The sequence below is a fragment of the Methylobacterium nonmethylotrophicum genome, from assembly GCF_004745635.1.
In the GTDB taxonomy this organism is placed as follows: domain Bacteria; phylum Pseudomonadota; class Alphaproteobacteria; order Rhizobiales; family Beijerinckiaceae; genus Methylobacterium; species Methylobacterium nonmethylotrophicum.
The window spans coordinates 1-56,362 of record NZ_SRLB01000002.1 but is presented as its reverse complement, the minus strand read 5'-3'; the positions used below and the strand labels follow the sequence as shown (position 1 = coordinate 56,362).

Here is a 56,362-nt window from a genome sequence, read left to right as displayed (position 1 = left end):
TCCCTGGCAGATCGTAGCGACTTCTGTCGCCGCCACCGCGGCTCTCATCGGCGGCACCGCAGCCGTCGTGAAGCTCTTCTTCCCGTGAGCCTGGACCGCCTCCGCGAGGTGCTGGCGCTGCTACGGTGGTCGCAGCGGGGTCTCGCCGATGCGCTCGAATGCGATGACCGGCTCGTCCGGCGGTGGGCCTCGGGGGACGGTTCCGTGCCGCCCGAGGTCGCAGCTTGGCTCGAAGCCCTCGCCGACGCTCACGAACGGAACCCTCCTCCTGCAGGGTGGCGGCGGCGTGCGGCGTAGCGGCCCGATCCGCCTCAGATCCCATCCATGCCGCGACCGCTAACCGACCCTACAAGCCCCGCATCATCGCTTTGGGCCGGCCAGTGGCGCTCGCCGAGACCGGCCCGCTCCGTGATGCCTCGTTGAGCCGGCCGGATTCGGGCCCTGAGCCTCCTCCGCCGCCCGGCTGCCATGCATCCACCGGGCGACGGCCCCGCGCCCATCGGCCAAGCCGCTTGCCAACCGGGCCGCGCGGACACATTCAGGACCCCGTGTCTCGCCCCGCTTCCTCCCCCCGCACGCCGCCGACGCCGGACACACCCGTCCGCGACGGCCTGCCGCCGGCCCGGCGCCGGCAGGCGATGGTCGCGGTGCTCGCCGGCGTGGCCCTCGCCACCCTCGACACCGCCATCGCCAACACCGCGCTGCCGACCATCGCGGCCGATCTCGGCGTCGACCCGGCGGACTCGGTCTGGATCGTCAACGCCTACCAGCTCGCCGTGGTGGCGACGCTGCTGCCGGTCGCGGCGCTCGGGGAGATCGTCGGGCAGCAGCGGGTCTACCTCGCGGGCTTCGCACTGTTCACGGCGGCCTCCCTCGTCTGCGCGCTCGCCTGGTCGCTGCCGGCCCTCGTCGCCGCCCGCGTGCTCCAGGGCGTCGGGGCGAGCGCCCTGATGGCGGTCAACGTCGCGCTGATCCGCTTCATCTATCCGACGCACCAGCTCGGGCGGGGCCTCGGGCTGAACGCCTTCGTGGTCGGCGTCGGCTTCGCGATCGGGCCGACCGTGGCCTCGCTGATCCTGGCGGCGGCGTCCTGGCCGTGGCTCTTCGCCATCAACGTGCCGATCGGGCTGATCGCCCTCGCGGTCGCCCGCCGCGCCCTGCCGGATACGGGACGGTCCGGCCACGCCTTCGACGGCATCGGCGCGCTCCTCAACGCCGCCACCTTCGGGCTCCTCGTGCTCGCCCTCGGCGAGGCCGCCCATGCCGGGCCGCTCTGGCGCGTGCTCCTGGAATTCGCCGGGGCGCTCGCCTGCGGGGCGGCGCTCCTGCGCCGCCAGGCGGACCACCCGGCGCCGATGCTCGCCGTCGACCTGCTCAGGCGCCCGCTCTTCGCGCTGTCGGCCGCGACCTCGGTCTGCTCCTTCGCCGCGCAGGGTCTCGCCTTCGTGTCGCTGCCCTTCCTGTTCCAGCACGCGCTGGGCCGGTCGCAGGTCGAGACCGGGTTCCTGATGACCCCCTGGCCGGTGGTGGTCGCCCTGATGGCGCCCGTGGCGGGGCGCCTCTCTGACCGCTACCCGCCGGGCCTGCTCGGCGGGATCGGGCTCGCGGGGCTCGCCGGCGGCATGGCCTCCCTGGCGCTCCTGCCGGACGACCCGAGCGTCGCGAGCATTGCCTGGCGCATGGCTTTGTGCGGCTTCGGGTTCGGCTTCTTTCAAGCGCCGAACCTGCGCGCCATCATGACGAGCGCCCCGCAGGCCCGCTCGGGCGGCGCGAGCGGCATCGTCGCCACCTCCCGGCTCCTCGGCCAGACCACCGGGGCGGCTCTGGTGGCGGCCTGCTTCGCCCTCGCCGAGGCGCACGGGCCGGCCCTGGCGCTGGGGCTCGGCGCGGCCTTCGCCGGGATCGCCAGCATCGTGAGCGTGTCGCGGCTGGCGGTGCGTCCGGGCCAGGGGACGGCCTGATGCGACAATCGTCCAGCCCGCACCCTCATCCTGAGGTGTCGGCGATCGAAGATCGCGCACGATCCGCGATCGACGGACCTCGAAGGAGGGCTCCAAGGATCGCCGAGACTTCTGGAGCCCTCCTTCGAGGCTGCCGCAAGCGGCAGCACCTCAGGATGAGGTCGAGAGCAGGATCAAGGATTCACGTCCCGGCACCGGGTTCGTGCGGGAAGAGCAACGTCCCACAGGAGGAAACCACCATGATCCACGTCCTCGCCATCATCACCGCCAAGCCCGGCATGCGGGACACGGTCCTCCAGGCCTTCCGGGCCAACGTTCCCGCGGTCCACGCCGAGGAGGGCTGCATCGAGTACGGCGCGGCGATCGACACCGAGGGCGCGGGCCCGATCCAGACCCCACTCGGGCCGGACAGCTTCGTGGTGGTCGAGAAGTGGGCGAGCCTCGACGCCCTCAAGGCGCACGCCGCCGCGCCCCACATGGCGGCCTACGGGGCCAAGACGAGGGAGCACATCGCCTCCCGCGTCATCCACGTGCTGTCGCCGGCGTGACGGGCGGCGGGCGCCCTCAGCCCGAGGGCGCCCGGACCTTGACCCCCAGCATCGCCTCGAAGGGCAGCACCATCGCGCCCTTGTCGCGGTCGCCGTGGCCGGCGCGCAAGGCCATCTGGTAAGTGGCGGTGGCGGCGGCCGTCACCGGCAGGGGGAAGCCGCGCCCGACCGAAACGGCGGCGGCGCTGACGAGGTCCTTGTAGGCCTTTCCCAGCGGGTAGCCCTCGTCGAACTCGCCCCGCAGGATCCGCGGCACGAAGTATTGCGAGGCGTAGCTGCGGCTCGTGCCCGTCGTCACCACGGTGGCGAGCCGGCCCGGGTCGAGGCCCATCGCGACGGCCATCGGCAGCACCTCGGCGAGCGCCGCGATGTTGATGTCGTAGATCACGTTGTTGATGGTCTTGGTGAGCTGGCCGCTGCCGAGCGGCCCCATATGCAGCACCTGGGCGCCGATACGGTCGAGCAGCGGCTTCATCGCCGCGAAGGTCTCGGGCGCGCCGCCGCACATCACCGTGAGGGTCCCGGCCTCGGCCCCGGCGGGAGCGCCGGAGACCGGCGCGTCGAGGACGCGGAAGCCTCGCGCCTCGAGCGCCCGGCCGAGGCTCAGCGCCTGGCCGTGCGCGATGGTGCTGAGATCGACCACCGTCGCGCCCGGCGCGAGGCGGCGCTCGAGCCCCTCCGGGCCGAACAGCACGCTCTCCACCACGTCGCCGTCCGGCAGGCACAGGAACAGCACCTCGGCGCCCGCGACCTCGCCTTTGTCGGTCGTCGCGGTCAGGCCCGGCGCCTCGACCCCGGCAGCCTGGAGCCCGGCGACCCGCGCGGCATCGGCATCGACCGCCACGATCGTCTCGCGGCCGCCGCCCTTGCGGGCGAGGTTGAGGGCGATCGGCCAGCCCATCTGGCCGAGCCCCATCACGGCGATGCGGCGGCTCATCGGGCGGTCCCCGCCTCGGTGGCGGATGTGTCGTCGGCGGAATCGATCCCGATCGCCTCGAGGAAGCGCGACACCATGTTGTAGGCGCCGACCGTCGCCGTGAGCTCGACGATCGCCCGCGGGTCGAGATGCTCGCGCAAGTCCGCGAAGATCGCAGGCGGCACGTGGATCTCCCGGGTCATCGCGTCGCAATAGGCCAGGATCGCGCGCTCGCGCGCATCGAACACGTCCGCCGACCGCCAGTCCGGCAGCGCGTCGAGCTGGGCCTGGGTCACCCCCTCGCGAAGCGCGATCGGTACGTGCTGCTCGGCCTCGTAGCGGGCGCCGTTGAGATGCGCGACCTGGACGATCACCAGTTCACGCACGGCGCCCGGCAGGTTGCAGCGCTGGCGGATCGCCGTCAGGAAGGTCAGCCAGCCTTCCGCGACCGGCGGGCTGTGCAGCAGCATCGCGTAGAGGTGCAGGATCTCGCCGCGCTCGGCGACGATGCGCTCGGCGAGCGCCGCCGTCTCCGGGCGGGTGGTGTCGGCGTAGGGGATGCGTGCCATCGTGGGTGTCTCCTCTCCACCGCCCGATCGGTATACCAGGATTCCCGCGCGCGCAGTTCATCCTGTACGCCGTGCCGTGCCTACGAACGTGCCGTCCTTGCCAGCGCCCGGGCCAGCGCCTCGCGGTGCTCGGCCGTCGTGTGGGCGATCGCCTGCGCGGTCGCCGAGAGCTGCAGGAGGGTCGGCAGGCTGGAAAAGCGCCCCTCGCGCAGGAGGCGCTTCGTCGCCCGGACGGCCTGGGGCGGGTTGACGGCGATCCGCTCGGCGAGCCGGCGGCTCGCCGCCATCAGCTCGGGCCCGGGCACCACCTGGGAGACGAGCCCGCAGGCCAGAGCCTCCTCGGCCGAGATCACGTCGCCGGTGAGCGCCATCTCGCAGGCCTTCGACCAGCCGACGACCCGCGGCAGCAGCCAGGCGCCGCCGTCGCCCGGGATGATGCCGATCTTGACGAAGCTCTCGGCGAAGCGCGCGGTGTCGGCGGCGATGCGCAGGTCGCACATGCAGGCGAGGTCGGTGCCCGCGCCGATCGCCGGGCCGTTAACGGCGGCGATCACCGGCACGTCGAGGGCCTCGAAGGCGAGGGGGATCCGCTGGATGCCTTGCGTGTAATAGGCGATCGTGGCCGACGGGTCGCGGGCGCGCGCGTCGAGCGCGTCCTCCATCGCCCGCAGGTCGCCCCCGGACGAGAAGGCGCTGCCGGCGCCCGTCAGGATCGCGACCCGCACCGTCGGATCGGCGCCGATCCGCCCGAGGGCCGCGACGAGCCCGTCGACGACGTCGCGCTCGGAGATCGGGTTGCGCTTCTCGGGCCGGTTGAGCGTCAGGGTGACGATCCCGCCATCCTGCTCGTAGAGCACCGCGTCGGTCATGGCGTCGGTCATGGCGTGTCTCCCGTTACCTGAGCCCGAGGCCGCGGGCGATGATGCCGCGCAGGATCTCGCGCGTGCCACCGCGCAGCGAGAAGGACGGCGCGTGGAGCGTGGTGTAGGCCAGAACCTCCGCGAAAGCGCGGCTCTGCGGGGTCGGCGGGCCTTCCGCCATCAGGTCGCGGGCGACCTCCGGGATCTCCTGCTCGACGAGCGCGCCGAGGTCCTTGACCATCGCGGCTTCGAGCGCCGGGTCGGCCCCTGCCTGGAGCAGGCCGGCGACCGAGCGCGACATCCGCCGCAGCGTGACGAGCTGCGCGCCCAACCGCCCCAGTGCGATCTCGGCCCGCGCGTCGGCCGCCGGCTGGAGCGCCCGCACCAGCTCGACGAGGAGCCAGAACGACGACAGGAACCGCTCCGGCCCGCTGCGCTCGTAGGCGAGCTCGCCGGTGACCTGGGCCCAGCCCTCGCCCTCGCGGCCCAAGAGCGCGTCCTCGGGGAGGAGCACGTCCTCGAACACGACCTCGTTGAAGTGGTGCTCGCCGACGAGGTTGCGGACCGGCCGGATGGTAATGCCGGGCAGGGTCAGGTCGACGATGAACTGGCTCGTGCCGGCGTGCCGGTGCTCGCGGTCGACCGGGGCGGTGCGGCAGAACAGGATCATGGAGTGGCAGTGGGTGGCGTTGGTGGTCCACAGCTTGGTGCCGTTGACGCGCCAGCCATCCCCCTCCCGCACCGCCTTGGTGCGGACCGAGGCGAGGTCGGAGCCCGAATCCGGCTCGCTCATGCCGATGCAGAAGAAGCATTCGCCGGCCGCGATCCGCGGCAGGATCGCGGCCTTCTGCGCCTCGGTGCCGTAGCGCAGGAGGCTCGGGCCGCTCTGGCGCTCGGCGATCCAGTGTGCGCCGACCGGGGCGCCGGCAGCGAGCAGCTCCTCAAGGAGGACGTAGCGCTCGAGCGCCGAGCGCTCGTGCCCGCCATAGATCTTGGGCCAGGTGAGCCCGAGCCAGCCCCGCTCCCCGAGCCTGCGCGAGAAAGCGGGGTCGAGGCCGTTCCAGCTCTGCGCCCGGTCGATCGGTGCCCTGTCAGCGAGTTCGGTCGCCAGGAATGCCCGTATCTCGGCCCGGAACGCCTCGGCTTCGGGGGAGGGCGGCGGCGACGGGAAGGTGAATTGCGACATCGCGAACAATCCTTCAGGCCGCCGTGATCGCCGGCCACAGCCCGTCGGGCCCGGCGGCGATCAGGTGGCGGCCGAGCCGTTGCGCCCATTGGGCCTCGCGCCCGAACTCGTCGCGCCAGGCCCAGAGCCGGCGGGTGAAGTCGTGCAGGCGGTGCTCCTGCGTGAAGCCGATCGCCCCGTGGACCTGGTGGGCGATGGAAGCACCCTGGCCGGCCGCCTCGCCGGCGCGGACCTTGGCGGCGGCGATCGCCGGCAGCATCCCGGGTCCCCACGCCGCCACCGCCTCGGCGGCGAGGCCGGCGGCGGCCGTGGCCGAGGCCGCCTGGCCGGCCAGCACCGCGAGGTTCTGCTGCACGGCCTGGAACTGCCCGATGGCGCGGCCGAATTGCCGTCGCTCCTGGGCGTAGCGCACCGTCATGGCGCTGACCTCAGCCAGCGCCCCCGCGATCATCAGGGCGCGGGTCGCGGCCCCGGCTGCCCGCAGCTCATCCGCGCCGAACGGCGCCGGCGCGCCCGGCGCCGCGACCGCCGCGAACCGCACCGCGTCGCTCGGATCGCCGGCGATCGTCGTGCCCGGCTCGACCGTGAGCGCGTCCCCGGGCAGCGCGACGAGGACAGGCCCGTCCCGGCCCTCGGCCAGGACCACCACCGCCCGGGCGTGCCGGCCCCACGGCACGCCCCAGGCATGGCCGGTCGTGCGGCCCGCCGCATCGAGCGTCATCGCGGAGCCCTGCGCGACGGCCAGCGGTCCGTCCGGCACCTCCATCCCGGCGCGGGCGAGCGCCAGCCCGGCCAGCATCGTGTCGGCGAGGGGAAGCGGCAGGGCATGCCGGCCCGCAATGGTGAGGAGCGACAGGGCCGCATCCACCGGCACGCCGAACCCGCCGGCCGCCTCCGGCAGGATCGCGGCCGGCAGGCCGACCTCCGCGAGGGCCGACCACAGGTCTTCCGGCCATTCGCCGATCGCGCGGGCGCGGGCCTGCGGGGTCATCAGGTCTGCGAGCAGGCGGTCCGCCGTCTCGCGCAGCATCGCGCCGGCATCGTCCTCGGGCGGGGTCATGGATCAGCGTCCCTGGAAGGTGGGCCGGCGCTTCTCCAGGAAGGCGGCCTTGCCCTCGTGGTGGTCAGCGGTCTGGAAGAGGGCGGCCTGCGCGCTGCGCTCCCAGTCGAGCACCTCGTCGATGCCGCGGGCCAGCCACTCCTTGGCCATCGCGGTCGAGAGCGGCGCCAGCCCCTCGAAGCTGCGGGCGAGCGCGATCGCGCGCGCGAGGGCGGTGCCGTCCTGTACGACCTCGTCGATCATCCCCATCGCGAGTGCCGCCGGGGCGCCGACGGGGCTCGCCTGGAGCAGGATCTGGCGGGCGCGGCCCTGGCCCACCCGGGCCGGCAGGGTGTGGAGCAGGCCCGCATCGGCCACGAGCCCGACCTTCGGGAACGAGGCGACGAAGCGCGCGCCCTCGCCGGCGACGATCGTGTCGCAGAGAAGCGCGACGCTGAAGCCGGCCCCGGCGGCCCAGCCCTCGACCGCCGCGACATAGGGCTTTGCCGACTTCACGATCGCCCGGACGATGCCGTGGAGCAGCCGGAACCGCTCGCGCCCGCCCGCGAGCCCGTCGGCCTGCATCGCCGTGAGGTCGCCGCCGGCGCTGAACATCTCCGGCCCGCCGGTGATGACGACGGCGCGGATGCCGGGATCGCGCTCGATCCGGTCGATCGCCTCGGCGAGCGCCAGCCGGATCGCCGGCGTCAGGGCGTTGCGCTTGGCCGGTTCGTTGAGCGTCAGGATCGCCACGGCGCCGTCGCGGGCCTCGATCAGGACGGGGGAGTCTGTCGCGCTCACGGGGTCACTCCTGCGCGGGGGCCGCGAAGACCGCGCGCCCGTTGTTGATCACCACCGCCTCGCGGGCGGGCACCAGCGCCCGGAACGAGCCGTCGCGCCAGATCTCGACCCGGATGGTCTCGCCCGGATAGACCGGCGCCGAGAACCGCAGGGCGAGGTCCCGGAAGCGGTCGGCCTCGTAGCCGCCCAGCACCTCGAGCAGGGCGCGGCCGACGACGCCGAGCGTGCACAGCCCGTGCAGGATCGGCCGCGGGAACCCGGCCTTCGCCGCCACCGCCGGGTCGGCGTGGAGCGGGTTGTCGTCACCGTTGAGGCGGTAATAGAGCGCCTGCTCGGGCCGGGTCGGCATCTCGACCGCGACGTCGGGCGGGGTGTCGGGCAGGCGGTGCGGCTCCGCCACCGGGCCGGAGGGCCCGCCGAACCCGCCGTCGCCACGCAGGAAGGTGGTGCTCCGCGTCGTCGCCAGGAGCGTGCCGCTCCCGGCCTCGCGCACCTCCTTCTCGGAATAGACCAGGGCGCCGCGGCCCGCGCCCTTGTCGACGATCCCGGTGATGCGGGTGGTGCCGATCACCTCGCCCTCGACCGGCAGTGTCCGGTGCAGGACGATGCGCTGCTCGCCGTGGACCACGCGCACCGCGTCGATCCCGGTCGCCGGGTCCGCCATCCAGAAGCCTGGATGAGCCAGCACCACCGGCATCGTCGGCACCGCCTTGAGCGGCCGGTCGGCATCGACGAAGTCGAGCTGGCGGGCATCGAGCGGGTCCTGCCCGAACCCGACCGAGAGCGCGTAGAACACGCTGTCGCGCTTGGTGAGGCGCTGGCGCACCGGGGGGATGCGGTAGGCCATCAGGGAGTCGGTGGTGAAGGGCATCGTCGAGGAGATTTCCGCTGATCTGTCGTGATTGCGAAGAATCGCGGGATCCCCTCTCCGGGCGATACCAGGCCTGCCTGGTACCGCTACAAGGTGTGGGAGAGGGGTAGGGGTGAGGGTGACACGTTTCCGATTCTAGCGCCGACAGTCGAGCTGCCAGCACGACGGTCCGAGTTTTACTCGGAAGCGTGTCACCCTCACCCCTGACCCCTCTCCCACACGGGAGAGGGGAACCGCGCTTTATTTGTATTCGCCGGATTTGTATTGGCCGGCGCATCCGTGACGGCCGCAGCCCGCCGCCGCGGCCACAGGCTCGCCAGCCCCTTCGGGCACAGGCACAGCACGCCGACCAGCACCACGCCCAGCACCAGCTTGTCGCCGTAGGCACCCAGCGAGGCGAAGCTCTTCTGGGAGAGCAGCAACGCCGTGCCGAGGAGCGGCCCGAGCAGGATGCGCCGCCCGGCGAGGATCACGCCGGTGAGCATCAGGACGAGGAAGTAGGTGTCGAACAGGTCGGTGCCGACATAGGCGCGCTGGAACGCGTAGAGCCAGCCCGCCGCCGCGCTGATGACAGCCGAGAGCAGGAAGACCTGGAGCCGGATGCGGTTGCCGTCGAGGCCGCACATCGTGGCGAGGCGCGGGTTCATGTGGACCATGAGCGCCGCCTGCCCGAGGCGCGAGCGGCGGAAGCGGTGGACGACGTAGAGGGTGAGGAGGAGCAGGAGATAGGCGAAGGGCCAGAACTCGGCGCTGCGCCCGGCGGTGAGCTCGATTCCGCCGATCGACAGGTCGAGCGGCGGGATGCCGACGATGCCATCCGAGCCGCCCAGAAAGTCCCAGTTCGAGGCGACGTTCATGCACACCACCGCCGCCGCGTAGGTGACGAGCGAGAAGGCGAATTCCCGCGTCCGCAGGGTGATCACCCCGAGCACCAGGGCGAGCGCGAGCGCCGCCAGCACCGCGCCGGCGAGCGCCGTCCAGGCGCTGAACCCGTAGGTGACGGTGAGGATCGCCGCCGCGTAGGCGCCGGTGGCGAAGAAGGCGGTGTGGACGAGGCTGATCTCGCCGAGATCCGACAGGATCACGTCGAGGCCGTAGGACATCGCGGAGAAGATCGCGATCGCCACGAGCGTGTCGTAGACGAGGGAGGAGCCGCCGAGGAGCCGCGGCAGCAGGAAGCCGAGGACCGCGAGGACACCGGCGAAAGCGAGGCGGGCGAGGGGATGGGTCATCGCGCGAAGCTCCCCGAGGCCGCGAGCTGGCCGGGCCGCAGCACCATCGCGGCGATGAGCAGGGCGAAGACGGCGGCCGTCGTGTAGGCCGGCGAGACGAGGGCGCCGAAGAGCGCCGTGAACAGCCCGATCCCGAGCCCGGCGACGTAGCTGCCGAGCACGCTGCCGATGCCGCCGAGCACCACCACCACGAAGGTCATCACCACCTGATCGAAGCCCATCGAGGTGAGGATCGGCGTGCGCGGTGCGACGAGGGCAGCCGCGAAGGCGACCGCCGCGCCCTCGAAGGCGAAGATGCCCATGTAGATCCGCGAGACCTTGAATCCGCCGAGCGCGGTCAGCCGCGGATCCTCCGCCACCATCCGGACCGCCGCCCCGAGCCAGCTGCGGTGCAGGGCGAGGTAGAGGAGTGCGAAGACCAGGATCGTCGCGCCGACGAGGATCGCGTCCTGCACCGTGAACCAGACGGGGCCGAGATGGACGCTCATCTCCTGGAACGGGCTTGCCAGGGTCTGGGGCTTCGGCCCGAAGGCGAGGCCGGCCGCCCCTTCGAGCGCCTGGCCGAAGCCGAGGGTGACGATCATCAGGTTGACGAGGTCCTGGGAGAGCGTCAGGCGCAGGAAGAGCCGCTGCATCACCGCGCCCAAGGCGGCGCCGAGGAGCACCGCCGCGACCACCGCGAGCCAATAGGGCAGACCGGTCGCCGCCATGACCCACCAGGCCACGAAGGCGCCGATCATGTACATCTGGCCGTGGCCGAAATTCACGAGCCGGGCGGCGCCGAGGAGCAGCGTCCAGCCGACCGCCACCAGGGCGTAGGCATGGCCGATGACGATGCCGTTGACGAGCTGCTGGGCGACGTTCATCCGTGGTTCGCTCCGAGATAGGCCTCGACGATGCGGGGATCGTCCCGCATGACCGCGACCGGGCCGCCGGCGACCAGCCGGCCGCGCTCGATGAGGTGCAGCACGTCCGTGACCTCGGCCGCCGCGTGGACGTTCTGCTCTACGAGGAGCACCGTCAGCCCGTCATCGACGAGATCGCGGATGGTGGAGAGCAGGGTCGAGACCAGGAGCGGCGCGAGCCCGATCGAGGGCTCGTCGAGGAGCAGCAGTTTCGGGGCCATGCGCAGGGCCCGCCCGACCGCCAGCATCTGGCGCTCGCCGCCGCTGAGCGACCCGGCGAGGTTCGCCCGCCGCTCGCGCAGGCGCGGGAAGAGGGCGTAGACGTCGGCGACCGACCAGGCGCGCCGGCCGCTCCCTGCGCTCGCCACCGCGGTCAGGTTCTCCTCGACCGAGAGGCCGAGGAAGACGCCGCGCCCCTCGGGCACCAGCTGGACCCCGCGGGCGACCCGCGCCTCGGCCGACAGCCCGGTCAGCTCCTCGCCGTCGAGGCGCACCGAGCCGGCGACCCGCGGCTCGGCCCGCGACCAGTTGGCGACCGCGTTGATCAGCGTCGACTTGCCGGCGCCGTTGGCGCCGATGATGCCGGAGAGCGTCCCGGGCTCGACAACGAGGCGGTCGACCGCGACGGCTTCGGCCCGGCCATAGGCGACCCGCAGGTCGGCAATCTCGAGCCGGGCGCTCACGCCGCCCTCCCGAGATAGGCTTCGCGCACGCGGGCGTCGGCCTGGATCTCGGCCGGCCTGCCCCGTGCGATCATCCGGCCGAGGTCGAGCACCACGACCTCGTCGGCGATCGCCATGACGAGGTCCATGTGATGCTCGATCAGCACCACCGCGAGACCGGAATCGCGCATCCGCTCCAGGAGGCTCCTCAGCGCGATCATGTCCGGGCCCCCGAGACCCGCCGCCGGCTCGTCGAGGAGCACGGCGCGGGCGCCGGGTGCCGCGGCGAGCGCGATCGAGAGCATGCGCTGCGTGCCGTAGGAGAGTTCGCCCGGCAGGAGCCCGTGGGTGCTCTCGGGCACGTGGTAGGCCAGCAGATGGGTTCTCGCCCGCTCCGCGATCGTGCGCCGGCGCCGCGCCTCGCGCCAGGGCAGGAACACCGCTTCGGCGAGCGGGCTCGGGCGCGCGTCGAGCAAGGCGGCCTCCATGTTCTCCAGCACCGTCATGCCGCCGAAGAACGCGTTCTGCTGGAAGGTGCGGCGCAGGCCCGCCCGCGGCAGGTCGTGGGCGGGCCGCGCGCTCGCATCCTCTCCGTCGAGCCACAGGGTGCCGGTATGGGCCACCATGTTGGTCGCGGCCATGAAGCAGGTGCTCTTGCCCGCCCCGTTCGGCCCGATGATCCCGAGGATTTTTCCCGCCGATACCTGCCACGACACGTCGGCGAGCGCCTGGAACGCCCCGAAGCGGACCGTCAGCCCACGGACTTCCAGCACCGGGGCGTCAGCTCTCGACGACAATCTTGCCATCCTTGACCGTGAACACGAAGTGCCGGTGCTGCATCTGGCCGCTTGCGTCGAAGCGCACGGTGCCGAAGATCGTGCCGGGGATCTCCTGGCCGCGGATCGCGCCGGCGACCGCCTTGCGGTCCAGGCTGCCGGCCGTGGCGACCGCCTTGGCCCAGATCTGGAGCGATGCGGCGCCCAGCGCCATGAACTTGTCCGGTTCGGCCTTGAACTGCTTCTGCATCTGCGCGACGAAGCGCTTGTTCTCCGGGTCGCTGGCGAAGGGCTCGGTCTGCGGAAAGTAGATGTCGGCGCTGTGCAGGCCGTTGGCCGCCTTGCCGGCGGTCTCGATCACGCTCGGGCTCACCGTGCCGACGGTGCAGATCACCGGCGCGCCGACATTGGCTTGCGCGTATTGCTGCAGGAAGGCCGGCAGCCCGGCGCCCTCGTTGGCGTTGATGCTGATGACGTAATCCGGCCTGGCGTCCCGGATGCTGGTGATCTCGACCCGGAAGTCGGTTTGCGCGAAGGGGAACTTCAGCGTCTGGGCGATGGTGTAGTCGAGGCCTGCCTTCTTGAACTCGGCCTCGATGCCCTGCTGGGCGCCGTTGCCGTAGGCGTCGTTCTCGGTGACGAAGACGATCCGGGCCTTCTTTGACAGGCTGCCGAGGTACTTCGCGATGATCGCGGCGTCCTGCGCGTTGGCGCTGTTGAGGCGGATGGCGAGCGGGTTCGAGGCGCTGGCCAGGATCGCGTCGGCCTTCGAGATCATCGTGATGTCGAGGATGCCGGCCCGCGCCAGCACCGACTGCATCGCCAACGTCACCGGGCTGTTCCAGCCCTCGAGCACCACCGCGACACCGGCCGCCGCCAGCTCGTTGGCCTTGGCGACGCCGATCGCCGGCGTGCTCTCGTCGTCCTTCACCAGGATCTCGACCGGCCGCCCGAGCACGCCGCCGGCCTCGTTGATGAGCGTCGCCATGCTCTGGACGGCGTGGCTGACGTCCTGCCCCTGCCGCCCGGCGCCGCCGCTCAGCGGGATGATGACCCCGACCTTGATCGGGTCGGCCGCGATCGGGTCCCGTGCCCAGGTCGGCCGCGGAACCAGCGGCGTGGCGATCAGTCCGGCCAGAACACTCCGTCGCGCGAGCATCAGTCTTCCTCCCAGGATCGAGCAACTATTTGTTGGCATATCTTGCTCTTTTTCTTATATTATCACTGTATCTTGACGTTGTCTACGTGTAGATATCGATCGTCGTACTGCGGAGATCGTCATGGCGGACAGGGGAACCGTGCTGGTTGCAGGGGCCGGCGGCCTGGTCGGGCGCGCGGTGATCGAGCATGACTTGGGACTGGGGTGGCACGTGATCGCCCTGTCGCGCCGCCCGCCCGAGCCGGCGACGGGCGCGGCCCATCTGTCGGTCGATCTCACCGACGCGGCGCAGTGCCGGGCGCGGCTGGCGGAGATCCGCAACCTCACGCACCTTGTCTACGCCGCCCTCTACGAGAAGCCCGACCTGACCGGCGGCTGGCTCGACGACGACCAGATCGCCGTCAACCGCGCGATGCTCGCCAACCTCCTCGACGCGGTCGAGCCGCAGAATCCCGGCTTGCGCCACCTCACCCTTCTCCAGGGCGCCAAGGCCTACGGCGTCCATCTCGGCCAGATCCCGGTGCCCGCGCGCGAGCGCGCGCCGCGCCACATCCACCCGAACTTCTACTGGGCGCAGGAGGATTTTCTGAGGGCCCGCCAGGCCGGCAAGGACTGGCGCTTCACGATCCTGCGCCCGCAGGTGGTGCTCGGCTTCGCGCATGGCAGCGCGATGAACATGGTGGCGGCGCTCGGCGCCTACGCGGCGATCAGCCGGGAACTCGGCCTGCCGCTCGCCTATCCCGGCACCGGCACCCGCGTCACCGAGGCGACGGATGCGCGGCTCCTCGCCCGCGCCGTCGCGTGGGCGGGCCAGAGCGAGGCGGCCGCGAACCAGACCTACAACGTCACCAACGGCGACGTCCTCACCTGGGAGAACCTGTGGCCGGTGGTGGCGCGGGCCTTCCGGATGGAGGTCGGCCTGCCGCATCCGATGCCGTTGTCCCGCATCATGCCGGGCCGGGCCGCCACCTGGCAGGCGATCGTCGCCCGGCACAACCTCACGCCCCTGACCCTCGACCGGCTCGTCGGCGCCTCGTGGCAATTCGCCGATTTCGCGGTCTCGCGCACCCACTCGACCGCATCGCTGCTCAGCACGATCAAGATCCGGCAGGCGGGGTTCCACGACTGCATCGACACCGAGGACTCGCTGGCCTGGTGGCTGGCGCACCTGCAGGAGCGGCGCCTCCTGCCGGAGTAGGAGGGCGATGTTGTCCTCCTCGCCCCGCGTGCGGGCGGAGGCTCCGTAAGCAAGAAGAGGCGCGGGATCCCCCCTCTCCCGTGTGGGAGAGGGGCCGGGGGATCGGAGATCCCGCGTGAGGGTGGCGCGCTTCAGTGTGAAGCTCAGACCGTAGTGCTGGTAGCTCGACGCTCTGCGCTTCACACTGAACCGTGTCACCCTCACCCCTACCCCTCTCCCACACGGGAGAGGGGATCCCGCGCCATTCTCGTCCGAACGGTCGTCTCGGACGGCCCCACGGGCCCGGGCGGGGAGAGGATCAGTCACGGATGATCCCCCGCTCGCGCAACCCCGCCCGTTCCCCCTCGTCGAGCCCGAGCGAGGCCAGCACCTCCGCGGTGTCCTCGCCGAGGGTCTGCGGGGCGATGCGGTAGGTCGCGGGCGTGCGCGACAGCCGGCTCGGATAGCCGATCACCGTGACGGGGGTGCCGTCGCTGCGCTCCATCCGCTTGAGGAGCCCGCGGGCCACGACCTGCGGGTCGGCCAGGATCTGGTCGATGCGGTTGATCGGCCCGCCCGGGACGCCCGCCGCCTCCATGGCGGCGAAGAAGTCGGCGGAGGTCCATTGCCGGATCGCGGCACTCAAGCTCGCCTCCAGCTCCTTGCGGTCGCGCAGCCGCCCGACATTGTCGCGAAAGCGCGGGTCGGCGGCGAGCTCGGGCAGGTCGAGGAGCCCGCACAGGCTGCGGAACTGCCCGTCATTGCCGCAGGCGACCAGCACGTAGCCGTCCGAGGTCTGGAACTCGCGGTAGGGCACCACGTTCGGGTGCGAGTTGCCGAGCCGGCCGGGCGTCAGGCCGCCGACGATGTGGTTCATGCCCTGGTTGACCAGCACCGCGACCTGGCTGTCGAGGAGCGCGCAGTCGATGTGCTGGCCCTCGCCGGTGGCGGTGCGGTGGTGGAGGGCGGCGAGGATCGAGGTCGCGGCGTAGAGGCCGGTGAAGAGGTCGCTCACCGGCAGGCCGACCTTCATCGGCCCCGCGCCCGGCTCGTCGTCCGGCCGGCCGGTGACGCTCATCAGGCCGCTCATGCCCTGGATCAGGAAGTCGTAGCCGCCGCGGGCCGCGTAGGGCCCAGTCTGGCCGAAGCCGGTCACCGAGCAGTAGATCAGTCCGGGATTGACCGCCGACAGCGCCGCGTAGTCGAGGCCGTAGCGGGCGAGCGCCCCGGTCTTGAAGTTCTCGACCAGGATGTCGGCCCGCTCGGCGAGCCGCCGCACCAGGGCGGCGCCCTCTGGTTCGCCGAAATCGATCGCGACGCTGCGTTTGTTGCGGTTGGCGCAGAGGTAATAGGCGGCGTCCGACGGCCCGTCCGGCCCCTGCACGAAAGGGGGCCCCCACAGGCGGGTATCGTCGCCGGTGCCCGGCCGCTCGATCTTCCACACCTCGGCGCCGAGATCGCCGAGGATCTGCGACGCCCACGGCCCGGCGAGCACCCGCGACAGGTCGAGGACGGTCAGCCCGTGCAGCGGCCCGCGCTGCACCGCCTCGGATGGTGCCTGCTCCGCGCCCGCCAAAGCCGCGCTCCTGGTCGTTTCCTCAACGGCATTTCATTGCTTGAAATGCTTGTTCAAAACAGTGTAGACCGATCCGCGGCGATTGCAACGCCGACCGCGAGGCCGAGGACCGGGAGCGCACATCGATGCCGTCCTTCCAGCCCGTCACCGCCGCCCTGCGGGTGCTGGAGGTCCTGGCTGCGCTGAACCGCCTCAAGGAGGCGAGCGTCGGCGACCTGTTTCGCGAGACCGGCCTCAACCGGCCGACGATCGTCAGGATGCTCGAGACGCTGATCCATGCCGGGCTGGTGGCGCGCCATCCCGAGCGGCCCGTCTACGTCACCACCGGGCGCACGCTCGAACTCAGCAGCGGCTACCAGAAGCACGAGGAGATGGCGCTCGCCGCAGCCCCGATCCTGGCGCGGCTCCACGCAGGCCTGCAATGGCCCTCGGACGTCTCGGTCTTCGACGGCGACGCGATGGTGGTGGCGCGCACCAGCCGCCGCGAGGGCGTGCTGCACTTCAACCGCCGGCCGGGCTACCGGGCACCGCTGCTGGGCACCTCCCTCGGCATGGCCTTCCTGGCCTTCTGCGATGCCACGACCCGGGCCGGGGCGCTCGCGGCCCTGTCGGGCTCGTCCGACCCCTGGAACGCGGTCGCGCGCGATCCGGCCGCGGTCGAGGCGCTGCTGGAGACCGTGCGGCGCAACGGCTATGCCAGCATGAACAAGGACTACTCGGACACGTCCTACAACGGCGTCGCCTCGGCGATCGGGGTGCCGGTGCTGCTCGGCGGGGTCGCGGTCGGGAGCCTCAACCTGATGTACCTGCGCAACTCGCTCGACGAGGCCGACGTGGTGGCGCGCTTCGTGGCGCCGCTGCGGACGGCGGCGGAGGAGATCGCCGGGGCGCTGGCGGGGATGCGCGGGGGGTAACCGGTTTCTTCGACGGGGAATGTCATGACGTTCGGGAGCTTTCGGCAACCGCTTTACACGACACTCATCCCAACCCCGACCTCATCCTGAGGTGTCAGTCCATCACAGATGGACTGACACCTCAGGATGAGGGCTCCAGAAGTCTGTGCGATCCCTGGAGCCCTCCTTCGAGGCTGCGCGATCTCCGATCGCCCAGCACCTCAGGATGTGGCTGTGGGTGGGGTGACAATAGAGGCTCGACCGCCCGCTACGCCGCGAAATTCAACCGCAATCCCGGCCGCCGCCACGGCACCCGCACCAGTTGCCCGGTCCCCGACAGGGTCACGTAGGCTTCCCGCAGGTCCAGCCCGCCGAAGCAGATATTGGTGGTGTAGACGTCCGGCATCGGCACGCTCTCGACCAGCCGGCCCTCCGGCGAGATCACGGTGATCGCTCCCGTCATCAGGGTCGCGACGCAGATATTGCCGGAGGCCTCGACCGCGAGGCTGTCGTAGCGCTCGTAGCCGGCCTGGTTGAACAGGAAGCGGCCGCCATGGGGCGAGGGGAACGGATGGCGCCGGATCCGTCCGGGCGCGTCGAGGTCGAAGGCCCAGAGCCGGCCGCCCTCGGTCTCGGCGACGTAGAGCACTGTCTCGTCTGGCGAGAGCCCGATGCCGTTCGGGGTCAGGATCGGGTGCACCACCTCGGTGATGAACGAGCCGTCGGCCCTGGCGTAGTAGACGCTCCCCTGGTCGCGGTCGCGATGGCGCGCCTTGCCGAGATCGGTGAAGTAGAAGCCGCCGGCGCGGTCGAACACGATGTCGTTGGGCCCTTTGAGCCGGACGTCGCCGCAGCGATCGTAGAGCACCGTGCAGGTGCCGGTGCGCGGGTCGACCCGCTCGATCCGCCCGCCGGAATAGTCTTTCGGCGTGCCGACCGGCCGGATCATCCCCGGCTCCTCGTGCCAGGCGAAGCCCCCGTTGTTGCAGACGTAGAGCATCCCGTCGGGCCCGAGCGCCAGGCCGTTCGGCCCGCCGCCCGGCTCGGCGATGACCGAGACCGTCCCGTCGCGGGCGACCCGGGTCACCGTCCCGCGGGCGATCTCGACGAGCGCGACCGACCCGTCCTCCAGCACCACCGGGCCCTCCGGGAAGCGCAGGCCCGTCGCCAGCACCGTGACGTCCGTCATTCCGTCTCCTCCTCGCGATAGGGCCGCGCGCGCCACCACGGATAGGCCGCCGGTAGGTCGGCGGAGACCCGGCCCGGGAAGGCCGGGGGGCGTTTCTCGAAGAACGAGGTCACCCCCTCCTTGACGTCGGGGCTGCGGCCGCGCTCGGCGAGCAGCCGGCTCTCGACCCGGTGCGCCTCCATCGGGTGGTCGGCCCCGAGCATCCGCCACAGCATCTGGCGGGCGAGCGCGACCGAGACCGGCGAGGCCGCCTGCGCGATCTCGCGCGCGAGGGCACGCGCCGCCGGCAGGAGGTCCTCGGGGTCGTGGAGGCTGCGCACCAGGCCGCTTCCCAGCGCCTCCTCGGCGGGGATCAGCCTGCCGGTCGCGACCCACTCCATCGCCCGCTGCATCCCCACCGCCCGGGGCAGGAACCAGGACGAGCAGGCCTCCGGCACGAGCCCGCGGCGGGTGAACGGGAAGGCGAAGCGCGCCGTTGTCGAGGCGAGCCGGATGTCCATCGGCAGCAGCATCGTGGCGCCGACGCCGACCGCCGCGCCGTTCACCGCCGCGATCACGGGCTTCACGCAGTCGAAGAGGCGGAGCGCCAGGCGCCCGCCGGAATCGCGCAGGGCCTCCGCGTCGGCCCCGGCGCGGGACGCGACGTCGAAGCGGGAGGCGCCCGCACTCATGTCGGCCCCGGCGCAGAAGCCGCGCCCCGCCCCGGTCACGATCACCGCCCGCACCGCGTCGTCGCGGTCGGCCCGGTCGAGGCAGGCCACCATCGCCTCGCGCATCTCGGCCGTGAAGGCGTTGAGCTTGTCGGGCCGGTTGAGGGTGAGCGTCAGGATCCCCTCAGTGAGGTCGGACAGGACCACGGCGGATCCGGTGTCAGCGGCCATGGGCGATCTCCTCCCCGCGGCGGGCGAGCCGGCGGAATTTTTCCCCCGCCACGTGGACGGCGTTCGCGTCCGAGGCGTTGCCGTCGAGGGCGCGCCGGTACACGCCGGCGACGATCGCCGCCCAGCGAAACAGCGAGAACACCACGAAGACGTCGAGGTCGGCCGGGACCGGCCGACCCGCGGCCTCGCTGTAGGCGGCGACGAACTCCGCCTCGCGCGGCAGGCCCGGCACGTCGCGGCCCATCAGCCCCTGCTCGGCGGGCGTGGTGCGCCAGGGCAAGAGGCAATAGGCGAGGTCGGCGAGCGGATGGCCGAGCGTCGAGAGCTCCCAGTCGAGCACCGCGATCACCCGCGGCTCGTCAGGGTGCAGCATCAGGTTGCCGAGGCGGTAATCGCCGTGGGCGATGCGGGTCTCGTCGGGCACGGAGGCGTGCGCCGCGAGCCACGCGATCAGCCGGTCCATTGCCGGCTCGGGCGCGAGGTCGGCGGCGCGGTACTGCTTCGTCCAGCGGGCGACCTGGCGCTCGATGTAGTTCCCGGGCCGGCCGTAATCGGCGAGGCCGATTGCGGCCGGGTCGATCCGGTGCAGGCGCCCGAGGATGCGGGCCGCGTCCAGGAAGGCCGCGCGGCGGTGCTCCGGATCGACGCCCGGCATGTCGCGCTCGGGATAAACCCGGCCGGCGAGGTGGTCCATGACGTAGAACGGCGTGCCGATCACCGCGGGATCGTCGCAGTAGAGCCGGGCGCGGGGCACCGGCACGTCGGTGGCGGCCAGCGCCCCGAGCACCCGGTACTCGCGATCGACCGCGTGGGCGGAGGGCAGCAGCACCCCGCCCGGCTTCTTGCGCAGCACGTAGGCCCCGCCCGGCGTGGCGAGGTGGAAGGTCGGGTTCGACTGCCCGCCCTGGAACTGGCGCACGACGAGCCCGTCGCCCGCCCCCGGCAGGCGCGGCGCGAGGTAGCGCTGCAAGCCCGCCTCGTCGAAGCGGTGGTTGTCCAGCACCGGCACCAGCACAGCCTCAGCCATGGGTGCCGCCCTTCACGATCAGGGCGTCGGCGGCGACGATGCGGCGACCCGAGCAGATCAGCGGGTTGATCTCCATCTCGGTGATCCTCTCGCCGGCATCGGCCGCCAGTTCCGAGAAGCGGCACACGATCTCGGCGAGCGTCGCCACCTCGACCCTCGGCGCGCCACGAAAGCCGTCGAGCAGGGCCGCGCCCTTGAGGCCGCGCAGCATCGCCTCGGCTTCCCCGCGCCCGACCGGCGCGAGCGAGAGCGCGGTGTCGCGCAGGACCTCGACGAGCACGCCGCCGAGGCCCACCACGACGAGCGGCCCGAATTGCGGATCGTGCCGGGCCCCGACCATCACTTCGACGCCCCGCGCGATCATCGGCTGGACGACGACGCCCCGCACCGCCGGCCTGGACGCCATCGCGTCGAAGGCCGCGATGATCTCCTGAAAGGCGCGCTCGACCTCCATGCCGCTTCCGAGGTTCAGCTTGACCAGCCCGGCTTCGGTCTTGTGCAGCACGTCCGGGCTCTCGCCCTTGAGCACCACCGGAAAACCGATCGCCTCCGCCGCGGCCCTGGCAGCCGCTGCGGTCGCGACGGGATGGTCTTCGACGACCGGGATGCCGTAGAGCGCCATGGCCCGCTTCGCCTCCCGCTCGGTCAGGCTCGTGCCGGACGTCTCGGCCAGCAGCGCGGCGAGGCGCGCCGCTGCCGCCGGATCGGAGATCCGCGCCGCGCCATCGCGCCCGATGCGCCTGAGATCATCGCGCCGGTGCCAGGCCTTGATCGCCGCAAAGCAGCGGTCCATCGAGTGGAACAGGGCGAGGTGCGGGTCGGTCTCGGTCTCGCGCGATCCCGGACCGCCGAGCCATTCCGGCGCCCAGACGTTGCAGACGAGTTTGTGGTTCGCCGCCGCCGCCCGGCTGAACACCGGCAGACGCACCGTCGCCGATTCATAGGCGTAGGCGTGCGAGGTCACCATGATGCCGTAGAGCGGATCGGCGAGGAGCGCCCCCGTGCAGGCGGCGAGGCTGTCGGCCGAGCCGATGACCTGGGCCGTCACGTCGCAGGGGTTGCGGGTCGAGCCGTATTCCGGGACCTCCGCCGCCAGCACCGAAGCCGCCTCGGGCCCGGGCTGGGGGAGGGGCACGCCGTGCAATTCGGCCTTGTCGGCCGCGATGATGGTGGCGCCGCCCGAGGTCGCGATCACCGCGACACCGCGCGCCCGCGGGCGGCCCGCCTTGGCGAAGAACACCGTGGTCTCGACGAGCGCCTCGAGCGTGTCGACCTGGACCACGCCGGCGCGGGCGAAGCCGGCGCGGTAGGCCTCCTGCGATCCGGCGAGCGAGCCGGTGTGGGACAGGGCCGCCCGCGCGCCCTCCCGGCCGGTCGCGATCTTGTACAGCACCAGCGGCTTGTCGGCCTCCCAGGCGATCTCGGCCGCCTTGAGCATCCGGGTCGGGTCGGCCATGCCCTCGAACAGGCAGGCGATCGCCCGGCACTGCGGGTCCCGCGCCAGGTAGGCGACATGGTCAGCGACGTCGACGTCGCAGGAATTGCCGGCGGTGAGCACATGGCTCACCGAGACGCCGCGCTCGACCCCTTGCGCGAGCGAGAAGCCGAGCGAGCCCGACTGGCTGACGATGCCGATCGCGTGCGGGGCGAGGGGCCGGCGCACCGGCATGCCGGAAAAGGTCAGGCCGGCGCCGGTCGCGTAGTTCACGAGGCCGAGCGTGTTCGGCCCGACGAGGCGCAGGTCGGCGCCCCGGGCGATCTCGACCAGGCGCTGCTGCAGCGCGACATTCTCGGGCTTGGCCGTCTCGGCGAAGCCCGCGGCGAGCACCAGCACGGCCCCGACGCTGCGCGCCGCGCAGTCCCGCACCACCGTCTCGACGGCGTCCCGCGGCGTCGCGATCACGACGCAGTCCGGCACCTCCGGCAGGGACGCGAGGTCCGGGTAGCAGGGCCGGCCGGCGAGGTCGGCGTGCCTGGCGTTGATCTGGTAGAGGCGCCCGTCAAAGTCCTTGAGGTTGGCCACCGTGCGGCTGCCGAAGGCGTTGGCGCGCTCCGACACGCCGACCACGGCGACGCTCCGCGGGTCGACGAGCCGCCGCATCGCCTCACGCGGGTAGGGGTCGCGCCGCGCGCCGTCGATCCTCGTCATCGGGGCTCGGCCGCGACGGCACGAGCCAGCCCGCCGCCGGGGCGGCGGGCGCGGATAGGCGTTTCCCTCATGGCTTGTTTCATTCTTTGAAACGGTCTTTCATGGATTGTCGGGGATGTGAGGGCTGCTGTAAAGGCGGCGGTGGCGAGAAAGCCGGGTGGGGCACGGGCTTGCCGGGCCTGCAGGAGCGGGTTGAACCTCACCTCCCGCCCTGGACCTCATCCTGAGGTGCGCACGAAGTGAGCCTCGACGGAGGGCTCCAGGAATCGGACAGACTTCTGGAGCCCTCCTTCGAGGTCAGCCGATCCTTGATCGACTGACACCTCAGGATGAGGTTCAGGGCGGGAGAGAGCGACGCCGAGGCTGTCAGCGTCGTCGCGTAGAATCGTCACGCCACCCTCGCGGATCCGCCCCATGTCGACCCCCACCCTGAAGCAGATCCGCTTCTTCGTCGCCGCGGTGGATTGGGGCAGCCTGTCCCGGGCGGCGGCGCACCTGAACGTCGCGCAGCCGGCCCTGAGCCAGCAGATCGCCCAGCTCGAAGCCGGCTTGAGGAACGCGCTCCTCAGCCGCACCGCGCGGGGCGTCGTCCCGACCGAGGCCGGCCAGCGCTTCTACCGCCACGCCCGCACGATCCTGCGCCAGGTGGACGGGGCGGTCGCCGACCTCACCGGGCCGGGGCCGGTGATCGGGCGGGTGGCGATCGGGCTGCCGACCAGCGTCGCCACCATCCTGGCGCATCCGCTGCTCGGCACGATCCTGCGCGACTATCCGGGCATCCGGCCGGAACTGTTTGAGAGCCTGTCGGGCTACCTGCACGAGCTGATCGCCCAGCGCCGCCTCGAACTCGCGCTCCTCTACCGCGATCGCTCCGGTCCCGGCCTCACCGTGCAGCCGATCCTGCGCGAGGAATTGTTTCTCGTGACCAAGGCCGGTGCCGCCAGTCCCGCCACCATCACGATGCGGGAGGTGGCGGACCTGCCCCTCGTGATGCCGAGCCCGACCCACACGCTTCGCACGATGGTGGAGGCGGCCTTCGCCCGCGAGGGCCTGTCGCTGACCGTGATCGCCGACGTCGACAGCCTGCCGACCATGCGCAAGATCGCCGCCTCGGGCCTCGCTGCCGCGATCCTGCCGATCTCGGGCCTGTCGGGGATCGACGACGCCGCGCGCCCGGCGATGATCCGCATCGTCGAGCCGACGATCACCCGCCCCCTCGCCCTGTGCTACGCCGCCGACCAGCCGCTCGCCGGCCCCGCCGCCCTCGTCGCCGACCTGATGGTGGCGGAGGTGCGCCGCCTGGTCGAGAGCGGCGCCTGGGGCAACGCAATCCTGCTCGAGCCATAAGATTTCCCGATAGCCTCCCCGCGAAATCCGTCTCGATCCCGGGCTCCCCCTCGGCCAGGATATCGCCCAAGCAAGACAGGCCGGGAGGCACGGATGGCCCGCAGACGGAACGCCGCTCGCGATCGGGGCCGGCCGTGACGCCCTCGCCCGCGGCCGACGGGCCGCTCGCCGGGATCCGGGTGCTCGACCTGTCGCGCCTCGTCGCCGGCAACATGCTGAGCCTGCAGCTCGCCGATTTCGGCGCCGACGTGATCAAGCTCGAACCCGACCGCGGCGACCCGCTCCGCCACTGGCAGGAGGACGGCATCCCGGCCTGGTGGAAGGTCTACGGCCGCAACAAGCGCTCGATCCGCCTCGACCTGCGCGAGCCCGACGGCAAGGCGTCCCTGCGCCGCCTGGTGCCGACCGCCCAGGTGCTGATCGAGGGCTTCCGCCCCGGCGTGATGGAGGCGGCCGGGTTCTCGCCCGAGGTGCTGCTCGGGCTCAACCCCAGGCTCGTGATCGTGCGGGTGAGCGGCTTCGGGCAGACCGGGCCCTACGCGCAGCGTCCCGGCTTCGGCTCGCTCATCGAGGCGATGAGCGGGTTCGCCGCCAAGAACGGATTCGCCGACAAGCCGCCGGCCCTGCCGAACCTCGCGCTCGCCGACATGGTGGCGGGCCTCTCGGGCGCCTTCGCGACGCTCGCGGCCCTGCGGGTCGCGGAAGCGCCCGGCGGCGCCGGGCAGGTGGTCGACCTATCGCTCCTCGAGCCGCTGCACGCGACGCTCGGCCCCGATGCCGCGATCCACCGGCTGACCGGCCGCGTGCCCTCGCGGATCGGCAACCGCGTCAGCATCACCGCGCCGCGGAACGTCTACCGCACCCGCGACGGCGAGTGGCTGGCGCTCTCGGCCTCGACGCAAGCCATGGCGGCCCGGCTCTTTTCCGCCATCGGCCGGCCCGAGATGATCGCGGATCCGCGCTTCTCGACCAACTCCGCCCGGCTCGACAATGTGGATGAGGTCGACGCGATCGTCGGCGGCTTCATCGGCGCGCGCGACCTCGCCGACAACCTCGCCTTCTTCGAGAAGGCCGAGGTGACCGTCGGCCCGGTCTACGACCCGGCGGGCTTCGCCGAGGATCCCCACGTCAGGGGCCGCGGCGTCCTGGTCGAAATCGAGGATCCGGAGCACGGGAAAGTGCCGATGCACGCCCCGTTCCCGCGCCTGTCGCGCACGCCGGGGCGGATCCGGCGCCTCGCCCCCTCTCTCGGCCAGGACGAGGCCGACATCGCCGCCGAACTTGGCGGCACGGCGATCGGCGACACGGAGACTCCACGATGAGGCTGCGCTCCCTCCTGTTCGCCCCGGCCGACGCGCCCCGCAAGGTCGAGAAGGCGGTGGCGTCGGGCGCCGACGCCGTCATCCTCGACCTTGAGGACAGCGTCGCGCCGGCCGCCAAGGCGGCGGCGCGGACGGAGGCCGCCGCGGCCCTGCGTGCCCGCCCGGGCACGCTGATCGTGCGGATCAACCCCCGCGGCACCGCCCCGTATCTCGACGACCTCGCGGCGATCGTCCCGGCGCATCCGGCCGCGATCCTCCTGCCGAAATGTACCGCTCCCGCCGACCTCCTGATGCTGTCGGGCCAGATCGACGTGCTGGAGGCGGCCAGCGGCGTGCCGGCCGGCGCCGTCGGGGTGCTGCTGCTCGCGACCGAGACCGCGGACTCGCTCAAGGACATGGACTATGCCGGCGTGTCGCCGCGCCTGCGGGCCCTCTGCTTCGGGGCCGAGGACTTGTCGGCGGATCTCGGCATCACGCCGCGCCGCTCCGACGGGAGCCTCGCGGCGCCGGTGGCGGCCGCCCGCGACCGGCTCTTGATCGCCGCCGCCGCGGCCGGGGTCGCGGCGATCGACACGCCGTTCCCCGATCCGCGCGACCCGGCCGGGCTTCAGGCCGAGACCGCGGCGGCGGCGGCGGACGGGTTCTCCGGCAAGCTCTGCATCCATCCGGGCCAGCTCGAGGCGGTCACGGCCGCCTTCACGCCCTCCCCCGAGCGCGTCGCCTGGGCGCACGAGGTGGTGCGGCTCCTCGACGGCAGCGGGGCCGGCGTCGCGGTCCTCGACGGGCGGATGATCGACATCGCCCACCTGAAGCTCGCGCGCCGCGTGCTCGCGACGGCGCCCGACGAAGCGGGAGACCGGTCATGATGCGTTTTCCGACAAGCAGCCGCGCCGCCGTGGTGCGGGAATTCAAGGCCCCGGTCTGCATCGAGGAGGTGCCGGTCCCGCAGGAGCTGGAGCCCGGCACGATCCTGACGAAGATCGAGACCTGCTCGATCTGCGGCACCGACGTCCATCTCTGGCAGGGCTCGCTCGCCCTCAAGGTCGACCTGCCGGTCATCCTCGGCCACGAGATGGTCGGCCGCATCGTCGCGATGGGAGCCGGGACCGAGCGCGACTCCGTCGGCCAGCCGCTCCGGGTCGGCGACCGCATCACTTGGACCCACACGGCCTGCGGGCGCTGCTACTTCTGCACGGTCGCCCGCGAGCCGACCCTGTGCCAGTACAGTCGCAAGTACATGTACGAGCGGATGGACGTCGCGCCCTACCTGCTCGGCGGCTTCTCCGAATACGGCTACGTGCTGCCGGATTCCGGCCGGGTGAAGGTGCCGGATTCCGTGCCGAACGAACTCGCCAGCATGGCGAGCTGCGCCTTCCGCTCGGTGATGAACGCCTTCGACGTGCTGGGGCGGATCGATCCGTCCAACACCGTGGTGGTCCAGGGCGCCGGCCCCCTCGGGCTCCTCGCCACCGCGGTGGCCAAGATCTCGGGCGCGCGGCGGGTCGTCACCCTGGGCGCGCCCGAGGCGCGGCTGGCCCTCGCGCGCGACTTCGGCGCCGACGAGGTGATCTCGATCGAGACGACGAGCCAGCCTGAACGCCTCGACCGGGTCCGGGCGCTCACCGACGGGCGCGGCGCCGACGTGGTGATGGAGTTCACCGGCCACCCGGCCGCCTTCGGCGAGGGCCTCGACCTCGCCCGCCGCGGCGGATCCTACGTCGTCGTCGGCCAGCTCGGCCAGGGCACCACCACGATCGCGCCCTCGACCATCGTCGCCAAGAACCTGCGGGTGCTCGGCTCGTTCTCCGGCCAGGCCAAGGCCTACTGGAAGGCGCTGCAATTCGTCGAGAAGCACCAGCACGAGGTGCCGTTCCACGCGATGGTGACCAACCGCTACACCCTCGACGAGGTCGACACGGCGCTCACCCGGATGAAGAATTTCGAGGAGATCAAGCCGATCATCGCGTTGTGAGGCAATAGCCGTGTGATGCGCCCTCGACACAAGAGGTCGCGGGATCCCCTCTCCCGTGTGGGAGAGGGGTAGGGGATCGAAGATCCCGCGTGAGGGTGACACGGTTCTGAGTCAGGCACCGACCGTTCCGCGGCCAGCACCACACTCAGCGTTTCACACTGAAGCGTGTCACCCTCACCCCTGGCCCCTCTCCCACACGGGAGAGGGGAAGCGTGCCTTATCCTGAAGTGCGGCAATCCAAATCATCTCTGTGCTCTGGAATCTGTAGCAGACCAAGAAAACAACCCCCGCGGCCTGCGCCGCCAACGACGAAACACCCTCAGGAGGAACGATGTCGAGCGCCCCCCTCTCGCGCCGCGCCGTGGTCGCCGGCACGCTCAGCGCCGGCCTGGTCGGGTCGGCCTATCCGCTGCGCTACGCCCACGCGGCGGAGTTCGTGCTCAAGCTCGGCACCGACGTGCCCGACACCCACCCGATCAACATCCACGCCCGCAAGGCCGCGGACGCCATCCGCGAGCAGACGAACGGGCGGGTCGACCTCCAGATCTTCGCCAACAACGTGCTCGGCGGCCAGAGTGACATGCTCTCGCAGCTGCGCTCCGGCGCGCTCGAATGCTTCGCCTTGTCGGGCGTCAACGTGCTCTCGACGATCATCCCGACCTCGTCGATCTACGGCCTCGGCTTCGCCTTCCCGGATTACGACGCGGTCTGGCGCGCCATGGACGGGGCGCTCGGCCGGCACCTGCGCGAGCAGATCGACAAGGCCGGCCTCGTCGTCATGGAAAAGATCTGGGACAACGGCTTCCGGCAGATCACCAACAGCGTGCGGCCGATCCGCGAGCCGAAGGACCTCCAGGGCCTCAAGATCCGGGTGCCGGTGAGCGCGCTGTGGACCTCGCTGTTCCGCTCGCTCGGCGCGGCGCCCACCAGCCTCAACTTCGCCGAGGTCTATTCCTCGCTGCAGACGAAGGTCGTCGACGGGCAGGAGAACCCGCCGGTGATCATCAACACCGCCAAGATCTACGAGGTGCAGAAATACTGCTCGGTGACGAACCACATGTGGGACGGCTGGTGGTTCCTGATCAACCGCCGGGCCTGGAACCAGCTGCCGGCCGACCTGAAGGACACCTTCGCCCGCGCCGTCAACGCCGCCTGCCTGGAGGAGCGCAAGGACGTGGCGCGGCTCAACGCCTCCTTGCGCGAGGAGCTGGTCGCCAAGGGGCTCGTCTTCAACGACGTCGATACCGGCCCGTTCAAGGAGGAGCTGCGCAGGAGCGGCTTCTACGCGGAATGGCGCAAGAAGTTCGGCGACGAGGCAATGGGCCTGCTCGAGGCGGCGGCCGGCAAGCTCGGCTGAGACCGAGCGGCAGAGCGGCGGCCGGTCTGGATCGGACCCGGACCGGTCGGCTAAGCTCGCACGGACCAGGCCCGACGGCACCGGCATCGTTGCCGCGAGCCCGCGGGCCGATGCCCCACCAGCGGAGTTCGCCATGCCCAGCCTCCTCGACCCGATCCGGCTCGGCGCGCTGCCGGCGCGCAACCGGGTGCTGATGGCGCCGCTCACCCGCGCCCGCGCCACGCGCGACCACGTGCCGACCGCCATGATGGTCGAGTACTACGCCCAGCGCGCCTCGGCCGGCCTCATCATCTCGGAGGCGACGGGAATCAGCCCGCAGGGGCTGGGCTGGCCCTACGCGCCCGGAATCTGGACCGCGGAGCAGGTCGCGGCATGGCGGCCGGTCACGGCGGCGGTGCACGAGCGCGGCGGGCTGATCGTGTCGCAGCTCTGGCACATGGGGCGGGTGGTCCATCCGAGCCTGCCCGGGCGCGGCCAGCCGGTCTCGTCCTCGGCCACCACCATGCCGGGCCTGGCGCGGACCTACGAGGGCAAGGAACCCCATGTCGAGGCGCGGGCGATGACCGAGGACGATATCCGCGCCGTGCTGGACGATTACCGCCAGGCCGCCCGCAACGCCCTCGAGGCCGGCTTCGACGGCGTCCAGATCCACGCCGCGAACGGCTACCTCATCGACCAGTTCCTGCGCGACAACGCCAATTTCCGCACCGACCGCTACGGCGGCTCGATCGAGAACCGGATCCGGTTCCTGCGCGAGGTCGCCGCGGCGGTGGCCGAGATCGTCGGGCCGGACCGCACCGGCGTGCGCCTGTCGCCGAACGAGGAGCGCCAGGGCGTGAACGACAGCGATCCCGAGCCGCTGTTCGAGGCAGCCTCCGCCGCCCTCTCGGAGATCGGCGTCGCCTTCCTGGAGGTGCGCGAGCCCGGCTACGAGGGCACCAACGGCAAGGCCGAGCGCCCGCCGGTCGCGCCGCGGATGCGCGCCGCCTTCCGGGGCGCCTTCGTGCTCAACTCCGACTATGGCGGCGAGACGGGGCAGGCCGCCCTCGATGCCGGCCAGGCGGACGCGATCTCCTTCGGCCGCCCCTTCATCGCCAATCCCGACCTGCCGCGGCGGATCGCGCACAACATCCCGCTCTCGGCCGACGACACCGAGACCTGGTACACCGGCGGGGCCAACGGCTACGTCGACTACCCGCCGGCGGCGTAAGGCCCGCTCAGGCCGCCTCCGTCCGCAACCGCCGGTCCGGGCCGCGGGCCCGGCCCGCGATGCCACGCGGGACCGCGTCCAGCAAAGCCGCCGTATAGGCATGTCGCGGGTGGTCGAAGACGTCGGCGACCGCGCCCTCCTCGACGACGCACCCGCGATGCATCACCGAGACGGTGTGGGCGAGCTGGCGCACCAGCGCGAGGTCGTGGGACACGAAGACGTAGGTCAGGCCGAGCTCGGCCTGGAGCGACAGCAGCACCTCGACGATGTCGGCCTGGACGCTGACGTCGAGGGCCGAGGTCGGCTCGTCGAGCACGATCACGTCGGGCTTGAGCGCCAGCGCCCGCGCGATCGCCACCCGCTGGCGCTGGCCGCCCGACAGGGCGTCGGGCCGGCGCGCGAGGAGGTGGGGCCCGAGCCCGACATCGGCCAGCACCGCGCGGACCCGCTCGGCCCGCTCCAGGCGAGTGCCGACTGCGAAGCGGTCGAGGGGCTCGCGCACCAGCGCCTCCACGCTCCAGGTCGGGTCGAGGGAGGTGAACGGGTTCTGGTACACGAGCTGGAGCTGGCGGCGCACCGACCGCAGGGCCTCGTGCGAGCGCCCGGTCACCTCCTGCCCGGCGACCCGGATCGAGCCGGCATCCGGCGTCTCGAGGCCGAGCAGCAGCCGGATCGTCGTCGTCTTGCCCGAGCCCGATTCGCCGACGAGGGCGTGCGTGGTCCCGGCCGGCACCGAGAACGAGACGCCGTCGACCGCCTTGGTGACCTGCGTGGCGACCCGGCCGTCGGCCCGATAAGTCTTGGTGACGGCGCTGACGGCGATCTTCGGGCCGGCGCCGGCCGCGCGCCGCCGGAAGCCGGCCTCGCGCAAAGTCGCGTAGCGGTCGGGGTTGAGGCTCGGCACGTCGGCGTGGAGCTTCCTCGCATAGGCCGAGGCGGGGGAGGCGAACACCGTCCCGGTGCGGCCGGCCTCCTGCACGGTGCCGTCCTTGAGCACCACCAGGGTGTCGGCCCGCTCGGCCGCGATGGCGAGGTCGTGGGTGATGAGGAGGAGACCGATGCCGCGCTCCTCCCGCAGCCGCGACAGGAGGTCGAGGATCCGCTTCTGCACCGTGACGTCGAGCGCCGAGGTCGGCTCGTCGGCCACGAGCAAAGCGGGGCGGGGCAGGATCGCGAGGCCGATCAGCACCCGCTGGAGCATGCCGCCGGAGAGCTGATGCGGATAGGCGTCGTAGACCCGCCGCGGATCGTCGAGCCCGACCGCCGCGAAGGTCTCGAGGATCAGCGCGGTCCGGCGCACCCGGTCGGGCTCGTCCAGGAGTGCGGCGGCCTCCTCGGCCTGCACCCCGATGCTGCGGACGGGATTGAGCGCGTTGCCGGGATCCTGCGGCACGAAGCCGATCGCCCGGCCCCGCAGCGGCCGGAAGCGGCGCTCGGGCAGCCCCAGCACCTCCCGGCCGTCGATGGCGACCCGGCCGGTGGCCCGCCCCGTGCGGGGGAGAAGCCGCAGCACCGCGCGGGCGATGGTCGACTTGCCCGAGCCGGATTCGCCGATGAGCGCGAGGCTCCCGGCCCGGGGGAGCGCGAACCCGACGCCCGCCACGACCGTCTGGCGGCCATAGGCGACCGACAGGTCCTCGACCCGGAGCAGGGGTTGCGGGCTGGGGGCGACCACGGTCAATCCGTCCGGCGGAGCCATCGGCTGATCCTGTTGAGCGAGAGGACGGAGGCGACCGTGACGAGGGCGGGGGCGTAAACCAGCCACGGCCATTTGAGGTAGTCCTTGCCGGTGGCGATCAAGAGGCCCCAGTCCGAGGCCGGCGGCGGGTCGCCGTAGCCCAGGAAGGCGAGGCCGGCGATCACCAGGATCGACAGGCCGACCTGCAGCACCGCGAGCGCCAGCACCGAGCGCGAGGCGTTCGGCAGCACGTGGCGCCACAGGACGTGCCAGCGCGAGCCGCCCTGCAGGAACGCCGCCTCGACGAAGGTCGCCTGCCGGGTCTTGGTCACCTCCGCCCGCATCACCCGGGCGAAGACCGCGACCGCCGAGATGCCGGTCGCGATGGCGGTGTTGACGGTGTCGAAGCCGAGCGCCGTGACGATGATGATGGCGAGCAGGAAGCGCGGGATCGCCAGGAGGACGTCGACGAGGCGCGCGAGCAGCGTGTCGACGAGGCCGCCGAGGAAGCCGGCGACGAGGCCGATCAGCCCGCCGGCCAGGACCCCGATGCCGACCGCCAGCAGCGCGCTCGTCACCGAGGAGGCGGTACCGTGGACGATCCGGGCGTAGAGATCGCGGCCGAGATGGTCGGTGCCGAACCAGTGCGCGGCGCTCGGGCCCATGAGCTTGTGGGCCGGGATGCCGCGGGTGGGGTCGTAGGCCGTGAACAGGCCCGGCGCCAGCGACCAGGCGAGCACGAGCGCCAGGATGGCGAGCGACAGGGCGACGCTCGGCGGCACGCGCAGGGCCGAGAGCCGGCCGGCGGCGGGGTGCCGGGCTGCTGCGGGGAGCGAGGCGGTGCTCATCCGGTCACCGTGCGCAGGGGAGCGTCATGGGGGGCCTCGTCGGCCTTCCCGGGCCGGCGCGCCGCAGGCCCGGCCAGCGTGATCCGTGGATCGAGCAGCGGGTAGACGAGGTCGGCCGCGAGGTTGACGAGGACGAAGATCAGGGCGGCCAGGGCCACCACCGCCTGCAGCACCGGCAGGTCCTGCGCCGCCGCGGAGCGCTGCACCAGGCTGCCGACGCCGTTGCGCCCGAACACCGCCTCGGTGACGAGGGATCCGCCGAGCAGTTCGCCGACCGTGAGCGCGATCACGGTGACGACGGGCAGCGAGGATGGCTTGAGCAGGTGCCTGGCGAACAGCCGCGCCGGCGAGAGGCCGCGGCTGCGCGCGACGGCGGCGTAGTCCTGGCGCGCCTCGTGGTCGAGGTTGGCGATCAGCACCTCGGCGATCTGGGCCGAGATCGGGATGCCGAGGGCGATCGCGGCAAAGGCCGTCGCCCAGGCGCTCTCGGGCTCGATCACCCGGAAGAGGCCGAGTTGGAAGCCGAAGGCGTGGATCAGCACGAGGCCGATCACGAAGTTCGGCACCGACAGGAACAGCGAGGGCAAGGCCCGCAGGCCGCTCCCGAGCCGCCCCGGGAGGAACTGCGTGCCGTAGGCGATCGCGAAGGCGAGCCCGAGCGCCACCGCGAGGCCCGCGGAGGCGAGCGCCAGTGTCGAGGGCAGCACCTCGGCGATCAGGGTCGCCACCGGCCGGCTCGAGCGCATCGACAACCCGAAATCGCCCGACAGGAAATGCGTCAGCGCGGTCCAGAGCTGGACGAGGAGCGGCTGGTCCAGCCCCTGGGCGGCGACGATCGCCTGGATCTGCTCCTCGCTGAACCCGTTCTGGGGATCGCGCAGGACGTTGGTGACGGGATCGCCCGGCAGGATGCTGACGACCACGAAGGTGAAGACGTAGGTGAGCAGGATGACCACGACGGCCTGCGCGAGGCGCCTGCCGGCGTAGACCAGGTAGGGGTGTCTCATGTCTCGCGCCTCAAGCCGGCCGGTCACCGGTCATTCACCTTTCGTCGCGGTGTAGTAGCTGGCATAGGCGATGCCGTTATAGGTCTCGCCCTTGAGCTTCGGCGACTGGACGTAGATGCGCTGGACGATCTGTGTGCGCGGGATGAAGTAGCCCTGGTCGAGGACGTATCGCTGCAATTCGTCGAGGAGCGGGTCGCGCGCCGCGATGGTCTTGGCGCCGGCGATCCTGTCGCGCAGGTCGTTGATCGTCGGGTCGCCCTCGCCCAGCGCGAACCAGTTCTCGCCGTTGTTGGCGCTGGTGAGGATGCTCGCCACCGTGCCGGCGTCGATGAAGCTGCGCGTCACCTCGTAGGCCGGCACCGCCGGGCCGCCGAACTGCACCTTCTGGCCGAAGGTCACGACGTCGTAGGCGCGGATCTCGACCTTCCAGCCGAGCCGGCCGAGCTGCTGGGCGATCAGCTCGTCGACCGCCTTCGCCGTCGCGAGATAGGGGTTGGCGTAGAGGGTCAGCACCAGCGGCTTGCCGCCCTTGGCGCGGATCCCGCCGCGGCCCTTGACCCAGCCCGCCTCGTCGAGGAGCCGCTCGGCCTTGCCGGGATCGTAGGCGAGGCGCGCGCTCTGGTCGGTCGCGCCCGGCACGTTGCTCTGGATGAACGAGGTCGCGGCCTTCCAGTCCGGCGTGTAGACCGTGTCGAGGATCTCCTGGCGGTCGATCGCCGCCTGGAGCGCCCGGCGCACCCGCACGTCATCGTAGGGCGCAAGCTTCGTGTTGATCGCCCAGCCGTTGACGAAGCCGAGATAGCGCGGCGTCGCGACCGTGAACCCGGCCTCCTTCAGGGATTTCAGCTCCTGCGGCGAGGCGTTGTAGGCGACGTCGGCCTGGCCGGACTGGACGGCGGCGACCCGCAGCGAGGGCTCCCCCACCACCTTGTAGGTGATCGACTCGATCGCGGCCGGCCCGGTCCGGCCGACCGCCTGCGGGCCCCACGCGTAATCCTTTCGCCGAACCAGCCTGACGAAGTCGCCCTCTTTCCAGGCCGCGACCAGGAACGGACCGCTGCCGGCGGTCCGGGCGAGATCCGCCTGCTCGGAAGCGGGCCGCGCCAGGGTCTTTGGCGAGATCAGGATCGAGCCGTGATAGCCGAGCGTCGGGATGAAGCCGAGGGTCGGCGCCCTGAACACGACCTTCACGGTGCGCGCGTCGATCGCCTCGGCGCGCTCGTAGGTCTTCGGGAACAGGCCGATCGGGTTGATGCCCTCCTTGATCCGGCCGGCATGCCAGATGTCGAGGTTGGCGACGACGGCGCTCGCGTCGAGCGGCGTGCCGTCCGAGAAGGTCACGCCGTCACGCAGGTGAAGGGTGAACTCGGTGGCGTCGGCATTCTGCTCCCAGCCCTTGGCGAGCCACGGGCTGACCTTGCCGTCGGCATCGACGTAGACGAGCTTGTCGGTGACGTGGCCCCAGATGTGGCCCTGGAAGCTCGAGATCGCGCTGTTGTTCGGGATCCAGGTCGGCCCGAGCGAGTCGATCAGGAAGACCACGTCGCCGCCCGGGCGCGGCTCGCCGGCCGCGAGGGCGGGGGCGGCGCCCGCGAGCGCCAGCGCGGTGGCGGCCGCCAGCAGCCGGCGGCGTGACGGGACAAGGGGTTCGATCATCGCGGGTTCCTGAAAGTCTGATTGGATCGATCGATAGGTTTCATCCCACCCGCGACCTCATCCTGAGGTGCCGCCATAGCGGCGTCGAAGGAGGACTCCAGAAGTCTTTGTGATCCCTGAAGCCCCCGTTCGAGGCTCGTTTCACTCGCGCCTCAGGATGAGGTCGCGGGTGGGATAAGAAGAGCCGCCCGATGCCGCGCCCTACCAGCCGATCTTACTGTGAAAGCCCTGGCGGCCCCGTCGCGGGAGTCACGCCGCCGGCAGCCGGTCCACGGGCGGGGCTTGATCGGCGGCGGCCCGGGCGAAGGCGGTCCGCCCGAGGAGCGCGACCACCGTGTCCTCCTGGGGGGCATGCACCAGCACCGACTGGACATCGCGAAAATGCCGCTCCAGCCCGGTGTCGCGGCTCAGGCCCGGATTGCCGAGTGCCCCGACGGCGAGCTGCACCGCCTGCTTCACCTGCCGGCCGGCGAGGAGCCGGGCCCGCAGGAGCGTGTCGGGCTCAGGTTTGGCCTGGTCGAGGGCGCCCACGATGATCTGGCGCGCGCCACCGACCAGGAGGTCGATCTCGCCGGCGAGCGCCGTGAACCGCTCGGTGCGGGCGATCGGGTAGCCGAGATTGGCCGGGACGCGGTCTTCCGCGAAGGCCAGGAACGCGTCCCGCGCCGCCTCGGCGACGCCGAGATAGAGGGCGGTGACCACGAGGGTCAGGGCCGCCTGGGCGCGGTTGTCCTGGCCGGCGATGTCGGCGGGGACGAGCCCGATCACGTCGTCGTGCGGGATCTCGACCTCGTCGAAGACGACGTCGTGCGAGCCGCTCGCCCGCAGGCCGAGGCTGCTCCAGCTCTCGACGATGCGGATGCCCGGCGCGCTGCCCGGCACCACGAAGGTGCCGACCCGCTGCGGGGGCTCGTCGGTGCTCGCCCAGACGAGGAGGTAGGACAGGCCCTCGCAGCCGGTGACGAAGCGCTTGGTCCCGCTGATCGACCAGCCGCGCGCGGTCCGGCGGGCGCGGGTCCGCGGCAGGCCGCCGCGCGCCGGAGAGCCGAGCTCGGGCTCGCCCCGCGCGGCGTTGAGGAGCACCGGGCCGCGCTCGCCCTCCGCCAGGACGCGCCGGTAGAGCGGGTCCGGCCACAGGCCCGCGAGCGCCTGCTGGCGGTGGGCGAAGAGCGTCATCAGGCTGATGAGCGCGACGGAGGGGTCGCCGCGCCCCAGAGCCGCGGCGAGCCGGGCGAGGTCGCCGAGGGAGAGGTCGCGCCCGCCATAGCGCGCCGCCACGCTCAGCCCGAGCAGGCCGGCCTCGTGGACCGCCCGGATGCCGTCGTGCGGGAAGGACGCCGCGGCGTCGGCCGCGGGCGCGGCGGCCGCGAGCCGTGCGACGGTGCCGGACAGGTCGATCCCGGCGACGACAAGCTCGTCCGAAGGCTCACGCATAGGCGCGGGTCCCGGCGCGGGTCTCGGGATTGCGGGCGCCGAGCCCGTCGCGGACCAGGGGCAGCACGTAGCGGCCGTAATCGATCGCGTCGTTGAGGTTGTCGTAGCCGCGGATCGAGATCAGCTCGGCGCCGAGATCGACGTAGTCGAGGATCGCGTCGGCGACGGTCTGGGGCGAGCCGACGAGGGCGGTCGAGGCGCCGCTGGCATTCGTCGCCGTCACGGTCGGGTACCACAGGGCGCGGTCGTGGACGTCGCCCCGCGCCGCGATGGCGAGCAGGCGCTGCGAGCCGACATTGGCCGGGCGGGGGGCCGCCGCCGGCGCCCTGCCGAGGCCCTTCGCGCGGTTGGCGTTGAGCGCGTCGAGGGTGCGGTGGGCCTTCGCCCAGGCGAGCTCGTCGGTCTCGGCGACGATCGGCCGGAAGGTGACCCAGATGCGCGGCCGGTCGGTGCGGCCGGCGCGGGCCGCCTCGGCGTGGATGCGGGCGATCTGCTCGCGGGTCTCGGCGAGCGGCTCGCCCCAGAGCCCGAAGATGTCGGCATGGGCGCCGCCGACCCGGTAGGCCGCGTCGGACGAGCCGCCGACCGAGACCGGGATCGTGCCGGCGACCGGCCGGACGGCGTTCCGGAACTGCCGGAACTGGTAATACGTGCCGTCGAAGTCGAACGGCTCGGCCGAATGCCAGGCGCGGCGCAGGATGCGGATGTATTCCTCGAGCCGCGCGTAGCGCTCCTCCTTGCCGAGGAAATCGCCCTCGCTCGCCTGCTCGGCGTCGCTGCCGCCGGCGATGAAGTGGACGACGACCCGCCCGCCGCTCAGCTGGTCGAGGGTGGCGAGCGCCTTGGCGGCCACCGTCGGGTAGAGCGTGTTCGGCCGCAGCGCGATGATGATCTTGATGGTCTTCGTGTGCGCCGCGATCGTTGCGCCGATCGTGAACGGATCGAACGACGAGGAGGCGTAGGGAACGAGCGTGTAGTCGAAGCCGTAATCGTCGAGGGCCCGGGCGTAGCGCACGAGGAACGCCGGATCGATCGTCGGGTCGCGCACCGGATGGATCTCGTTCGACGGATTCGCGAACGTCACGCTGATGAATTCGGCTGGCACGGCCGCCCCGCTTCCAATCTTGCTGTATTCGCAATGATACGGGGGCCGAAGCGGCAGCGTAAGACAGGATTTTCCTTATTTTGCGCTGCGAAAGAAAACAACTTCCAAAGTTTTCGCGGTTGGTGGATCGAAGCGGGGCCGGCACGGTGCGGAGCCTGGTCGCGGGAGGGGGCGGCCGGGCGACAGGACGGCGCGCCGCGGACCGGGCCGGGTCACGCCATCACCATCGAGGGGATCGCGCCCCGCCGGCGCGAGGCCGACGATCGGGCGCAGTCCCCGGGCGGACGTCGCGCCGGGCACCTCACGGCCGGTGGATGAACCGCCTGTCGAGCCACAGCAGCACGCCGTTCGCCGCCACCGCCACGACCACCAGCATCAGGATCACGGCCGTCGTCTGCTTCACGTTGTGCAGGCTGATCCCGTTGACGATCAGGAAGCCGAGGCCCCGCTGCGAGGCGAACATCTCGCCGACGAGGACGCCGAGCAGCGTGAGCGAGAACCCGACCCTGAGGCCCGTGACGATCTCCGGCAGCACCGCGGGGGCCAGCACCGTGCGGATCGTGTCGGCCTGGCTCAGCCGCATCGCCCGGGCGGTGCGGATAAGCACCGGGTTGATGCCCTTGACCGCCGTCAGGGTGAACAGCGTGATCGGGATCACCCCGTGGATCACCCCGAACGCCACCTTGGCGCCGAGGCCGAGGCCGAAGATCAGCAGGATGACGGGATAGAGCGTGACCTTCGGGATCGCGTAGAGGCCGGACAGGATCGGCTCGGCCACCTCGCCGGCGAAGCGGCGCAGGCCGAGCACCAGCCCGAGCCCGATGCCGAGGGCGGCCGAGATCGCCAGCGCCCCCGCGAAGGCGGTGAGCGTGGCGGTCGCGTGCGACCAGAATCCCGCCGTCGCGACGAGGCCCGACAGGTGCCGCAGGGCCTTGAGCGGCGAGGCGATCGCCGCCTCGCCGGCGTAGGCATGCAGTGCCTGCCAGGCGCCGATCGCGATCACGGCGGTGACGACGCCGTCGATCAGCCAGGACTGGCGCGCCTCGGGGGCGGGGAGCGTGGCGGGACCGCTCACGCGCGTGCGCGCCGGCGCATCAGGCGGCCCTCCCAGGCATGCAGGGTCATGTTGAGGCCGGTGACCACCACGAGCACGAACAGCATCAGCGCGTACATCGTGCGGTTCTCGAAGCCGTCATAGGCGTACGCGATGGCGTGGCCGAGGCCGGCATCGGCCAGGATGAACTCGCCCGCGATGATGCCGATGAAGGCGTAGGCGAGCGCGAGCTTCACGCCGGTGAGCAGGTAGGGCAGGGCGCTCGGCATCACCACGTGGGCGAGGGTGGCGAGCCGCCCGAGCCGGTGGACCTGGGCGGTGCGCATCAGGACGCGCGGCACCCGGTCGAGCCCGTTGAGGGTCGAGAGGATCATCGCCGGCACCCCGAACGCCATGCCGAGCACGATCAGCGGCACGCTGTTGAGGCCGAAGATGGCGACGAAGAGCGGGTAGAAGACGAAGGTCGGGATCGAGTAGTAGGACGCCAGCAGCGGGTCGAGGCCGCGCCGCAGGCGGGGCAGGGCGTGGACCGCGACGCCGAGGGCGAACCCGATCGCGATCGACAGCACGAGCGCGATCGCCACCGTCGAGAAGGTCCGGGCGATGTCGCCGGCGAACTCGCCCGAGGCCAGCATGGACCAGAGCGTGGCGATCATCTCGCTCGGCGGGATCAGGGTCAGCGGGTTGACGAGGTGGAGCCGGCAGACCGCCTCGAGCAGCAGCACGAAGCCGGCGAGCCAGGCGATCCGGGTCAGGGCGATCGCGCGCTCCCGCGTCATGGCACGCTCGTCTTGCGGCTGGACGACTTGCCGATGGCCTTGAGCGATTCCTCGCGCAGGTGCGACCACAGCCGGGCGGTGATCTGGCCGAAGCGCTCGTCCGCCACGATGCGGCTGTCGCGCTCGCGCGGCCAGCCGGTCTCGACGATCTCGATGAAGCGGCCGGGCCGCGACGACATTACGCCGATGCGGTCCGACAGCATCGCGGCTTCGTCCAGCGCGTGGGTGATGAGGAGCACCGTGGCGCCGGTCTCGCGCCACAGGCGCAAGAGCTCGTCGCCCATCAGCAGGCGGGTCTGCTGGTCGAGCGCCCCGAACGGCTCGTCGAGCAGGATCAGGCGCGGCTGGGTCACCAGCGTGCGGGCGATGCAGACCCGCTGGCGCATGCCGCCGGAGAGCTGCGCCGGGTAGGCCCCGGCGAAGTCGGAGAGGCCCATGAAGCCGAGCGCGTAATCGACCCGGCGCGCGATCTCCGCCCCGTCCATGCCGGCCCGGCGCAACCCGAAGGCGACGTTGTCGCGGACAGACAGCCAGGGGAACGAGGCGTCCTCCTGGAAGACGATGCCGACGCCGTCGGGCACGCCGTCGACCGGCGCCCCCTCGAAGGTGACGGTGCCGGCATTCGGCCGCCCGAGGCCGGACAGCACGTCGAGGAGGGTGGACTTGCCGCAGCCGGACGGGCCGACGACCGAGAAGAACTCGCCCTTGGCGAGGTCGAGGTCGAGGGGCCCGAGGGCGGCGAGCCGGCCGTAGACGCGGGTGACGCCCCGCAGGGCGGCGTGGGTCTCGCGCGCGGTCGCGGGCATCCCGCCGCCCGGGTCGGCGAAGGCAACGACGGCCATGTCGGCTCCCTACTGCGTGGCCTGCAGGTCTTTCGGCAGGAAGGACGGGTCGACGACCTGCTTCCAGTCGACCGGTCCCTTGAGGCGGCCGACGAGCTTCATGCCGTCGAGCATGCGGTTCATGTTGTCGTAGTGCAGGCGGCCGTCGCCGAAATACTCGAAGCCGACGAAGTGCCGAAACACCTCGCGATAGGTCTTGGGATCGCCGCTATAGGCCTTGGCGACGATGTCGGCCGCCTCGTCCGGGTTCGCCTTGATGTAGGCGACGCCCTCGCGCCGCGCCTCGATCAGGGCGCGCAGCTTGTCGCCGCCGGTCCTGGCGAACTCCGTCGTGGTGATGCCGACGGTCTGGGTCAGCGCCGGGTTCATGCAGTCCTTGGCCCAGAACGCCGCCTTGACCTTGCCCTGGTTGCCCGACCACAGCGGCTCGCCCGACATCGCCGCGTCGACCGCGCGGTTGAGCACCGCCGACAGGTTGGCGCCGAGGTCGCCGGCGGCCACGAGCTGCAGATCCTTCTGCTCCAGCCCCGCCTTCTGCAGGCAGTTGAGGATGATCATGTTGGTGACGGAGCCGGGCGCCGTGTAGGCGATCTTCTTGCCCTTCATGTCGGCGAGGGATCCGACCTTGCCGTCCGGCTGGGTGATCCAGAGGATGTCCTCGACGCTCTCGACGCCGCCGCTGATGATCTTGATCGGCTGGCCGGACTGGATCGCCAGGATGGCGGCCGGCAGCGCGACCTCGCCGAACGGCACCTCGCCGGCCAGCGTGTTGCGCACCGAGGTGCCGCCGCCGGCCGAGGTCAGGAAGCCGGTGATGTCGAGGCCGCGCTTCTTGAAGAAGCCCTTCTCGAGGGCAACCGCGTAGGGCGCGCCGTAGAAGGCCGACCCCCAGTGGGTGACCGTGATGGTCTCGGCGCGGGCGCCCGAGGCGGCGAGGCCCGCGCCGGCAAGCAGCAGCCCCAGGGTCGCGGCGCGCAACGTTCTCACGATCATCGGTTCTCTCCCTGTCCGGCCGGCGTCGTTCGTTCGAAGGGGCGCCTACCCGGCGGCCCAGATCCAGGGCCGCGCCGCGCGGTCGCGCGCCTGCCAGGCCGCGATCTCGTCGTCGCGCCGGAGCGTGGCGCCGATCTCGTCGAGGCCCTCCAGCAGGGCCTGGCGGCGCTGCGGGTCGACCGTGAAGGCGATGACCGTGCCGGACGGCGCTCGCACCGCGCGGGCGACGAGGTCGACCGCGACCGGCGCGCCGGTCGCCGCCTCGGCGGCGAGCCGGTCGATCACGTCCTTCGGCAGCACGACCGGCAGCAGGCCGTTCTGGAAGCAGTTGCTGAAGAAGATGTCGCCGAAGCTCTCGGCGATGACGACGCGCAGGCCGAGGCCCATGAGCGCCCAGACCGCGCCCTCGCGGGAGGAGCCGCAGCCGAAGTTGCGCCCGGCGATCAGGATCGGCGCGCCCCGAAAAAGCGGACGGTCGAGGACGAAATCCGGATCGGGACCGCCCTCGCGCCGGGTGCGCAGGGCCTCGAAGGCGTAAGCCCCGAGTTCGCCGCGGGGCACGCCAGTCAGCCGCTCGATGCGGATGATGACGTCGGTGTCGACGTTGGCCGCGAGGAACGGGGCGGCGGGGCCGGAGACTTCCGTGAAGGGCCGCATCAGATCCGCCTCACGTCGGTGATGGCGCCGGTGACGGCCGCCGCGACCGCCATGGCGGGGCTGGCGAGGTGGGTGCGCGCGCCCGGCCCCTGGCGCCCGACGAAGTTGCGGTTCGAGGTCGAGACCGCCCGGGCGCCTGGCGGCACCCGCTCGCCGTTCGCCGCCACGCAGAGGCTGCAGCCCGGCTCGCGCCAGGCGAAGCCGGCCTCGCGAAACACCCGGTCGAGCCCCTCGGCCTCGGCATCGCGCTTGACCTGCTCGGAGCCCGGCACGACCCAGGCGGTGACGCCCGGCGCGACGCGCCGCCCGCGGGCGAGGGCGGCGGCCTCGCGCAGGTCCGAGAGGCGGGAATTGGTGCAGGAGCCGATGAACACCCAGTCGACCGGCGTGCCGGCGAGCGGCCGGCCCGGCTCGAGGCCCATATAGGCGAGCGCCGCCCGCCAGGCCTCGCGCCGCTCCGGGTCCGGCGCCGCGCCCGGATCGGGAATCGCGGCGTCGATGGCCATCGCGTGCTCGGGGCTGGTGCCCCAGGTGACGGTCGGCGTCACGTCGGCGACGTCGATCACCTCCTCGCGGTCGAACGCCGCGTCGGGGTCGCTCGCGAGGCCCCGCCACGCGGCGACCGCGCGGTCGAACAGGGCGCCTTTCGGGGCGAAGCGCCGGCCCTCGACATAGGCGAAGGTCGTGTCGTCGGGCGCCACCATGCCGATCTTGGCGCCGAGCTCGATCGACAGGTTGCAGATCGTCATCCGCCCCTCGATGCCGAGGGCCCGGATCGCCGAGCCGGCATATTCGACGGCGAAGCCGGTGCCGGCGGCGGCGCCGAGCCGGCCGATCAGGTGCAGGATCAGGTCCTTCGGGGCGATGCCCTGGCCCAAGGCCCCCTCGAACCGCACCCGCAGGCGCTTCGGCTTCCGCTGGCGCAGGGTCTGGGTCGCGAGCGCGTGGGTCAGCTCCGACGAACCGACCCCGAAGGCGAGCGCGCCCAGCCCGCCATGGGTGCAGGTGTGGCTGTCGCCGCAGATCAGGCTGACGCCCGGCAGGGTGATGCCGAGCTCCGGCCCCATGACGTGGACGATGCCCTGGCCGACCTGGCCCAGATCGAAATAGTGCAGGCCGGCTTCCGCCGAGCGCGCCTTCAGGCCCGACCAGAGCGGCGCTCCGGGGGCGTAGCTCTCGCCGGTCCGGCCGGGGGCGCTCGACACGGCGTGGTCGGCGGTCGCGAAGGCGAGTTCGGGGTTGCGGACCTTCAGGCCCCGCGCCGCCAGGGCCTCGAGCCCCGCCGTGCCGGAGAGGTCGTGCAGCAGGTGGCGGTCGATGTGGAGCAGCGACCAACCGTCTCCCAGATCGGCGACGACGTGCGCGTCCCAGAGCTTGTCGAGGAGGGTCCGGGCCATGTGCCGGCGCCTACTCGGCCGCCGCGGCGTGGGCGGGCGGTTCGTCCTGCGTGTCGCGGAACTGTGTCCGCAGGCCTTCCCATCGGTCGGCGCCGAGGCGGCGGAAGCGCTCGCGGATCGCCGGCGCGCCGGCGGAGCTGGGCGGCGCATTCGTCTCCTTGAGCGTGGCGAGCGCCGCGTCGAAGGCCTCCATGGCGGCTCCAAACAGGAGGCTCGGCAGGATCGCGAGCCGGTAGCCCATCTCCTGCGCCCCCGGCATGTCGATGTCCGGCGTCTTGCCGCCGCGCACCACGTTGAGGAGGCACGGTCCCTTCACGAGGCGTGGCACCGCCTGCATCTCGTCGAGGGTCTCCGTCGCCTCGACGAAGGCCATGTCGGCGCCGGCGGCCAGCGCGAGGTTGGCCCGCGCCACCGCCTCGTCGAACCCGGCGACGGCGCGGGAATCGGTGCGGGCGATGATCAGGAAGTCCGGGTCGCGGCGGGCCGCCACGGCGGCGCGGATCTTGGCCACGAACTCGTCGCGCGGCACGATCTCCTTGCCGTCGAGATGGCCGCAGCGCTTCGGGCTGACCTGGTCCTCGATGTGCAGGCCGGCGACCCCGCGCATCTCGTAGTCCTGCACCGTGCGGGTGACGTTGAGCTCGTTGCCGTAGCCGGTATCGGCGTCGGCGATCACCGGGATCTCGACGGCGCGGGCGAGAGTGCCGGCATTGGCCGCCATCTCGCTCATCGTCACGATCCCGAAATCCGGGTAGCCGAGGGCCGCCGCGGTGCCGGCGCCGGTCATGTAGACCGCCGGAAAGCCCGCCTGCTCGATGAACTTGGCGGTGATCCCGTCATAGGCGCCGGGAGCGACGATCATATCCGGGCGCGCGAGGAGCGCGCGCAAGCTTCGGGCCTGACCCATCCGTTCCTCCCTGACCGGGCCGCGGCCCGCCGCCCCATCGTCGTGAGGCCCGCATCGGCGCTGAAGGCGCCCGATGCCCTGCTTGGTGCAGTTGTCCGGACAGGCTACTCCCTGTAACGGGTCTGTCAATGGCGTTTTGGCGGGATGTTAGGGCCTCGGGGCCGGCCGCCGCAGCGGCCGATCCCTCCCCATCGTCCCACCCGCAACCTCATCCTGAGGTGCTGGGCGATCTGCGATCGCCGGTCACCTCAGGATGAGGGCGCGGATGGGATGGGGGGTGCATCTCCGCGATATGTCTGCATGCGGGCGGCATCGGCCGACCGAGAGCTGGCTTACGCCCGCCAATCCCCCCGCCGGATCCGCGTCGTGTACCGGCATTCCTCGCCCGGATGCCAGTTCACCGAGGCCAGCATGATGCCGCCGCTGATGTCGTAGTAGCGCCGCACGAAGCGCATGGCGGGTGCGCCGCGGGGGCGCTTGAGGGCGCGCGCGACCGGGGGCGGCATCGGCCGGGCCGAGATCTCCTGCAGCGCCTCGGCGATCAACTCGCCCGAGCGCGCCTCGACGAGGCCGTAGACGGCGCCGCCGACCTCGCGCAGGTCGGTGAGCAGGCTCGCGAACCGGGCGTGCACGTAGACGCTGACGAAGCAGATCATCGCGTCGCGCTCCGCCGTCCAGCGCACGCCCTCCGCCCTGAGCCAGGACGAGCCGGCCGGGGCCTGCACGAAGCCCGCGACCTCCGGATCGATCTGGATCATCCCGAGGGACGCGACCTCGAAATGTGTGTCGCGGGCGTACTCGAACATGTCGGCGAGGTCGTCGAAGACCTGCGCGTAGCCGGGATGGGCGGAGGTCGCGATCACCGTCGAACCGGCACCCTGGCGCCGCTCCACGAGACCCTTCTCGACGAGCTTGCGCAGGGCCTCGCGCACCGTGAAGCGGCTCGCCTCGAAGCGGGCGCACAGGGCCGTCTCGGTCGGCAGGGTCGTGCCGAGCGGATGCAGGCCGGCCCGGATCTCCTCCTGGAGCACCCGCGCGATCCGCTCGTTGAGCGGGCCTGCCTCAGCGAGGCGCTCCTGCGCCCCCACCACCCTGCCGGACAAGATTCCCTCCGCGTTCGCAATCGGCCACTTGTCCAGACAAATCTGCCCGATTAGGCTTTGACGAACAAGAGGGACGCCCGATGAGCCAGACCACGGAACCTGCCGCTGCGCCAGCCCTGTCGGACCTGCGCGTCCTCGAGATGGGCCAGCTGCTCGCCGGTCCGTTCTGCGGTCAGCTGCTGGCCGATTTCGGCGCCGAGGTGATCAAGATCGAGCAGCCCGGTGCCGGCGACCCGATGCGAGAATGGGGCCGCGAGAAGCCGCACGGCCAGTCGCTGTGGTGGCCGGTGATCGCCCGCAACAAGAAGTCGATCGAGATCAACGCCCGCGAGCCGGCCGGCCAGGACCTGATTCGTCAACTCGTCGCGCGATCCGACATCCTGATCGAGAACTTCCGGCCCGGCACGATGGAGAAGTGGGGGCTCGGCTACGACGCGCTCTCTCAGGTCAACCCGAGGCTGATCATGATCCGCGTCTCCGGCTACGGCCAGACCGGGCCCTATTCCCAGAAGGCCGGCTACGGCGCGATCGGCGAGGCGATGGGCGGGATGCGCTACGTCGCGGGCGACCCCTCGCACCCGCCGTCGCGCGCCGGCATCTCGATCGGCGATACGCTGGCCGCCACCTTCGCCTGCGTCGGCGGGCTGATGGCGCTCCACGCCCGCACCCGCACCGGGCGGGGCCAGGTCGTCGACAGCGCGATCTACGAGGCGGTGCTCGCCGTGATGGAGAACCTCGTCACCGAGTACGACAAGACCGGCTACATCCGCGAGCGCACCGGGGCGATCCTGCCCAATATCGCGCCCTCGAACGTCTATCCGACGAAGAGCGGCGTCTACATGTTGATCGCCGCCAACCAGGACAGCGTGTTCCGCCGCCTCGCCGCGGCGATGGGCCGGCCGGAGCTCGCCACCGATCCGCGCTACGCCACCCATACCGAGCGCGGGAAGCGCCAGGCCGAGCTCGACGATCTGATCGCCGCCTGGACCGCCACCTTCGCGCGCGAGGAGCTGGGCCGCATCCTCGACGAGGCCGGCGTGCCCCGCGGCGACATCTATCGCGCGCCCGAGATGCTGGAGGACGCCCATTTCAAGGCGCGCCAGACCATCGTCGACGTCGCCCACCCGCTCTTCGGCAATCTCAAGATGCAGAACGTGGCGCCGCGCCTCTCGGCCAATCCGGGCCGGGTGGTCACCGCCGGGCCGGAACTCGGCCAGCACAACGCCGAGGTGTTTCGCGGGCTCCTCGGCCTCGGGGAGGCGGAGGTCGCGCGGCTGGTCGAGGCGCGGGTGATCGGCGGCTCGTCGCGCGAGGCGGCGTGATCAGGAGATCAACGCCTGCCGGGCGAGCGCACAGGCTATCGTAGGCCGCCACCCTGTCCCGGGCCCGGGACGGGGCATGTGGCAAGTGGGAGGACCGACATGACCGCACGACGCCCCACCGCCATCGACATCGTCGAGGTCGGCCCCCGCGACGGGTTGCAGAACGACAGCCGCCATCTCTCGACCGAGGCCAAGGTCGAGATGATCGCCAAGCTCGCCGGAGCGGGCCTGCGGCGGATCGAGGCCGCGAGCTTCGTCAACCCGAAGCGCGTGCCGCAGATGGCCGATGCCGAGGCGGTGCTCGCCCGCGTCGTCGACCTGCCGGGGGTCAGCGTCTCGGGCCTCGTGCTCAACGGGCGCGGCTTCGAGCGGGCACTCGCCGCGGGCCTGCGCGAGATCAGCTTCGTGGCGGTCGCCACCGACACGATGGCGGCGCGCAACCAGGGCACGACCGCCCGCGGGCTGGTCGAGACCTGGGCCGGGATCGCGAAGCGCGCCGAGGCCGAGGGCCTCTTCCGCTCGGTCACGATCGCGGTCGCCTTCGGCTGCCCGTTCGAGGGCGAGGTGCCGCTCGCGCGGGTGATCGAGATCGCCCGGGCGCTCGCCGAGAGCGGTGCCGACGAGATCTCCCTCGCCGACACGATCGGCGTCGCGACGCCGCTTGCGGTCGAGGAGCGCTTCGCGGCGCTCAGCGAGGCCGTGCCCGGCCTGCCGATGCGGGCGCATTTCCACAACACCCGCAACACCGGCTACGCCAATGCCGACGCGGCGCTCCGCTCCGGCGTCACGGTGCTCGACGCGAGCCTGGGCGGCCTCGGCGGCTGCCCGTTCGCCCCCGGCGCCACCGGCAACATCGCCACGGAAGATCTCGTCTCGATGCTGGAGCGGGACCGCGTCGCGACCGGGGTCTCGCTCGAACTCCTGCGCGACGCGACCCTCTGGCTCGAGGGCGAGATGGGGCGGCGCCTGCCGGCCCACGGCGCCCACGTCTCGCCCTGGCCCCGCGTGCTGGCAGCCTGACCTCAGTGAAGGCCCCGGCCGCCTCGGCGGAACCGCGTCGCGCGATCCGTCACCGGGACTATCCCTCCCGGAGCCTCGCGAACGCGCCCATGCCGGGCGATGCACGAAAAAAGCGCGGCCCGAGGAGGACCGCGCTTTTCGTCTCATCGCGGCGGAGATCCGTCGGACCTCCGCTCAGGGCATCAGACGATCCCTGGCATCAGGCGATCACTCGCCGGCGCGGGACTGCTTCTCGCGGGTGCGATCGGCGTCGCGCTGGGCCTTCAGCTTCTCGGTCAGGTCCTCGCCGGTCGCTTGATCGACGACCTTCATCGAGAGGCGGATCTTGCCGCGCTCGTCCTGGCCGAGGAACTTCACCTTCACCTTGTCGCCTTCCTTCACCACGTCGGTGACCTTGGCGACGCGCTGGGCGGCGAGCTCGGAGATGTGGACGAGGCCGTCCTTGGCGCCGAAGAAGTTGACGAAGGCGCCGAACTCCATCGTCTTCACGACCGTGCCCTCGTAGATCATGCCGGGCTCGGCCTCCGCCACGATCGAGCGGATCCAGTTGTAGGCCGCCTTGATCGCCTTGCCGTCGGACGAGGCGATCTTGACCACGCCGGTGTCCTGGATGTCGATCTTGGCGCCGGTCTTCTCGACGATCTCGCGGATCACCTTGCCGCCGGTGCCGATCACTTCCCGGATCTTGTCGGTCGGGATCTGCATGGTCTCGATGCGCGGCGCGTGCTCGCCGAGCTCGGGACGGGCGGCGGTCAGGGCCTTCGCCATCTCGGCGAGGATGTGGGCGCGGCCGTCCTTCGCCTGGTCGAGGGCGACCCGCATGATCTCCTCGGTGATGCCGGCGATCTTGATGTCCATCTGGAGCGAGGTGATGCCCTCCTCCGTGCCGGCCACCTTGAAGTCCATGTCGCCGAGGTGGTCCTCGTCGCCGAGGATGTCGGACAGGACCGCGTAGCGCTCACCCTCGAGGATGAGGCCCATGGCGATGCCCGCCACCGGACGGCGCAGGGGCACGCCCGCATCCATCAGCGACAGCGAGGCGCCGCAGACCGAGGCCATCGAGGACGAGCCGTTCGACTCGGTGATCTCCGACACGACGCGGATCGTGTAGGGGAATTCGTGGGCCGGGGGCAGCATCGGGTGCACGGCGCGCCAGGCGAGCTTGCCGTGGCCGATCTCGCGGCGGCCCGGCGAGCCCATGCGGCCGGTCTCGCCCACCGAATAGGGCGGGAAGTTGTAGTGAAGGAGGAACGTCTCCTTGTAGGTGCCCTCGAGCGCGTCGATGAACTGCTCGTCGTCGCCGGTGCCGAGGGTCGCCACCACCAGCGCCTGGGTCTCGCCGCGGGTGAACAGCGCCGAGCCGTGGGTGCGGGGCAGCACGCCGACCTCGGCGAGGATCGGGCGCACGGTCTTCACGTCGCGGCCGTCGATGCGGGAACCCGTGTCGAGGATGTTCCAGCGGACCACCTTCGACTGGGCCTCCTTGAAGGCGGCCTTGATCTTCTCGGCCTCGAAGCGGGCCTCGCCCTCGGCCGGGGCGAGCGCGGCCATCACCTTCGCCTTCACGGCGTCGACGGCGGCGTAGCGCTCCTGCTTGATCGTCTTCTTGTAGGCCTCGCGCAGCTCGGCCTCGCCGACCTCGAGCACGGCCTGCTCGACCGCCGAATTGTCCGCCGGCTGGAAGTCGCGCGGCTCCTTGGCGGCCTTCTCGGCGAGCCGGATGATCGCCTCGATCACCGGCTGGAAGTGCTTGTGGCCGAACATCACGGCCCCGAGCATCACGTCCTCGGGCAGCTCCTTGGCCTCGGACTCGACCATCAGCACGGCGTCCTGGGTGCCGGCGACGACGAGGTCGAGGGTCGAGCCCTCCATCTCCTGGATGGGCGGGTTGAGCTTGTACTGGCCGCCGACATAGCCGACGCGGGCGGCCCCGATCGGGCCCATGAACGGCACGCCCGAGAGGGTCAGCGCCGCGGAGGCCGCCACCATGGCGAGCACGTCGGGATCGGTCTCGAGGTCGTGCGAGAGCACCGTGACGACGACCTGGGTGTCGTTGCGCCAGCCCTCGACGAAGAGGGGGCGGATCGGCCGGTCGATCAGGCGGGAGACCAGGGTCTCCTTCTCGGAGGGACGGCCCTCGCGCTTGAAGTAGCCGCCCGGGATGCGGCCGGCGGCGTAGGTGCGCTCCTGGTAGTTCACCGTGAGGGGGAGGAAGTCGATGCCGGGCTTCGGCTCCTTCATCGACACCACGGTGGCGAGCACCGAGGTCTCGCCGTAGGTGGCGACCACGGCGCCGTCGGCCTGGCGGGCGACCTTGCCGGTCTCGAGCACGAGCTTGCGCCCGCCCCACAGCAGCTCTTCGCGTTGAACGTCGAACATGTGCGTCATGCCTTCCTGCGGTCCGGGAGGGCGGCGCCAGCGCAAGACGGCGAGGGGCTCTGTCAAGAAGCCACCGGCGATCCTGCCCTGGCGGTCGCGGCCCGCGTATCCCGCGGGTCCCGGAAGTGGGGCGGCCGGACCCATTCCGGCCCACCCGGGACGGGGGAGCCTCAAGGCCCACCCGCAAAAACGCGGCCCGGGCCGGTGCCCGAACCGCGAAGGTCCGCCTTAGCGGCGGATGCCGAGGCGCTCGATGAGGGCGCGGTAGCGCGCCTCGTCCTTGCGCTTCAGGTAGTCGAGGAGCGACCGGCGCTGCGACACCAGCTTGAGCAGGCCGCGGCGCGAGTGGTTGTCCTTGGTGTGGGTCTTGAAGTGCCCGGTGAGGTTCTGGATCCGCTCGGTGAGGATCGCGACCTGCACCTCCGGCGAGCCGGTGTCGGTCCCGCCGCGGGCGTGTTCCTTGATGAGCGCGGTCTTGCGCTCCGCCGTGATCGACATCGCGTGTCCTTTCCGGTGTGTCGGGTCGAAAGATGCGCGACCCCTCAACGGGGCCACCTCCCGCACGAGGCTCGGCCGGGCCGGGATGTCGTCCAGCGCGGTCTGCCAAGGCGAAAAACCTCGCCGTGCGAGGGCGAGGGTGGCGCAGCCTATACACGATCCTTCGGACCTTGCCACTCCCGATCCGCCGGCCGGCCCGCGCGCGGTTTCGTCACGCCCCGCGCTGGACCAGGCCCGGCAGAAGATGTTTGTCCGAGCAACGGCTGTTCTTGGCAGAGCGGGCAACTTGAGGCACGCTCAGCGCCCGATGACGTTCACGCCCGCACCATCGACAGCCCGCAGGCTTGCGGAGCGACTTACCACCCTGGCTCCCTGACCGGAGCCGGCATGGCCGCCGCGCGTCGCGGTGGGCCCGTCGTTCCCCGCTGCGGACATCGCCCTGGTGAGCCAGACCCAGCCTGCATTCCCGCCCCCGCATCGCCGTCCGGCGCCCCGACTTCCCGGCGGCCGCCGGAGGACGGAGCGCCGGCGGCCGTAGCGGCTCCAGAACCACAGTTCATCCGGCACGGATCCCGCGCGCCCTCGGGGCGGCCGCGGGCGAGGGGGTGCGAATGCCCTACGACCCATCAACGATCGAACCCAAGTGGCAGGCCTACTGGGCGGAGAACCGGACCTTCCGGGCGGAGATCGACCCGGCCCGGCCGAAATTCTACGCGCTCGACATGTTTCCCTATCCGTCGGGGGCCGGCCTGCATGTCGGGCATCCCGAGGGCTACACCGCGACCGACATCGTGGCCCGGTACAAGCGGATGCGCGGCTTCAACGTGCTGCATCCGATGGGCTGGGACAGCTTCGGCCTGCCCGCCGAGCGCTACGCCATGCGCACCGGCATCCACCCCGCCGTCACCACGCAGCGGAACATCGCGACGTTCCGCGGCCAGGTGCGCCGCCTCGGCTTCTCCTACGACTGGGACCGGGAGATCGCGACCACCGACCCCGGCTACATGCGCTGGACGCAGTGGATCTTCCTCAAGCTCCACGAGCGCGGTCTGGCCTACCAGGCGGAGGTGCCGGTCAACTGGTGCCCGGCTCAGAACACCGTGCTGGCCGACGAGGAGGTGAAGGACGGGCGCTACGTCGAGACCGGCGACCCGGTCGTCCGCCGCCCGATGCGGCAATGGATGCTGCGCATCACCGACTACGCCGACCGGCTGCTCGCCGGGCTCGACGCGCTGGACTGGCCCGAGGGGGTCAAGGCGATGCAGCGCAACTGGATCGGCCGCCAGGAGGGCGTGGCAATCGCCTTCCCCCTGGAGGGCGGCCCCGGCACCCTCGTCGCCTTCACCACCCGCCCCGAGACCCTGTTCGGCGTGACCTGCTGCGTGCTGGCGCCCGAGCATCCCCTGCTGCCGGCAATCGCCGCGCCGGAGGCGCGGGCGGCGGTCGAGGCCTACATGGCCCAGGCCGGGTCGCTCGGCGAGGCCGCGCGGACCGATGCGGGCCGCCCGAAGACCGGCGTGTTCACCGGCGCCCACGCGATCAACCCGGCCAACGGCGCGCGGCTGCCGGTCTTCGTCGCCGATTACGTGCTGGGCGGCTATGGCACCGGTGCCGTGATGGGGGTGCCGGCCCACGACCCGCGCGACCACGATTTCGCCCGCGCCTTCGGCCTGCCGATCGTTCGGGTGGTGGAGGGCGGGACGGACAGCGAGGAAGCAGCCTATGAGGGCGACGGCCGGCTGCTGAATTCCGGCTTCCTCGACGGGCTGACGGTGGCCGAGGCCAGGCGGATGATGACGGCCTGGCTTCAGGAATGCGGCGCCGGCACGCCGAAGGTCACCTACCGCCTGCGCGACTGGCTGTTCTCGCGCCAGCGCTACTGGGGCGAGCCGATCCCCGTGCTGCACCTGCCCGACGGGTCGGTGATGCCGCTGCCGGAGGACAGCCTGCCGCTCCTGCCGCCGGAGCTCGACGACTACGCCCCCGGCACGGGCGGCGAGCCGCCGCTCGCCCGCGCGCAAGGCTGGGTGCGCACCACCGTCCCGGGCACGGGCGCGCCGGCGCTGCGCGAGACCAACACCATGCCGCAATGGGCCGGGTCGTGCTGGTATTTCCTGCGCTTCCTCGACCCGCACAACGCGAACGCCTTCGTGGACCCGGAGGCGGAACGCTACTGGATGCCGGTCGACCTCTACGTGGGCGGCGCCGAGCACGCGGTGCTGCACCTGCTCTACGCCCGGTTCTGGCACAAGGTGCTGTACGACCTCGGCCTCGTCTCCACGGACGAGCCGTTCCGACGGCTGTTCAACCAGGGCATGGTCCTGGCCCACTCGTATCGCGACGCGGCGGGCCGGTACTACGCGCCGGGCGAGATCACCGAGCGGGAGGGCCGATTCTATGCGGGCCCGCAGGAGGTGAGCCGGCAGGTCGAGAAGATGTCGAAGTCGCGCTTCAACGTCGTCAACCCGGACGACGTCGTGACGGAGCACGGCGCGGACGCGGTGCGGCTCTACGAGATGTTCATGGGCCCGCTGGAGACGGCGAAGCCCTGGCAGACGATGGGCGTGACCGGCGTGCGCCGCTTCCTGGACCGCGCCTGGCGCATCGTCTGCGACGAGAACGACGCGCTGCATCCGGCCGTCCGGGAGGTGGAGGCTCCCGCCGATCTCAGGCGCCTGCGCCACGCGACCGCAGCCGCCGTCACCGACGACATCGAGGCCCTGCGCTTCAACACCGCCATCGCCCGGCTGATGGAGATGGCCAATGCGCTGACGGGAGCGGCGGTGCGCCCGCGCGAGGTGGTCGAAAGCTTCGTCCTGCTGCTCGCCCCCTTCGCCCCTCACATCGCCGAGGAATTGTGGTGCACGCTCGGCCACGCCGGCAGCCTGGCCCACGCCCCCTGGCCGGCCTTCGCACGCGCGCTCGCCCAGGCCGAGAGCCAGGACTACGTCGTGCAGGTGAACGGCAAGATCCGCCACCGCTTCCGGGCGCCGGCCGGGCTCGACGCGGACGCGTTGCCCGAGGCGGCCAGGGCCGAGGCGCCCGTCGCGACGCTCCTCGACGGCAGGACGGTCGTGAAGGTCGTGGCGGTTCCCGGCCGGCTGGTGAACTTCGTGGTGCGTGGATGACGCTGAGGGACGCGGGATTCGTCACGCGGGAGGTCGAGAGCGAGATGGCGGACCGGTCAAGACGGCCGGGGGGAGGGGCGACGCGTGGCGTTCGCCCTCTTCGCCTTCAACACCGCTCGAAGGCGAACTCGATGCGCAGGCGGGCTCCCGTCGCCTCCGCGAACCGGCGCAGGGATGTCGTGGTCGGCGCCGCCTTGCCCGTCTCCCAGCGGGCCACCATCGCCTGCGACGTGCCGATGCGACGTGCGATTTCCGCCTGGGTCAGCTTGGCGGCTTGCCGTGCTGCCTCCATGGCGAAGGCCAGATCCATGGCCGGTGAGACCTCCTCGTAGGCAGCCTGGTATTCGGGGTCGGCGTGTCAGCGCTCGCGGATGTTCCGGAACGGGATCGGCATCACAGCCTCGGCACCGCGGCTCACCGGATCTCGTCGTCCGGCTCGGGCCGCACATCCGGCGCGCGATCGAGGATCGCCAGGGCGGCAGCGACATCAGCCCGCGCAGCGCTCTCGCGCCGCGTCCGCTGCTGATCGACGCCGTCGGTGATGGGGCCGAGGAGCGTCTGGTTCAGAGTTATACCCCGTTCCTCGGCCGCCGCCTGCGCCTGCTGCATGAAACTGTCCGAGTTTGAAGAGCGATCGATGCTCTGATCGGGGTGAAAACTCAGTCGCGCGAGCAAGTCGGATCGACTGACATCAAAACATTAGCCGCGTCGTTCCAGGGCCGCGCAGCGGAGTCCGGAACGATGTTGGAGCGTGCCACTTCCGCTGGGTGGCTCAACCTGATCTCTGCCGCCGCCCTAAGCAGAGTTGCATGGCGCAACTCTGCTTAGTTTCTTGTTTTTGCATCATTTTCACCGCCGAACCGGTGACCACTTCGGCGAATGATGCTCAGAGCTCCAGCTCCACCGTCACCGGCACGTGGTCCGACGGCTTCTCCCAGGCCCGCGTGTGCCGCGCCACGGTTACCGACTTCACCGTGCCGGCGAGGTCCGGGGTGACCCAGATGTGGTCGAGGCGCCGGCCCTTGTCGGCCGCCGCCCAGTCGGGGGAGCGGTAGCTCCACCAGGTGAAGATCTTCTCCGGCGGCGGGCGCAGGTGGCGCAGCGTGTCGATCCAGCCGGCCTCGCCCCGCAGGGTCTCGAGGCGCTCGGTCTCGATCGGGGTGTGGCTGACCACGTCGAGGAGCTGCTTGTGCGACCAGACGTCGTGCTCGAGCGGCGCCACGTTGAGGTCGCCGACGAGGATCGCAGGACCCGAGGGGCGCCGGCCGCCCCAGGCGCGCAGCTCGTCCATGAAGGAGAGCTTGTGGGCGAACTTGTCGTTGAGCTTTGGATCCGGCACGTCGCCGCCGGCCGGGACGTATAAATCGTGGATCGCGATGCCGGCGGCGGCCCCGGCCTCGGGCCCGAGCAGGGCCGAGATGTGGCGCGCGTCCTGGCGCTCGCAGAAGCTCATCACCTCGCGGGTGACCAGCGGGAGGCGCGAGAGGATCGCGACGCCGTTATAGCCCTTCTGCCCGGCGAAGACGACGTGGGGATAGCCGAATCCCTGCAGCTCCTTGAGGGGAAAGCGGTCGTCCGGGCACTTGGTCTCCTGGAGGCAGAGCACGTCGGGCTTCGCCTCGTCGAGGAAGCGGCGCACGAGGTCGATGCGCAGGCGGACCGAGTTGATGTTCCAGGTGCTGACGGTGAGGCGCAAGGTCGGGGACTCGACGGTTAGGGACGGGCCTGCTGCATCTTGGCCTCCAGCTCCTTGTCGACCGCCCGGCCGTAATTGATGACGAACAGCATGCCGTCGACGGCGCGGCCGCGCTGGAGGTTGGAGAGCAGCACGGTGGTCTGGTAGCCCTGCGGGTCGGTGATCCGCCACTGGCTCAAGGTCTTCATTGCATCGTCGAAGTAGAGCGCGATGCGCGAGGTCCCGCCGAGCGTCGAGCGGTCGTCGAGCGTGATGCGGATGCCGCCGGGCTCGGCCGAGACGTCGGTGACCGTAAGGTCGCGGGCGAGGTCGATCTTCTCGCGCAGCAGGAATTTCAGCGGCGTCTGCGAGATGAAGTAGAGGTCCTGGGTCGCGAGCTTGCGGTCGCGCACCGCCACCGAGGTGCCGTCGGCGATCACCTCGAGGGAAGAGGGCTGGTCGTAGTCGAAGCGCAGGCGGCCCGGCTTGGCGAGGGTGAGCTTGCCGCCGATCTTGCGCCCGTCGGCGCCGATCTGGACGAAGTTGCCCGTCAGCGTCGTGACGCCGTTGAAATAGGCATTGGCCCGCTCGATCACCGCGGCCGGGTTGGCGGGATCGACCGCCGCGGGCGTGGTCACGGCGGCGACCTGCGGGGCCGGCCGTCCCCCTTCGGCGGCCGGGACGGCGGCGGTCTCGACGGGCTCGGGCGACGGCGCCTTGCCGCCGCCGAGGGAGGCCGGCCGGCGCGGCGGCAGGGGCGCCCTGGCGGCGGAGGGCCCGGCCTGGCCGGCCGCCGGCGCCTGGGCCGGAGCGGCCTCGGGCGGCGCCTCGGGAACCGGGTCCTTGCGGCCGAACAGGCCGTCGAGGAACGACGATACCTGCGCCTTCGCGGGCGCCGCGCTCAGGAGGGCAGCGACCGAGAGCGCGGCACCGAAGGACGCCGCGCGGAGCGGGCCGGAGCGGGGACGGCCGTTCATCGGCAGGGTTCTCCGTGTGGGCGGACGGGAAGGGACGGGCTCGCGCCGGCACGCCGACGCCGCGCCCGCCCGGCTATGTGATGGATCGCGGGTCTTCGCCGAAACGCCGCACCCGGCCGGGCCGCCGCGAAGGCCCGGTGGCCCCATAGAGCCGTCCCCTGTGGCGAATATGCGACGGCGGGGCCGTTGACGCAGCGTCCGGTCACGCCTCCTCGCCTCCGGCCTGGGGGGCGGGCTCGATCAGGATCTCGCGCTTGCCGGCGTGGTTGGCGGGGCCGACGATGCCCTCGCGCTCCATCCGCTCCATCAGCGAGGCCG

At 71.7% G+C, this 56,362-nt stretch carries 52 protein-coding genes (1 of these 52 cut by a window edge); 14 read left to right on the top strand and 38 right to left on the bottom strand.

Going from position 1 to position 56,362, the window contains the following annotated elements:
* From EU555_RS03030 to EU555_RS03015, 3 genes are all read left to right on the top strand, one after another.
* On the top strand, positions 1-88 hold the final stretch of the coding sequence (locus EU555_RS03030) for a hypothetical protein (protein WP_135412980.1). The gene continues 170 nt to the left of window position 1, outside the view; 88 of the gene's 258 nt are visible here — the last part of the coding sequence; its start codon lies beyond the left edge, outside the window; its stop codon occupies positions 86-88.
* Between the two features lie 460 nt (positions 89-548).
* The gene (locus EU555_RS03020; protein WP_245524114.1) at positions 549-1,961 is read left to right on the top strand and encodes an MFS transporter; all 1,413 of its coding nucleotides are present in this window, start codon (positions 549-551) and stop codon (positions 1,959-1,961) included.
* A 239-nt stretch (positions 1,962-2,200) separates the two neighbouring features.
* Positions 2,201-2,509, top strand: a complete 309-nt coding sequence (locus EU555_RS03015; RefSeq protein WP_135412978.1) for a putative quinol monooxygenase — start codon at positions 2,201-2,203, stop codon at positions 2,507-2,509.
* Between the two features lie 16 nt (positions 2,510-2,525).
* Here the strand turns inward: EU555_RS03015 and EU555_RS03010 are convergent, their stop codons facing one another.
* The 12 genes from EU555_RS03010 to EU555_RS02955 all read right to left on the bottom strand — a co-directional run bounded on the left by EU555_RS03010 (position 2,526) and on the right by EU555_RS02955 (position 13,485).
* Positions 2,526-3,446, bottom strand: coding sequence for an NAD(P)-dependent oxidoreductase (locus EU555_RS03010; protein ID WP_135412977.1), 921 nt, complete (start codon positions 3,444-3,446; stop codon positions 2,526-2,528).
* Positions 3,443-3,994 carry a carboxymuconolactone decarboxylase family protein gene (locus EU555_RS03005; protein ID WP_135412976.1) on the bottom strand — a complete coding sequence of 184 codons (552 nt, stop codon included), beginning with the start codon at positions 3,992-3,994 and terminating at the stop codon, positions 3,443-3,445. The genes EU555_RS03010 and EU555_RS03005 overlap by 4 nt, the downstream gene beginning before the upstream one ends.
* Before the next feature lie 80 nt (positions 3,995-4,074).
* A complete protein-coding gene (locus EU555_RS03000; RefSeq protein ID WP_245524113.1) occupies positions 4,075-4,875 on the bottom strand; it encodes a crotonase/enoyl-CoA hydratase family protein in 801 nt (266 codons plus the stop codon).
* A gap of 13 nt (positions 4,876-4,888) precedes the next feature.
* On the bottom strand, positions 4,889-6,040 hold the full coding sequence (locus tag EU555_RS02995; protein WP_135412975.1) for an acyl-CoA dehydrogenase family protein: 1,152 nt from the start codon (positions 6,038-6,040) through the stop codon (positions 4,889-4,891).
* A 13-nt stretch (positions 6,041-6,053) separates the two neighbouring features.
* A complete protein-coding gene (locus tag EU555_RS02990) occupies positions 6,054-7,100 on the bottom strand; it encodes an acyl-CoA dehydrogenase family protein (protein ID WP_205820751.1) in 1,047 nt (348 codons plus the stop codon).
* A gap of 3 nt (positions 7,101-7,103) precedes the next feature.
* Positions 7,104-7,880 (bottom strand): enoyl-CoA hydratase/isomerase family protein, encoded by a 777-nt coding sequence (locus tag EU555_RS02985; protein WP_135412974.1) that lies wholly within the window; start codon positions 7,878-7,880, stop codon positions 7,104-7,106.
* A gap of 4 nt (positions 7,881-7,884) precedes the next feature.
* On the bottom strand, positions 7,885-8,751 hold the full coding sequence (locus EU555_RS02980) for a MaoC/PaaZ C-terminal domain-containing protein (RefSeq protein WP_135412973.1): 867 nt from the start codon (positions 8,749-8,751) through the stop codon (positions 7,885-7,887).
* A gap of 197 nt (positions 8,752-8,948) precedes the next feature.
* Positions 8,949-9,983, bottom strand: coding sequence for a branched-chain amino acid ABC transporter permease (locus tag EU555_RS02975; protein WP_135412972.1), 1,035 nt, complete (start codon positions 9,981-9,983; stop codon positions 8,949-8,951).
* The gene (locus EU555_RS02970; protein ID WP_135412971.1) at positions 9,980-10,849 is read right to left on the bottom strand and encodes a branched-chain amino acid ABC transporter permease; all 870 of its coding nucleotides are present in this window, start codon (positions 10,847-10,849) and stop codon (positions 9,980-9,982) included. Before EU555_RS02970 ends, EU555_RS02975 begins: the two co-directional genes overlap by 4 nt.
* The gene (locus tag EU555_RS02965; protein ID WP_135412970.1) at positions 10,846-11,571 is read right to left on the bottom strand and encodes an ABC transporter ATP-binding protein; all 726 of its coding nucleotides are present in this window, start codon (positions 11,569-11,571) and stop codon (positions 10,846-10,848) included. Before EU555_RS02965 ends, EU555_RS02970 begins: the two co-directional genes overlap by 4 nt.
* The gene (locus EU555_RS02960) at positions 11,568-12,347 is read right to left on the bottom strand and encodes an ABC transporter ATP-binding protein (RefSeq protein ID WP_245524112.1); all 780 of its coding nucleotides are present in this window, start codon (positions 12,345-12,347) and stop codon (positions 11,568-11,570) included. The genes EU555_RS02965 and EU555_RS02960 overlap by 4 nt, the downstream gene beginning before the upstream one ends.
* The gene (locus EU555_RS02955) at positions 12,331-13,485 is read right to left on the bottom strand and encodes an ABC transporter substrate-binding protein (RefSeq protein WP_167858423.1); all 1,155 of its coding nucleotides are present in this window, start codon (positions 13,483-13,485) and stop codon (positions 12,331-12,333) included. The genes EU555_RS02960 and EU555_RS02955 overlap by 17 nt, the downstream gene beginning before the upstream one ends.
* Positions 13,486-13,606: 121 nt before the next feature.
* Here EU555_RS02955 and EU555_RS02950 point away from each other — a divergent pair, with 121 nt between their 5' ends.
* Positions 13,607-14,683 carry an SDR family oxidoreductase gene (locus tag EU555_RS02950; RefSeq protein ID WP_135412967.1) on the top strand — a complete coding sequence of 359 codons (1,077 nt, stop codon included), beginning with the start codon at positions 13,607-13,609 and terminating at the stop codon, positions 14,681-14,683.
* 298 nt (positions 14,684-14,981) lie between these two features.
* On the opposite strand, the gene EU555_RS02945 is transcribed toward EU555_RS02950, so the two are convergent.
* Positions 14,982-16,238, bottom strand: coding sequence for a CaiB/BaiF CoA transferase family protein (locus tag EU555_RS02945; protein ID WP_205820750.1), 1,257 nt, complete (start codon positions 16,236-16,238; stop codon positions 14,982-14,984).
* Positions 16,239-16,363: 125 nt separating this feature from the next.
* Between EU555_RS02945 and EU555_RS02940 the strand changes: the two genes are divergently transcribed.
* Positions 16,364-17,152 carry a helix-turn-helix domain-containing protein gene (locus tag EU555_RS02940; RefSeq protein ID WP_135412966.1) on the top strand — a complete coding sequence of 263 codons (789 nt, stop codon included), beginning with the start codon at positions 16,364-16,366 and terminating at the stop codon, positions 17,150-17,152.
* A 247-nt stretch (positions 17,153-17,399) separates the two neighbouring features.
* Here EU555_RS02940 and EU555_RS02935 read toward each other — a convergent pair whose 3' ends face one another.
* The 4 genes from EU555_RS02935 to EU555_RS02920 are packed head-to-tail and all read right to left on the bottom strand — an operon-like array spanning position 17,400 to position 22,377.
* Positions 17,400-18,320 (bottom strand): SMP-30/gluconolactonase/LRE family protein, encoded by a 921-nt coding sequence (locus EU555_RS02935; protein ID WP_135412965.1) that lies wholly within the window; start codon positions 18,318-18,320, stop codon positions 17,400-17,402.
* Positions 18,317-19,201, bottom strand: a complete 885-nt coding sequence (locus tag EU555_RS02930) for a crotonase/enoyl-CoA hydratase family protein (protein WP_135412964.1) — start codon at positions 19,199-19,201, stop codon at positions 18,317-18,319. The genes EU555_RS02935 and EU555_RS02930 overlap by 4 nt, the downstream gene beginning before the upstream one ends.
* The gene (locus EU555_RS02925; protein WP_135412963.1) at positions 19,191-20,228 is read right to left on the bottom strand and encodes a phosphotransferase; all 1,038 of its coding nucleotides are present in this window, start codon (positions 20,226-20,228) and stop codon (positions 19,191-19,193) included. The genes EU555_RS02930 and EU555_RS02925 overlap by 11 nt, the downstream gene beginning before the upstream one ends.
* A complete protein-coding gene (locus EU555_RS02920) occupies positions 20,221-22,377 on the bottom strand; it encodes an acetate--CoA ligase family protein (protein ID WP_205820749.1) in 2,157 nt (718 codons plus the stop codon). Before EU555_RS02920 ends, EU555_RS02925 begins: the two co-directional genes overlap by 8 nt.
* Positions 22,378-22,791: 414 nt before the next feature.
* Here EU555_RS02920 and EU555_RS02915 point away from each other — a divergent pair, with 414 nt between their 5' ends.
* The 6 genes from EU555_RS02915 to EU555_RS02890 all read left to right on the top strand — a co-directional run bounded on the left by EU555_RS02915 (position 22,792) and on the right by EU555_RS02890 (position 29,585).
* Positions 22,792-23,724, top strand: coding sequence for a LysR substrate-binding domain-containing protein (locus EU555_RS02915; RefSeq protein ID WP_135412962.1), 933 nt, complete (start codon positions 22,792-22,794; stop codon positions 23,722-23,724).
* Between the two features lie 134 nt (positions 23,725-23,858).
* Positions 23,859-25,046 carry a CaiB/BaiF CoA transferase family protein gene (locus EU555_RS02910; RefSeq protein ID WP_135412961.1) on the top strand — a complete coding sequence of 396 codons (1,188 nt, stop codon included), beginning with the start codon at positions 23,859-23,861 and terminating at the stop codon, positions 25,044-25,046.
* On the top strand, positions 25,043-25,912 hold the full coding sequence (locus EU555_RS02905; RefSeq protein WP_135412960.1) for an HpcH/HpaI aldolase/citrate lyase family protein: 870 nt from the start codon (positions 25,043-25,045) through the stop codon (positions 25,910-25,912). The genes EU555_RS02910 and EU555_RS02905 overlap by 4 nt, the downstream gene beginning before the upstream one ends.
* A complete protein-coding gene (locus EU555_RS02900) occupies positions 25,909-27,018 on the top strand; it encodes a zinc-binding dehydrogenase (protein ID WP_205820747.1) in 1,110 nt (369 codons plus the stop codon). The genes EU555_RS02905 and EU555_RS02900 overlap by 4 nt, the downstream gene beginning before the upstream one ends.
* A 331-nt stretch (positions 27,019-27,349) precedes the next feature.
* Positions 27,350-28,375, top strand: a complete 1,026-nt coding sequence (locus tag EU555_RS02895) for a TRAP transporter substrate-binding protein (protein ID WP_135412959.1) — start codon at positions 27,350-27,352, stop codon at positions 28,373-28,375.
* Between the two features lie 133 nt (positions 28,376-28,508).
* Positions 28,509-29,585, top strand: a complete 1,077-nt coding sequence (locus EU555_RS02890) for an alkene reductase (RefSeq protein WP_135412958.1) — start codon at positions 28,509-28,511, stop codon at positions 29,583-29,585.
* A gap of 7 nt (positions 29,586-29,592) precedes the next feature.
* Here EU555_RS02890 and EU555_RS02885 read toward each other — a convergent pair whose 3' ends face one another.
* The 14 genes from EU555_RS02885 to EU555_RS02820 all read right to left on the bottom strand — a co-directional run bounded on the left by EU555_RS02885 (position 29,593) and on the right by EU555_RS02820 (position 45,045).
* On the bottom strand, positions 29,593-31,284 hold the full coding sequence (locus tag EU555_RS02885) for a dipeptide ABC transporter ATP-binding protein (protein ID WP_167858422.1): 1,692 nt from the start codon (positions 31,282-31,284) through the stop codon (positions 29,593-29,595).
* Positions 31,263-32,111, bottom strand: coding sequence for an ABC transporter permease (locus tag EU555_RS02880; RefSeq protein WP_135412956.1), 849 nt, complete (start codon positions 32,109-32,111; stop codon positions 31,263-31,265). Before EU555_RS02880 ends, EU555_RS02885 begins: the two co-directional genes overlap by 22 nt.
* Positions 32,108-33,118 carry an ABC transporter permease gene (locus tag EU555_RS02875; protein WP_135412955.1) on the bottom strand — a complete coding sequence of 337 codons (1,011 nt, stop codon included), beginning with the start codon at positions 33,116-33,118 and terminating at the stop codon, positions 32,108-32,110. The genes EU555_RS02880 and EU555_RS02875 overlap by 4 nt, the downstream gene beginning before the upstream one ends.
* 30 nt (positions 33,119-33,148) lie before the next feature.
* Positions 33,149-34,774 (bottom strand): ABC transporter substrate-binding protein, encoded by a 1,626-nt coding sequence (locus EU555_RS02870; RefSeq protein ID WP_135412954.1) that lies wholly within the window; start codon positions 34,772-34,774, stop codon positions 33,149-33,151.
* Between the two features lie 249 nt (positions 34,775-35,023).
* Positions 35,024-36,208, bottom strand: a complete 1,185-nt coding sequence (locus EU555_RS02865) for an acyl-CoA dehydrogenase family protein (protein WP_135412953.1) — start codon at positions 36,206-36,208, stop codon at positions 35,024-35,026.
* Positions 36,201-37,313, bottom strand: coding sequence for an LLM class flavin-dependent oxidoreductase (locus tag EU555_RS02860; protein ID WP_135412952.1), 1,113 nt, complete (start codon positions 37,311-37,313; stop codon positions 36,201-36,203). Before EU555_RS02860 ends, EU555_RS02865 begins: the two co-directional genes overlap by 8 nt.
* A gap of 301 nt (positions 37,314-37,614) precedes the next feature.
* Positions 37,615-38,388: an ABC transporter permease gene (locus EU555_RS02855; RefSeq protein WP_205820745.1), complete on the bottom strand. Its 774-nt coding sequence runs from the start codon at positions 38,386-38,388 to the stop codon at positions 37,615-37,617.
* Positions 38,385-39,146, bottom strand: a complete 762-nt coding sequence (locus EU555_RS02850; RefSeq protein WP_135412951.1) for an ABC transporter permease — start codon at positions 39,144-39,146, stop codon at positions 38,385-38,387. The genes EU555_RS02855 and EU555_RS02850 overlap by 4 nt, the downstream gene beginning before the upstream one ends.
* Positions 39,143-39,988, bottom strand: a complete 846-nt coding sequence (locus EU555_RS02845; RefSeq protein WP_135412950.1) for an ABC transporter ATP-binding protein — start codon at positions 39,986-39,988, stop codon at positions 39,143-39,145. The genes EU555_RS02850 and EU555_RS02845 overlap by 4 nt, the downstream gene beginning before the upstream one ends.
* Positions 39,989-39,997: 9 nt before the next feature.
* Positions 39,998-40,981: an ABC transporter substrate-binding protein gene (locus EU555_RS02840; protein ID WP_135412949.1), complete on the bottom strand. Its 984-nt coding sequence runs from the start codon at positions 40,979-40,981 to the stop codon at positions 39,998-40,000.
* Positions 40,982-41,026: 45 nt separating this feature from the next.
* Complete coding sequence (gene leuD, locus EU555_RS02835) at positions 41,027-41,638, bottom strand: 3-isopropylmalate dehydratase small subunit (RefSeq protein ID WP_135412948.1); 612 nt, start codon at positions 41,636-41,638, stop codon at positions 41,027-41,029.
* Entirely contained in the window at positions 41,638-43,035 is a 1,398-nt protein-coding gene (gene leuC, locus EU555_RS02830; RefSeq protein WP_135412947.1) for a 3-isopropylmalate dehydratase large subunit, read from the bottom strand. The genes leuD and leuC overlap by 1 nt, the downstream gene beginning before the upstream one ends.
* A 10-nt stretch (positions 43,036-43,045) precedes the next feature.
* Entirely contained in the window at positions 43,046-43,942 is an 897-nt protein-coding gene (locus EU555_RS02825) for an isocitrate lyase/PEP mutase family protein (protein ID WP_135412946.1), read from the bottom strand.
* Positions 43,943-44,274: 332 nt separating this feature from the next.
* Positions 44,275-45,045, bottom strand: a complete 771-nt coding sequence (locus tag EU555_RS02820) for a GntR family transcriptional regulator (RefSeq protein ID WP_135412945.1) — start codon at positions 45,043-45,045, stop codon at positions 44,275-44,277.
* An 80-nt stretch (positions 45,046-45,125) separates the two neighbouring features.
* Here EU555_RS02820 and EU555_RS02815 point away from each other — a divergent pair, with 80 nt between their 5' ends.
* Positions 45,126-46,367 (top strand): CaiB/BaiF CoA transferase family protein, encoded by a 1,242-nt coding sequence (locus tag EU555_RS02815; protein ID WP_135412944.1) that lies wholly within the window; start codon positions 45,126-45,128, stop codon positions 46,365-46,367.
* A gap of 99 nt (positions 46,368-46,466) precedes the next feature.
* Complete coding sequence (locus EU555_RS02810; RefSeq protein WP_135412943.1) at positions 46,467-47,387, top strand: hydroxymethylglutaryl-CoA lyase; 921 nt, start codon at positions 46,467-46,469, stop codon at positions 47,385-47,387.
* 207 nt (positions 47,388-47,594) lie between these two features.
* Here EU555_RS02810 and pnp read toward each other — a convergent pair whose 3' ends face one another.
* On the bottom strand, positions 47,595-49,766 hold the full coding sequence (gene pnp / locus EU555_RS02805) for a polyribonucleotide nucleotidyltransferase (RefSeq protein WP_135412942.1): 2,172 nt from the start codon (positions 49,764-49,766) through the stop codon (positions 47,595-47,597).
* A gap of 228 nt (positions 49,767-49,994) precedes the next feature.
* Complete coding sequence (gene rpsO / locus EU555_RS02800) at positions 49,995-50,264, bottom strand: 30S ribosomal protein S15 (RefSeq protein WP_048427462.1); 270 nt, start codon at positions 50,262-50,264, stop codon at positions 49,995-49,997.
* A gap of 611 nt (positions 50,265-50,875) precedes the next feature.
* Here rpsO and leuS point away from each other — a divergent pair.
* Positions 50,876-53,392, top strand: coding sequence for a leucine--tRNA ligase (gene leuS / locus EU555_RS02795; protein ID WP_135412941.1), 2,517 nt, complete (start codon positions 50,876-50,878; stop codon positions 53,390-53,392).
* Between the two features lie 106 nt (positions 53,393-53,498).
* Here leuS and EU555_RS02790 read toward each other — a convergent pair whose 3' ends face one another.
* From EU555_RS02790 to EU555_RS37665, 5 genes are all read right to left on the bottom strand, one after another.
* The gene (locus tag EU555_RS02790; protein WP_135412940.1) at positions 53,499-53,702 is read right to left on the bottom strand and encodes a helix-turn-helix domain-containing protein; all 204 of its coding nucleotides are present in this window, start codon (positions 53,700-53,702) and stop codon (positions 53,499-53,501) included.
* Positions 53,703-53,806: 104 nt separating this feature from the next.
* Positions 53,807-54,001, bottom strand: a complete 195-nt coding sequence (locus tag EU555_RS02785) for a toxin-antitoxin system HicB family antitoxin (protein WP_135412939.1) — start codon at positions 53,999-54,001, stop codon at positions 53,807-53,809.
* 277 nt (positions 54,002-54,278) lie between these two features.
* Complete coding sequence (locus tag EU555_RS02780) at positions 54,279-55,088, bottom strand: exodeoxyribonuclease III (RefSeq protein ID WP_135412938.1); 810 nt, start codon at positions 55,086-55,088, stop codon at positions 54,279-54,281.
* Between the two features lie 17 nt (positions 55,089-55,105).
* Entirely contained in the window at positions 55,106-56,044 is a 939-nt protein-coding gene (locus tag EU555_RS02775; RefSeq protein WP_135412937.1) for an outer-membrane lipoprotein carrier protein LolA, read from the bottom strand.
* Between the two features lie 202 nt (positions 56,045-56,246).
* A partial coding sequence (locus EU555_RS37665; RefSeq protein ID WP_425375084.1) for a DNA translocase FtsK occupies positions 56,247-56,362 on the bottom strand: 116 nt, incomplete at its 5' end.

Excerpts from the sequence above, each read along its gene's own strand:
- pnp (WP_135412942.1), bottom strand. The coding sequence starts at position 49,766 with ATGTTCGACGTTCAACGCGAAGAGCTGCTGTGGGGCGGGCGCAAGCTC.
- leuC (WP_135412947.1), bottom strand. The coding sequence starts at position 43,035 with ATGGCCCGGACCCTCCTCGACAAGCTCTGGGACGCGCACGTCGTCGCC.
- EU555_RS02865 (WP_135412953.1), bottom strand. The coding sequence starts at position 36,208 with ATGCGTGAGCCTTCGGACGAGCTTGTCGTCGCCGGGATCGACCTGTCC.
- EU555_RS02900 (WP_205820747.1), top strand. The coding sequence starts at position 25,909 with ATGATGCGTTTTCCGACAAGCAGCCGCGCCGCCGTGGTGCGGGAATTC.
- EU555_RS02895 (WP_135412959.1), top strand. The coding sequence starts at position 27,350 with ATGTCGAGCGCCCCCCTCTCGCGCCGCGCCGTGGTCGCCGGCACGCTC.
- EU555_RS02975 (WP_135412972.1), bottom strand. The coding sequence starts at position 9,983 with ATGACCCATCCCCTCGCCCGCCTCGCTTTCGCCGGTGTCCTCGCGGTC.
- rpsO (WP_048427462.1), bottom strand. The coding sequence starts at position 50,264 with ATGTCGATCACGGCGGAGCGCAAGACCGCGCTCATCAAGGAACACGCC.
- EU555_RS02880 (WP_135412956.1), bottom strand. The coding sequence starts at position 32,111 with ATGAGCACCGCCTCGCTCCCCGCAGCAGCCCGGCACCCCGCCGCCGGC.
- EU555_RS02790 (WP_135412940.1), bottom strand. The coding sequence starts at position 53,702 with ATGGATCTGGCCTTCGCCATGGAGGCAGCACGGCAAGCCGCCAAGCTG.
- EU555_RS02990 (WP_205820751.1), bottom strand. The coding sequence starts at position 7,100 with ATGACCCCGCCCGAGGACGATGCCGGCGCGATGCTGCGCGAGACGGCG.
- EU555_RS02920 (WP_205820749.1), bottom strand. The coding sequence starts at position 22,377 with ATGACGAGGATCGACGGCGCGCGGCGCGACCCCTACCCGCGTGAGGCG.
- EU555_RS03010 (WP_135412977.1), bottom strand. The coding sequence starts at position 3,446 with ATGAGCCGCCGCATCGCCGTGATGGGGCTCGGCCAGATGGGCTGGCCG.
- EU555_RS02840 (WP_135412949.1), bottom strand. The coding sequence starts at position 40,981 with ATGATCGTGAGAACGTTGCGCGCCGCGACCCTGGGGCTGCTGCTTGCC.
- EU555_RS02940 (WP_135412966.1), top strand. The coding sequence starts at position 16,364 with ATGCCGTCCTTCCAGCCCGTCACCGCCGCCCTGCGGGTGCTGGAGGTC.
- EU555_RS02915 (WP_135412962.1), top strand. The coding sequence starts at position 22,792 with ATGTCGACCCCCACCCTGAAGCAGATCCGCTTCTTCGTCGCCGCGGTG.
- EU555_RS02885 (WP_167858422.1), bottom strand. The coding sequence starts at position 31,284 with ATGGCTCCGCCGGACGGATTGACCGTGGTCGCCCCCAGCCCGCAACCC.
- EU555_RS02905 (WP_135412960.1), top strand. The coding sequence starts at position 25,043 with ATGAGGCTGCGCTCCCTCCTGTTCGCCCCGGCCGACGCGCCCCGCAAG.
- EU555_RS02995 (WP_135412975.1), bottom strand. The coding sequence starts at position 6,040 with ATGTCGCAATTCACCTTCCCGTCGCCGCCGCCCTCCCCCGAAGCCGAG.
- EU555_RS02825 (WP_135412946.1), bottom strand. The coding sequence starts at position 43,942 with ATGGGTCAGGCCCGAAGCTTGCGCGCGCTCCTCGCGCGCCCGGATATG.
- EU555_RS02890 (WP_135412958.1), top strand. The coding sequence starts at position 28,509 with ATGCCCAGCCTCCTCGACCCGATCCGGCTCGGCGCGCTGCCGGCGCGC.
- EU555_RS02970 (WP_135412971.1), bottom strand. The coding sequence starts at position 10,849 with ATGAACGTCGCCCAGCAGCTCGTCAACGGCATCGTCATCGGCCATGCC.
- EU555_RS02775 (WP_135412937.1), bottom strand. The coding sequence starts at position 56,044 with ATGAACGGCCGTCCCCGCTCCGGCCCGCTCCGCGCGGCGTCCTTCGGT.
- EU555_RS02870 (WP_135412954.1), bottom strand. The coding sequence starts at position 34,774 with ATGATCGAACCCCTTGTCCCGTCACGCCGCCGGCTGCTGGCGGCCGCC.
- leuS (WP_135412941.1), top strand. The coding sequence starts at position 50,876 with ATGCCCTACGACCCATCAACGATCGAACCCAAGTGGCAGGCCTACTGG.
- EU555_RS02875 (WP_135412955.1), bottom strand. The coding sequence starts at position 33,118 with ATGAGACACCCCTACCTGGTCTACGCCGGCAGGCGCCTCGCGCAGGCC.
- EU555_RS02850 (WP_135412951.1), bottom strand. The coding sequence starts at position 39,146 with ATGACGCGGGAGCGCGCGATCGCCCTGACCCGGATCGCCTGGCTCGCC.
- EU555_RS02810 (WP_135412943.1), top strand. The coding sequence starts at position 46,467 with ATGACCGCACGACGCCCCACCGCCATCGACATCGTCGAGGTCGGCCCC.
- EU555_RS02925 (WP_135412963.1), bottom strand. The coding sequence starts at position 20,228 with ATGGCTGAGGCTGTGCTGGTGCCGGTGCTGGACAACCACCGCTTCGAC.
- EU555_RS03015 (WP_135412978.1), top strand. The coding sequence starts at position 2,201 with ATGATCCACGTCCTCGCCATCATCACCGCCAAGCCCGGCATGCGGGAC.
- EU555_RS02950 (WP_135412967.1), top strand. The coding sequence starts at position 13,607 with ATGGCGGACAGGGGAACCGTGCTGGTTGCAGGGGCCGGCGGCCTGGTC.
- EU555_RS03005 (WP_135412976.1), bottom strand. The coding sequence starts at position 3,994 with ATGGCACGCATCCCCTACGCCGACACCACCCGCCCGGAGACGGCGGCG.
- EU555_RS03000 (WP_245524113.1), bottom strand. The coding sequence starts at position 4,875 with ATGACCGACGCCATGACCGACGCGGTGCTCTACGAGCAGGATGGCGGG.
- EU555_RS02930 (WP_135412964.1), bottom strand. The coding sequence starts at position 19,201 with ATGGCCGCTGACACCGGATCCGCCGTGGTCCTGTCCGACCTCACTGAG.
- leuD (WP_135412948.1), bottom strand. The coding sequence starts at position 41,638 with ATGCGGCCCTTCACGGAAGTCTCCGGCCCCGCCGCCCCGTTCCTCGCG.
- EU555_RS02955 (WP_167858423.1), bottom strand. The coding sequence starts at position 13,485 with ATGCTCGCGCGACGGAGTGTTCTGGCCGGACTGATCGCCACGCCGCTG.
- EU555_RS02785 (WP_135412939.1), bottom strand. The coding sequence starts at position 54,001 with ATGCAGCAGGCGCAGGCGGCGGCCGAGGAACGGGGTATAACTCTGAAC.
- EU555_RS02845 (WP_135412950.1), bottom strand. The coding sequence starts at position 39,988 with ATGGCCGTCGTTGCCTTCGCCGACCCGGGCGGCGGGATGCCCGCGACC.
- EU555_RS02815 (WP_135412944.1), top strand. The coding sequence starts at position 45,126 with ATGAGCCAGACCACGGAACCTGCCGCTGCGCCAGCCCTGTCGGACCTG.
- EU555_RS02935 (WP_135412965.1), bottom strand. The coding sequence starts at position 18,320 with ATGACGGACGTCACGGTGCTGGCGACGGGCCTGCGCTTCCCGGAGGGC.
- EU555_RS02980 (WP_135412973.1), bottom strand. The coding sequence starts at position 8,751 with ATGCCCTTCACCACCGACTCCCTGATGGCCTACCGCATCCCCCCGGTG.